This window comes from Bacillus sp. EB01, assembly GCF_000613125.1.
GTDB lineage: Bacteria > Bacillota > Bacilli > Bacillales > Cytobacillaceae > Bacillus_D.
The window spans coordinates 2385342-2426271 of the sequence record NZ_HG964497.1 but is presented as its reverse complement, the minus strand read 5'-3'; the positions used below and the strand labels follow the sequence as shown (position 1 = coordinate 2426271).

38 protein-coding genes are annotated in these 40930 nt (G+C 40.2%); 7 read left to right on the top strand and 31 right to left on the bottom strand.

What is annotated here, in order from left to right; translation table 11 throughout:
• The 13 genes from TY16_RS26560 to TY16_RS10955 all read right to left on the bottom strand — a co-directional run.
• The coding region (locus TY16_RS26560; RefSeq protein WP_052342681.1) for a hypothetical protein at nt 1–465 on the bottom strand (465 nt) is incomplete at its 3' end.
• A gap of 257 nt (nt 466–722) precedes the next feature.
• Nucleotides 723–1460 carry a polysaccharide deacetylase family protein gene (locus TY16_RS11005; RefSeq protein WP_052342680.1) on the bottom strand — a complete coding sequence of 246 codons (738 nt, stop codon included), beginning with the start codon at nt 1458–1460 and terminating at the stop codon, nt 723–725.
• A gap of 109 nt (nt 1461–1569) precedes the next feature.
• Nucleotides 1570–2514: an ABC transporter permease gene (locus tag TY16_RS11000; protein ID WP_081772955.1), complete on the bottom strand. Its 945-nt coding sequence runs from the start codon at nt 2512–2514 to the stop codon at nt 1570–1572.
• Nucleotides 2498–3451, bottom strand: coding sequence for an ABC transporter ATP-binding protein (locus TY16_RS10995; RefSeq protein ID WP_043931968.1), 954 nt, complete (start codon nt 3449–3451; stop codon nt 2498–2500). Before TY16_RS10995 ends, TY16_RS11000 begins: the two co-directional genes overlap by 17 nt.
• Nucleotides 3452–3639: 188 nt before the next feature.
• Nucleotides 3640–4368, bottom strand: coding sequence for a DUF3221 domain-containing protein (locus TY16_RS10990; protein ID WP_043931966.1), 729 nt, complete (start codon nt 4366–4368; stop codon nt 3640–3642).
• A gap of 81 nt (nt 4369–4449) precedes the next feature.
• The gene (locus tag TY16_RS27190) at nt 4450–4737 is read right to left on the bottom strand and encodes a GNAT family N-acetyltransferase (protein WP_331281079.1); all 288 of its coding nucleotides are present in this window, start codon (nt 4735–4737) and stop codon (nt 4450–4452) included.
• Nucleotides 4623–4970: a GNAT family N-acetyltransferase gene (locus TY16_RS27185; RefSeq protein WP_331281086.1), complete on the bottom strand. Its 348-nt coding sequence runs from the start codon at nt 4968–4970 to the stop codon at nt 4623–4625. The genes TY16_RS27190 and TY16_RS27185 overlap by 115 nt, the downstream gene beginning before the upstream one ends.
• Before the next feature lie 81 nt (nt 4971–5051).
• Nucleotides 5052–5828 carry an arylamine N-acetyltransferase family protein gene (locus TY16_RS10980; protein ID WP_043931964.1) on the bottom strand — a complete coding sequence of 259 codons (777 nt, stop codon included), beginning with the start codon at nt 5826–5828 and terminating at the stop codon, nt 5052–5054.
• Nucleotides 5829–6332: 504 nt separating this feature from the next.
• On the bottom strand, nt 6333–7508 hold the full coding sequence (locus TY16_RS10975) for a NupC/NupG family nucleoside CNT transporter (protein WP_043931963.1): 1176 nt from the start codon (nt 7506–7508) through the stop codon (nt 6333–6335).
• A gap of 689 nt (nt 7509–8197) precedes the next feature.
• Complete coding sequence (locus TY16_RS10970; protein WP_043931961.1) at nt 8198–8821, bottom strand: trimeric intracellular cation channel family protein; 624 nt, start codon at nt 8819–8821, stop codon at nt 8198–8200.
• Nucleotides 8822–8920: 99 nt separating this feature from the next.
• A complete protein-coding gene (locus TY16_RS10965) occupies nt 8921–10108 on the bottom strand; it encodes an amidohydrolase (RefSeq protein WP_043931959.1) in 1188 nt (395 codons plus the stop codon).
• A 67-nt stretch (nt 10109–10175) separates the two neighbouring features.
• Nucleotides 10176–11576, bottom strand: a complete 1401-nt coding sequence (locus tag TY16_RS10960) for an MFS transporter (protein WP_043934657.1) — start codon at nt 11574–11576, stop codon at nt 10176–10178.
• Nucleotides 11577–12161: 585 nt separating this feature from the next.
• A complete protein-coding gene (locus tag TY16_RS10955) occupies nt 12162–12800 on the bottom strand; it encodes an NAD(P)-dependent oxidoreductase (RefSeq protein WP_043931958.1) in 639 nt (212 codons plus the stop codon).
• A 182-nt stretch (nt 12801–12982) separates the two neighbouring features.
• Between TY16_RS10955 and TY16_RS10950 the strand changes: the two genes are divergently transcribed.
• Nucleotides 12983–13423 (top strand): Rrf2 family transcriptional regulator, encoded by a 441-nt coding sequence (locus TY16_RS10950; RefSeq protein ID WP_043931957.1) that lies wholly within the window; start codon nt 12983–12985, stop codon nt 13421–13423.
• Nucleotides 13424–13571: 148 nt separating this feature from the next.
• On the opposite strand, the gene TY16_RS10945 is transcribed toward TY16_RS10950, so the two are convergent.
• Nucleotides 13572–15911 (bottom strand): helix-turn-helix domain-containing protein, encoded by a 2340-nt coding sequence (locus TY16_RS10945; protein WP_043931955.1) that lies wholly within the window; start codon nt 15909–15911, stop codon nt 13572–13574.
• Nucleotides 15912–16138: 227 nt separating this feature from the next.
• Here TY16_RS10945 and TY16_RS26180 point away from each other — a divergent pair, with 227 nt between their 5' ends.
• Nucleotides 16139–16318, top strand: coding sequence for a hypothetical protein (locus TY16_RS26180; protein WP_155922217.1), 180 nt, complete (start codon nt 16139–16141; stop codon nt 16316–16318).
• Nucleotides 16319–16628: 310 nt separating this feature from the next.
• Here the strand turns inward: TY16_RS26180 and TY16_RS10935 are convergent, their stop codons facing one another.
• Together TY16_RS10935 and TY16_RS10930 are read right to left on the bottom strand one after the other, a co-directional pair.
• Nucleotides 16629–17357, bottom strand: coding sequence for a hypothetical protein (locus TY16_RS10935; protein WP_043931952.1), 729 nt, complete (start codon nt 17355–17357; stop codon nt 16629–16631).
• Complete coding sequence (locus tag TY16_RS10930) at nt 17354–17905, bottom strand: sigma-70 family RNA polymerase sigma factor (protein ID WP_197028384.1); 552 nt, start codon at nt 17903–17905, stop codon at nt 17354–17356. Before TY16_RS10930 ends, TY16_RS10935 begins: the two co-directional genes overlap by 4 nt.
• A 266-nt stretch (nt 17906–18171) precedes the next feature.
• On the opposite strand from TY16_RS10930, the gene TY16_RS26175 reads away from it, so the two are divergent.
• The gene (locus TY16_RS26175; protein WP_155922216.1) at nt 18172–18318 is read left to right on the top strand and encodes a hypothetical protein; all 147 of its coding nucleotides are present in this window, start codon (nt 18172–18174) and stop codon (nt 18316–18318) included.
• A 117-nt stretch (nt 18319–18435) separates the two neighbouring features.
• Here TY16_RS26175 and cdaS read toward each other — a convergent pair whose 3' ends face one another.
• The 3 genes from cdaS to guaC all read right to left on the bottom strand — a co-directional run bounded on the left by cdaS (nt 18436) and on the right by guaC (nt 20846).
• A complete protein-coding gene (gene cdaS, locus TY16_RS10925; RefSeq protein WP_043931950.1) occupies nt 18436–19068 on the bottom strand; it encodes a sporulation-specific diadenylate cyclase CdaS in 633 nt (210 codons plus the stop codon).
• A gap of 281 nt (nt 19069–19349) precedes the next feature.
• Nucleotides 19350–19604: a hypothetical protein gene (locus TY16_RS10920; RefSeq protein ID WP_155922215.1), complete on the bottom strand. Its 255-nt coding sequence runs from the start codon at nt 19602–19604 to the stop codon at nt 19350–19352.
• Between the two features lie 258 nt (nt 19605–19862).
• Nucleotides 19863–20846, bottom strand: a complete 984-nt coding sequence (gene guaC, locus TY16_RS10915) for a GMP reductase (RefSeq protein WP_043931948.1) — start codon at nt 20844–20846, stop codon at nt 19863–19865.
• Between the two features lie 367 nt (nt 20847–21213).
• Here guaC and TY16_RS27100 point away from each other — a divergent pair, with 367 nt between their 5' ends.
• Complete coding sequence (locus TY16_RS27100; RefSeq protein WP_269320292.1) at nt 21214–21348, top strand: hypothetical protein; 135 nt, start codon at nt 21214–21216, stop codon at nt 21346–21348.
• Nucleotides 21349–21511: 163 nt separating this feature from the next.
• On the opposite strand, the gene TY16_RS10905 is transcribed toward TY16_RS27100, so the two are convergent.
• The 10 genes from TY16_RS10905 to TY16_RS10860 form a co-directional block, all read right to left on the bottom strand.
• Complete coding sequence (locus TY16_RS10905; RefSeq protein ID WP_043931945.1) at nt 21512–22507, bottom strand: LLM class flavin-dependent oxidoreductase; 996 nt, start codon at nt 22505–22507, stop codon at nt 21512–21514.
• 15 nt (nt 22508–22522) lie between these two features.
• Nucleotides 22523–22807 carry a DUF3219 family protein gene (locus TY16_RS10900; protein WP_155922214.1) on the bottom strand — a complete coding sequence of 95 codons (285 nt, stop codon included), beginning with the start codon at nt 22805–22807 and terminating at the stop codon, nt 22523–22525.
• Between the two features lie 134 nt (nt 22808–22941).
• A complete protein-coding gene (locus TY16_RS10895) occupies nt 22942–23259 on the bottom strand; it encodes a hypothetical protein (RefSeq protein WP_043931943.1) in 318 nt (105 codons plus the stop codon).
• A 353-nt stretch (nt 23260–23612) separates the two neighbouring features.
• A complete protein-coding gene (locus tag TY16_RS10890) occupies nt 23613–24500 on the bottom strand; it encodes a peptidylprolyl isomerase (RefSeq protein WP_043931942.1) in 888 nt (295 codons plus the stop codon).
• A 212-nt stretch (nt 24501–24712) separates the two neighbouring features.
• Entirely contained in the window at nt 24713–26995 is a 2283-nt protein-coding gene (locus tag TY16_RS10885; RefSeq protein WP_197028383.1) for a M6 family metalloprotease domain-containing protein, read from the bottom strand.
• Between the two features lie 601 nt (nt 26996–27596).
• A complete protein-coding gene (locus TY16_RS10880; protein WP_043931939.1) occupies nt 27597–28982 on the bottom strand; it encodes a sensor histidine kinase in 1386 nt (461 codons plus the stop codon).
• Nucleotides 28979–29659 carry a response regulator transcription factor gene (locus TY16_RS10875; RefSeq protein ID WP_043931938.1) on the bottom strand — a complete coding sequence of 227 codons (681 nt, stop codon included), beginning with the start codon at nt 29657–29659 and terminating at the stop codon, nt 28979–28981. The genes TY16_RS10880 and TY16_RS10875 overlap by 4 nt, the downstream gene beginning before the upstream one ends.
• A gap of 27 nt (nt 29660–29686) precedes the next feature.
• Nucleotides 29687–30364, bottom strand: a complete 678-nt coding sequence (locus TY16_RS10870) for an ABC transporter ATP-binding protein (protein WP_043931937.1) — start codon at nt 30362–30364, stop codon at nt 29687–29689.
• A gap of 5 nt (nt 30365–30369) precedes the next feature.
• Complete coding sequence (locus TY16_RS10865; protein ID WP_043931936.1) at nt 30370–31404, bottom strand: ABC transporter permease; 1035 nt, start codon at nt 31402–31404, stop codon at nt 30370–30372.
• A 159-nt stretch (nt 31405–31563) separates the two neighbouring features.
• Nucleotides 31564–32271 carry a DNA alkylation repair protein gene (locus TY16_RS10860; protein ID WP_043931935.1) on the bottom strand — a complete coding sequence of 236 codons (708 nt, stop codon included), beginning with the start codon at nt 32269–32271 and terminating at the stop codon, nt 31564–31566.
• Nucleotides 32272–33098: 827 nt separating this feature from the next.
• Between TY16_RS10860 and TY16_RS10855 the strand changes: the two genes are divergently transcribed.
• Nucleotides 33099–33344 (top strand): hypothetical protein, encoded by a 246-nt coding sequence (locus tag TY16_RS10855; protein ID WP_043931933.1) that lies wholly within the window; start codon nt 33099–33101, stop codon nt 33342–33344.
• A 148-nt stretch (nt 33345–33492) separates the two neighbouring features.
• On the opposite strand, the gene TY16_RS10850 is transcribed toward TY16_RS10855, so the two are convergent.
• Together TY16_RS10850 and TY16_RS10845 are read right to left on the bottom strand one after the other, a co-directional pair.
• Entirely contained in the window at nt 33493–34713 is a 1221-nt protein-coding gene (locus TY16_RS10850) for an aminotransferase-like domain-containing protein (RefSeq protein ID WP_043931932.1), read from the bottom strand.
• 263 nt (nt 34714–34976) lie between these two features.
• Entirely contained in the window at nt 34977–39155 is a 4179-nt protein-coding gene (locus TY16_RS10845; RefSeq protein ID WP_052342679.1) for a S8 family serine peptidase, read from the bottom strand.
• Nucleotides 39156–39704: 549 nt separating this feature from the next.
• Here TY16_RS10845 and TY16_RS10840 point away from each other — a divergent pair.
• Together TY16_RS10840 and TY16_RS26170 are read left to right on the top strand one after the other, a co-directional pair.
• Nucleotides 39705–40229, top strand: a complete 525-nt coding sequence (locus TY16_RS10840; protein WP_043931931.1) for a CBO0543 family protein — start codon at nt 39705–39707, stop codon at nt 40227–40229.
• Between the two features lie 421 nt (nt 40230–40650).
• The gene (locus tag TY16_RS26170; protein ID WP_155922213.1) at nt 40651–40797 is read left to right on the top strand and encodes a hypothetical protein; all 147 of its coding nucleotides are present in this window, start codon (nt 40651–40653) and stop codon (nt 40795–40797) included.
• Nucleotides 40798–40930: the final 133 nt, after the last annotated feature.

The following is a 40930-nucleotide window of genomic DNA, read 5'->3' as shown; positions in this document are numbered from 1 at the left end:
CCTGCCATATTTTTTATGCCAATCTTCTACCCACTTTAGATGATTACCCGGCCTTATTTCTTCTGCGGTTTTCCCGTTTAATGTGTATGGTGCCCCATTCAAATCATTGGTTTTAGAAGTTGGAAAAGACCATCCACCAATAACATTTCCGTCCCTTAACCAGACAGTTGCGTACGTTTTCCCCATATCGTATTCATTATCTAAATGATGGTTTTTAATGAAAAAAGACACAGTATCAATTCGTTTGTTTATATAATCATCTGGGTCCTTATCCTGAACCGCCCAAACCTGTTGAACAAAAATGCTTTTCATGTCAGACGTTGAGAAAGTATGCTCTCCGTCTTTATCATGTTCAATGACTTCATATCCACTGTCAGTTAAATAGTTCTTTGCAATTTTCGCATTTTCACTTAACTCTTCCTTTTCGGTGCAACCCGCTAAGAAACTCAATGTAAATAAAAACAATACCAAATAACTCCTCAGATTAATCACCCCTTTTTATATAAGACATTGTTAATTGTAAAAAAGTTACATTTTTTTACTAACCTCCTGTTTGTACAATAAGAAATTCAACAAAAAAGGTGCCTAATCCTTCATGGATCATCGCACCGGCAACTTTAAGTTATTCTTTTTCTAAACCTGATAAATGCCTATTTTTAATACTTGAGTCCTTTACTCATTATAGAGAGTTTTATGGCCAAGGGGACTTCAATAACTGTTTTTCAGTCGGTTCCCACAATTTTTGCAAACTCTTCAAGAGTCGTGGAGTATTTAACATAGGTTCTCGGCAGCAAATACAACTCATCTTTCCCGCCCTTTTCCACAAATGGACCAGGAGTTGTTGTTAATCCATACTTGTAGTACTTCTTCGTCTCCTGTACGACTTTGTTATTGAAATTTCCATATGGATACGCCAAAGCAGTCACGGGTTTTTTGGTGATGTTCTGGAGTTTGTCCCGGGAAGACTTTAATTCATAATCGATATTATTCATTTTCGTCAAATCAGGATGTGTAACCGTATGGGACTGGATGGAGATCATACCTGACTCCGACAGCATCTTTAACTCTGCGGCTGATAACCGATTTGAACGTCCGATAAAGTCGGATGGGATAAAAAAAGTGGCGGCTGGCGTAAATTTATTGTCCCTCAGCTTCTGGAAAATCGAATAAACAGTCAGATTGTTTTTATAACCATCATCAAAGGTAAGGAAAATTGGTTTATTTACTTTACCAATATCTTGCCACGGCTCAAAAGTTAATAAGGTAAAGCCATTTTCCTTTAAATAAATCATTTGCTTCTCAAAATTTTTCGGCGTGACATATAACTCCTTTGAGCCATGCCCTTTATATTCATCGATTGAATGATAAATTAATATTGGAACCTTTTGCTGAGCTGAAGTCTGTGTTGGAACCAACAAGAAAAGAAAACTTATCAAAAAAAGAAAGATACCCTTTTTCATTAAAACTCTCCTAATTTCGTTTCTTCTATTGTTCCTCAAACTTCCAAATATAACGCTAAAGCTCTAATAGAAAAAATGCAGCAATCCCACTGGATCACTGCACTCATTTTTATATACTAATGTCCCTTTTTTGGAAAATGCTAAATGTCAGTACCATGAAAATAATGTAGTACACCGACAACGTTAGAATTGATACTGGAAGAGTGACCCCTGACAGAATTTCGTCCTGAAGGGCATATACGGTTAGATCAAGGTGTGGGAAAATCAAATATTTAGCCCATGTGTATTTTTCTGCCAGGAATACAATCAGTCCGCCAAGCGTTGAAGACACAAACAAAACGAATATCCCTATTCCAACTGCTAATGCCTGGCTTTTGAACAAAGTGGAAAGCATGAATGAGATGGTGATGACAATTAAAAGACTTGGTAAGTAATAGAGTACCTTCAAGAAAAATTGTGGTCCTAGCTCAGCAATCTTTTGTCCTTCAAGAGTCATTTCAACAAATTTAGCACCGAAATCCCCACTTCCAAAGATAATCGTGCCAACCAGAAAACCTGAAACAATAAGTGTTGCCAACAATAGAATTGAATAGATGATTAACGAAATATATTTGGATAATAGAATCGCCCAGCGTCCATGCGGCCGGATAAGCAGCTGTTTGATCGTACCATCCGCGAATTCCGCTGATACACTGGCACTGCTTACAATAACCGCGAACAATGTGACCAGCATGGATACGCCAATCACTGTCTGATTCATAAAATGCCAATTGCTCATCGCGGTCGGATTGATGTTCTCATCAAGATAAGTCTGCTGACGTTCAAGCTCGACAGCAATCCATTCCTTATCTTCCGCAGGCGCCGCTTCTAAATCCTTTTGAAGCTGGCTGACAGTGGCCTGTGTTTCCCCGCGCCAATTTTCATTGGGTTCCCCGGTAAAATTATTCTGAAGAATTCCAGCCGCTATCACCGCGACGAGGATAATCAACATATAAATCCAGCTAGACTTTTTGCCGAATAGTTTCATTAATTCATTTTTAATTAGCAACAACACGTGACTGTACCTCCTGTTTTTCTTTGCCTGTCAATTCAAGGAACCGATCTTCTAGCGAAGTGGCAACAGGGCTAATCGCATATACACTGATTTGATTTTTTACCAATAATTGATTTGCTGTAGCAATACCTTCCCTATCAAGGCTTATCGTGAATAGGTCTTTGTTGATTGTCTTCAATTCGCTGCCAATGCTTTGTTCTTTAAGCACCTTCATGGCCAATTCAAGGTCGCTCACTTCAAATGAAACCGTCATGCTTTGGTCATCTTTATCATTTAATTGATTGATTGCAGAAATATGTATTAATTTGCCGCGCTCGATAATCGCAAATCGATCACACATTAGTTCCATTTCAGATAATAAATGCGAAGAAACGAGCACCGAAATGCCATCTTTTGCAAGGGTGCGCAAATAATCCCTGAATTCGCGGATTCCCTGAGGGTCGAGCCCGTTTGTAGGTTCATCCAAAATCAATAGGCTTGGAGAATGCAGCAAAGCTTGGGCGACTCCTAAACGCTGCCGCATGCCAAGAGAATAGGTTTTAACCTTCTGATGGATAGCATCTTCAAGACCAGCAACGCGGACTACCTCTTTAATTTGGTCGTCGGTGATTTTTTCCTTCGCCATATTTGCATAATGTTTCAAGTTTTTATAGCCACTTAAATATTTATAGAATTCCGGGTTTTCAACAATCGCACCCATTTCGCTCATTGATTCCTTAAACTGGGTATCCAGGTTAAATCCGTTTATTAAAACATTTCCTTTTGTGCGCCCAATCAGGCTAACGATCATTCGAATAATCGTCGTCTTGCCCGCTCCATTTGGCCCAAGCAGCCCGAAGATTTCCCCTTTTTCAACTGAGAAGCTAACATCGTCCACTATCAGCTTATTTTTAATTTTTTTGGTTAACGATTGCACTTCTAGTGCTTTTCCCGCCATTCTCTCTCCCTCTTTCTAAAAATAGTACCCTATTACCATTGTAAACCATTGGTAATCTATTCTTTATGTATTCACTGTAAAAATAATGTAAAGAATAATTGGCCCTTACTGTGTAATTTTACACCACTCCCCTATCTTTGTCACCATGATTTTCCAAATTTTCATTCAAAACCCCCTGCCCAGGTAGTTTATTTTTCCACCGGTATCCGTGTTTCTACTCCAGTTTGGGTAATTGCTACACTCTGGAATTTCTCCGCTAGCTCTTTTTCAACCTTAAATACAAATGTCCTTGGCGTTGCATCAGCAGTACAATTACCACCTGGTTCTACAAGAGTAACCTCGAATGATTTCTTATCGGCCGAGATGCCACTTTCCACATTCGTATAAGGACAACTTCCAGACTCCTGGACCCCAGTGAAAAGTACAACTTCTTCATCAAAATTAATCTCAGGAATGCCTGTTTCTAGACCATAAAGATGCCATAGATCTTTAAATTCAGAAGAGTTATCAGCCTTCTTCACTAAATATTGATGAAAAGGTGCGGTTTTTCGCTTGAATGCAAGTTCTGAAAAGCTGTCAGGCAATGTTTTTTCAGTGGCGATCAGATGATTTAGCTCTGATTGTGGTTGCGAGACAATCTCAATATTCAAAGCTGTAGCTTGCGCTGGATAGGATTCCCGTATCGCACCCTCGGTCCAAACGGCGATTTCCTGCCCCACTTGGAATCTCTCCAAGTTATTTGGGTTTTTCACTGAAACCCATACGAGCCCATTGGTTTCATCATCCATTAAGACCGCATTCCCTGTCTGATCTAATTCAGTAATTACGCCTTTTAAATCAAATGCCCCCTTTTCTTCCGAACCAGAAACATTGCAGCCAACTAGCATGAAACATAAGGCTATAATCAACCCTTTCAATAAGCTCCCCCTCCTGTAATCCCGTTCATTTTTAGAAAAAAAGCATGAATCCTTCTTGGATCCATGCAGGCAGAAAACGGTTCATCCTTCATTGCGTTCCAAATAAAAGTATAACTCATTTCCTTTTTTATACTTCTCATCCACTGAAAAACCTAACTTTTTCAGGAGTTGAATCGATCTCTGGTTATTTTCATCCACTGTCGCATCAATAACATCGAGTTCCATTTGCTGAAAGCCGAATGAAATAGCCTTTTTCATAGCCTCAACCATAAATCCATTTCCCCAATATCGTTTCGATAAGTCATAGCCAACTTCCGCTTTTGTAACTCCGCCTTGACCGCGCAAATAATGAAACCCAACAGTTCCAATAAAGCATTTACTGGCCTTTTCAAAAATCCCCCACCTGCATCCCGCGTCAAATGAAACTGGATAATTTCCTCGGCTTCTTTTAAGTCCTTGCAAGGCTCGATGTCCATGAATCTGGTAACATCCCTATCCGAAAAATGCTCAAAAACCGCACTGCAATCATCAAGTGTCAAAATTCTTAGGGCAAGCCTTTCCGTTTCCAGAGAAGGATAACCCACATCATTTTTTATAGCCAATTCTAAATCCCCTTTAGTAAAAATCTGTTTGTATTTACAGATTCAACATAATGTGAGGGTTTTCCTTCCCGTTTTCATTTCTCATAAATTGAAATAGTCCTTCGCGAGTTCCTTAAATTGCTCTTCAGTTATTTCCTTTTTCTGAACCTTCCCATCGTTCCATTCGGTGAACGTCCCTTCTGTCAACGTCACATTTCCCCTATCAGTAAGCCTGGTAACAAGCGGCTTTTTATTAAAAGCTGACGCCGGGTGTTCGACAATAACCTTCTGCACTTCATTCAAATCCCCAACATCCATCAGCCTCTCTCTTGTATTAAAGGCATAGCCAACCTTCCATTCCTGATCCTTATGTTTCAGCTTCATATAGAGAAGAAAATCACCAAACTCCGTTTCAGCACGTTCAACCCGAAATTCCCCAGTAATCGACGACACCGTCTCCCCGCTCAACGGAACAGGCTTTAGTGCCAGGTTCCCGCCAAAGCCTCCATCAACAAGGTATTCCTTCCCCTCATGAGCAAGCAGAATCCCCACATGCGTCATACCGGTACCGCTCCACCGCTGCCCGGAATGATTATACACAATCCCGCGAACCATCCAAACCTTAAAGCCATTTTCTTTTAAAAAAAGGAACAAAAGCGGATTAAGCTCATAACAAAGCCCGCCTTCGCTCAGCCCCAAAATCTTAGTGGCCAAATGTTCCTCCGTTAAATCCTTTGTCCGTCCTTCAACAATGTTCAAATTTTCAAAAGGAATGGTCGTTGCCATCCCCTTTAGAACCTTATCTAAATGTTCAAAAGTGATTTTTTCATCAAGCGGGAAGTTGATTCTTTTTCGAAAGAGAATGTTTACTCTATCCATAGTGCACCTTCCTAGCTGTTGTTAGTTTTGACTCTGGAAAAGTCCCAGCCTTTTTAATTGATTGTAACATGTTAACCATTCTTTAATAATTCCCACCATCTCCCCCCAAGGACACACGATTAATCCACTATCAGGATTCGTGGATTAATCTCCTTCCGATGACACACGATTAATCCACTAAAAGAGGTTTCGTGGATAAATCTCTTTCCAAGGACACACGATTAATGCACTAAAAGGGGATTCGGATGTGGTTAGCTATTTTTCCATCCCGAGTACGGCTGGGCTTCTTTACTGACGTTCTTTGGTCCCTAGCAAACGAGCCCTTGAATATAATAATTTGCCCCCTGCGCATTCTGAACACACAGCAAGCAAATGAAAACAGGAAAATTGATTTGTATACAACTTCTTAAATTTGTTCTACCTTTTTAGACGTCGCACCTTGGTTATTTTCAAAAATAAAAACAGCCCAATTCATAAAATTGGACTGCCGTTGTATTTCTTTGTTTATAAAAATAATCCGACCATGATTCCTGTCAGTACAGATCCCATAGTTGCAACGAACAGAACCTTTAATCCGACCTTTGCCAGCTGGGTTGCCTGCTTTTGGTCAATGGCTTGTACGGTTCCGAGGACGATTCCAATAGAAGAAAAGTTCGCAAAGGAAATCAAGAATGCCGAGACAATCCCGACAGTCTTTGGTGTCATGTCCGGAATGATTTTCTCGAAATCCAGCATAGCGACAAATTCATTGGCTGCAACCTTCGTTCCCATGATGGAACCAGCCTGGACAATTTCGGAAGTCGGGATTCCCATAATAAATGCGACAGGCGCAAATACGTAGCCGAGAAGCTCCTGAAAGTTAATCCCGATTATTGCATCCAGAACGTAGTTAACCATTGCAAGCAATCCTATATAAGTGAGAACCATTGCCCCAACAATCAAGGCAGTTTTCCCGCCAATCAACGCACCGTTGCCAATTGCTTCGAATAATGACTTTTCAGGAATCATTTCTTGTATATTAATTTCCTCATCTTCTTCTTTTGTAACGGGTGCAACGATTGATGAGAGAATCAAACCTGAAAAGATGTTAATCGGCAATGCGACCAGGACAAACTCAGGAGGTATCATTTGCATATACGCCCCGAGTATCGAGCAGGAAACGGCAACGAGTGATGATGTGACAACAATGAACAACCGGTTTGGCGAAAGCTTGTGCAAATAAGATTTTACTGATAATATCGCCGTTGTATCTCCAAAAACCATTGAATTTACCGCAACGAATGATTCTACCATTGGTAACCCGGTAATCTTCGACACTGCCCCACCGATATATTTTATTGCGTACGGCAGAATTTTCGTATAGGTCAAAATCGAAAGCAAGGCAGATACAAAGATGATCATCATGAGTACGTTGATAAAAAAGTACCCCTTTGTTGACAGATCTCCAAAAACAAAAGCAATTCCTTCATTTCCGAATGATAATACCCTGTTAAAGCCGTCGATAATTTTTTGCAAAACCTTTTTACCTATAGCTGTGTTAAGCATAAACCAGGCGATAAATAATTGCACAGCCAGCATAATGATAATCGCCCGATAATTAATGTTTTTCTTGTCATTTGACATCGCCCAGGCAATACCAATTAAAATCAGAATCCCTAATATCCCAATTAGAATGGACATATTCTTTTTGCCTCCAACCTATGTAGTTCAAATTTAAAGATATTTTATTTCCATTAGCTTCGCTTGTTTAGCATAACCCTTTAGTTGCAAACCAATTCAGTGGACGGACACATACGGATGGCGAGTATTTGTTAAACATTCTCTTATGGATATTTGATTTTAAACAGCTTAAAATGGGTCGGTTTCGGAAGTTTTTCCGTGAACTTAGATAGAAATCTATTGAGTGCCCAGCTTAATGTTCTTGACGACCACACGGGTAAAAAAAGTAGTGCGCGGTCGTCAATAGAGGTTCTTGACGACCCTGTAGGTAAAAATAAGTAATGCGCGGTCGTCAATAGAGGTTCTTGACGACCCTGCGGATAAAAAAATGTTGTGCCCGGTCGTCAATAGAGCTACTTGACGACCTTGTGAGTAAAAAATACTTTACAGGGTCGTCAATGATTTGCCGACCCTCTAAGATTGAAATAATGAAGTGTGCCATCCGACTCTGAGATAAAAATGGCAAAACCATGTACACATGATTCTGCCAAGTTAAAGTTTCATATAAATAAATGGATAGCAGGACATTTCCCAGATTTTTCAGGTCGTTTAACCAAATTAAACCCAAAGTAAACAGACGCAATAAACTAAATTATGTAAAAAAAGCGCTGCTCCTTAGTATCAGAAGAGCGCTAAAAAGAAATCCAAATTCAGCCACCCAAACTACTTTTATCATAAGGAACTGAGTGTGGCAGATTCCACTTAAAGCGGACTGACACTATTCTTAAAAAAACGATTGCGATAAAAAGGAATGCCGTAACATAGGGACCCCGCACCAGGTCTAAACCAATGAATAAACCAGCAAGCACAGCCCATAGAGCATATATCTCGGAATGAAAAATCATCGGTTTCCGTCCTGCAAAGACATCACGGACCATTCCGCCACCTGCCCCAGTTATCGTAGCTGCTATGATGACCGCAATAAGTGGCGCCCCGATTGAAGCAGCATAATTAGCTCCTTGAATCGCAAATGCCGCCAAACCAATTGCATCAAAGATTACAATCATCTTTTTGATATGATCCAGCCAACCATTGGGCAAGAGAAACACTATCGTAATAGCTAAAAAGGCAACTTGAAATAAACTGCCTTGATTCCAGGTATCTTCTATTGGAACCCCGATTAAAAGATTTCGAATGAGTCCTCCGCCAAATGCGGTTGTATACCCTAACACATAAATACCAACTATATCATAATCCTCTTCCCTCGCGATAAGAGCACCGCTTATGGCAAAAGCAAGAGTACCAATAATGTTAAGAATATCCCATGATGTCATGGCGAACCCTCCTCTCACTAATGGTTGTAAGTCTATACTATAACATCAAAAAGATGTGGCTATCTAGAGCCACATCTTACTACATGTACTAATCCTTTCCTACTCTAACCCGTAGAAGCCGCAAACAACAACTCCGACTGCCTTCGCTGCGACAAGTAGGGCATCCTCATCAATATCAAATTTGGGATTATGATTAAAATAAGGTTTTTCGACTCCTTTAGGTGTACATGCAATGAAAAAGAAGCAGGAAGGGAATTTTTCAGCATAATACGCAAAGTCCTCGGATGGCGGCATTGCTGGAAATTCTTTCACTTCTTTAATATCCTTGTCATTTGCATTCTGGAGGAATCCGGCAACCTTCGCTGTTAATTCTGGATCATTGTATAAAGGTGGATAATCATTTTCATAAGTCAAATCACAGGTTACGCCGAATTCTTCTTCAAGTCCCCTGACAAGACGCTTTACTTCTTTTTCAATGGTTTCCTTTGTTTCAACTGTCATATAACGGATATCGCCTTCAAGCTCGACGCTATCTTTAATGACATTGAATGTTCCTTTTCCATCAAAAGAACCTATCGTAATAACACCAATATCAAAAGGGCTTAAACGGCGGCTAATAATTGTTTGAGCGGCAGTAACAAAGTGCGCGCCAGCAACAATTGCATCATTCGCCAGATGCGGAGAGGAGCCATGCCCGCCCCTTCCGTTAATTTTCAACTTCATATAAGCCCTGCCGTTAAATGAATACCCGGCATGATAGCCAACAACACCTGCTGGCCCCATTGGAAGCAAGTGAATGCCGAATACATGATCCAGGTCGTCCAGTACACCTGACTCAACAATACTCTTTGCCCCGCCAGGAGGAACTTCTTCCGCATGCTGATGAATAATTTTAATCGTACCTGGAATTTCATCCTTTAATTGAATGAGGCAGTCCGCCAATACCAGCAAGTAAGCGGTATGGCCATCGTGGCCGCATGCATGCATGACGCCTTCAGTTTTGGATTTATAAGGTACATCCGTTTCTTCAACGATAGGCAGCGCATCGAAGTCAGCGCGCAGGCCAATGTTTTTTCCAGGCTTACCGCCCTTAATGGTGACGACTATCCCGTATCCATTACCAATATTCGATTGGACTTCTACGTCCTTGCCCTTATAAAAATCAAGGATATATTGAGCTGTTTTTACTTCTTTAAAAGAAAGCTCGGGATTTTCATGTAAATGCCTGCGTATCTCAATGATTTCATCCTCACGGGATTCCAGCATTTCCATTAGACGACTTTTCATGATGTTCTCATCCTTTCTCTATCTTTATAAACGCCACAAAATGTGACGTTTTTAATTGGAACAGCTATTATTCGGTAACAGGTTTCCGATTTCTTCCGGTTTGCGCTTTATTTGTATTATCAGACGTTTTACCTGCATCTGCAGGGACCAGGAAGATAATTGATATCAGAGAAAGTATACCGAATAAGACGTTTACGATAATCCCTGTTGTTGCAGCAGTTTCCAGGCTTCCATTCGCCGCAATTGCAGCGTATACAGCCGCGGAAATCGCGACACCGAACGCACTTCCAAGAGAGCTTGCCATCTTATATACCCCGGCTGCTTCACCGACTTTATCAGCTGGTGCGTTGGATACAGATGTATCTGTTGACGGAGTCGCATAAATGCCAAGTCCAAGCCCGAACAGCGCGAAACCGACGAAGACGACGATCGTATATGGAAGGTCAGGCAAGAACGTCAAGCCCATCATCGCCACACCGACTGTTGTAATGATGGTTCCCCAAATCATAGGTGATTTGGCGCCAACTTTTTGTAAAATTTTCTCCCCGACACGAATCATTGAAAGTACGGCAACTAAATAACCAAGTGACAGCATTCCTGACTGGAATGAATTAAATCCTCGGCCCATTTGAACATACGTATTGGCTACCACCAGTGTGCCGGCAATCGCATTCAGCAGGAAATTTGAAATCGTTGCACCAGTATATGGCATGTTTTTAAACACAGCAAAGTCGATTAATACGACATCTTTACTCTTTTCCACTTTAATAAATACAATCAAACCTACAATCGTGATGGCTAATAGTGCGAGTGTAGGCGGGCTTGTCCAACCCAAATCAGATCCGTAGTTAATAAATACATTCAACGCTAGCATGGTAATAATGAAAATAACTAAACCAGTATAATCAAATCTGAATTTCCCTGCAGATTCCTGTTTGCTCTCTGGCGTATCTTTTAGCAGGAACATACCAAGAATGGCGAAGACGATGGAAAAAATAAAAATCCATCTCCAGCCCAAATAGGTCGCGATAGCACCTCCGGCAAAAGAAGCAACACCAGAGCCGCCCCATGAACCGATTGACCAATAACTTAGTGCTCTCTGGCGATCTTTCCCCTCGAAATACGCTTTCATTAAAGCGATGGTAGAAGGCATAATAAACGCAGCTGAAAGACCCTGAATGATCCGTCCAATAATCAGTAATGCCGCACCCTGGGCAAACACTAGGCATAGAGAACCGATAATACTAAAAATAAAGCCGATATTGGCTATTTTTTTCCGGCCAATTTTATCAGCAAGCCCACCAGCGGCAACAATAAACATACCCGAGAACAATGCCGTCACACTGATCGCAATGTTAACTGTCTCAAGTGGAATTCCCAAATCTGACTGTACTGCCGGAACCACATTGACGATCGCTTGTGCAAACAGCCAGAATGTAATAACCCCAAACACAATTCCTGTAATCATTTTATCTGTGCCTTTATAACTTGTTTCCACGAAAAAACCTCCTGATGAGTCAAATAAAACCTTTGCAATATTGTTTGATAGTATTTCCGTCTTCCTGTTTAATCATTTACAAACATAAAAAATGAACAAAACAATTACCCACGAAAGGCGGAATATGTGTGAGTGCCTCCAGCTGGATAAACAGTATAACTGTCTGTGTACTTTATAATTTTATAACTTCCACCTCAATATAGTGAGTTGTTATTTGCTCATCTTCCGGTTATATTAAGTGATAAATTTTACCTGAAGTAATTTTAATCAAATAAAGCAGGTCAATATTTCACCACTTTGCTAAAAAAGGTTTATCAATAGCTGTGGTAGGCTAAATGATTATGATTAAGGTGGATATTCAGTCCTTTTTAGTTGGCCAGAGGGTAAATTTGTTTAACTTGAGGAGCATTTCGTGAGGCAGTTATAGTGGCAGGAAATGAAGAACCCGGCCTTCTCTTAGAAGAAGGCCGGATTAAATTATGTTTATTACGTATCATGAATTGACGCTTTTAAGAACAGACTTCCTTACCAGGATTTTGCCAAGTCCCTTTCGACTTACTCTGCTTCACCAACAACAGTAAATCGCTCATTTATGTGCTGTGGATCTTCAATTTCATCTAAAACTGCAATTGCGTAATCGGAATAGCTAATGTAACTTTCACCTTTAGAATTTACGAGTAGATGGTTTTTTCCCGACTTATAAGAACCAGTTCTTTTTCCATCTGGATCAAATACAGCAGAAGGACTAATAAATGTCCAAGTGATATCGGTTGTCGACTGCAATTCTTGTAAATTTCGGCCTTGCCCTTTTGCTGTTGGTTTAACGAAATCCGGAAACTCAGGTGTATCAATTAGCTGAACAGTTTTATTTTCATCGACATAAAGGCTCCCAGCACCCCCGACAATGATTGCTCTTGTATTTGTTCCTTTTAAGGCCTCAATTAAAGCATGGCCAGCATCAACATGTGCTTGCTCTTCACCAAGTGGAGCGCCGAATGCATTAACAACTACCTCGAATTGCCTCACATCATCTTGTGTAAGGTCAAAAATATTCTTTTCAATCACCCCAACATTCTTTTCTTTTAGTTTTGACTTATCCCTTACAATAGCAGTAACTTGATGTCCCCTACTAACGGCTTCTTTCAAAATAAGACTGCCTACTTTCCCGCTTGCACCAATAATTCCAATTTTCATTAAGGAACCTCCTAGAAGACAAAATTAAGTTGTAATCATTTTAATTACATGTAATCATTGTAGTTACAGCACGGCTATATGTCAACGAAACAAAACTCTTTTAATACGATTGACTTTTTACGTTATAATACACGTGTAATCAAATGAATTACATTTTCCCGAAAAAAGGAAGGTGACTGGAGATGTCCATCAGCAGCAGATTTTCCGTTGGAATTCATATATTAACTCTGATTGAAATAAATAAAGGTGGAGTTAGTTCCTCAGAATTATTAGCAAGAAGTGTGAACACGAACCCGGCCGTCATTAGAAAAATAATGGGGATGCTTAAGAAAGCTGGATTAATTAAGGTACAACCTGGTATTGCTGGGGCAAAGCTCGCAAAGGATTTATCTGATATTACCTTGCTGGATGTTTATAAAGCAGTTAGTGTTGTTAAGGATAATGAACTTTTTAGCATGCATGAGAATCCAAATCCTGATTGTATCGTCGGACGAAATATTCAAACTTCAATCGAACCTCTCTTTTTCAGTGCTCAAACGGCTTTGGAGAATGTTCTTGAAAAAGTAACCATAAGCGATGTAGTTAAAGATGTTATTGAAAAAGAAAAAATGCTAAGTAATTAGTAAAACATAATCATATTGTCTTTTGTATGATTAAACCATACTATTCAGCGCAGTTTAAAAAAACTGGTATATTACTATTTCTCCTACCTTGATCATTTCTTTAACGGAAAAAAGCCATTGCAGCCTCTTAAAGCAGCAATGACTTTTTTCAATTAATTGCCTTTCTAATATCAAAAAAATGAATCGCATTAATGGTTAGGTAGGAATAAAAAGACCATTCACTAGCGATCGTCTCATCAAATATCTCTAAATCCGGATGGCTAGACCGATTGATATATTTGATAATTTCTTCGTCCATCCCGTACCTGCTGTTTAAATTCCACCACTTTGTGTATAAAGCACCGTGATCCTTATCAAAGATATGTTTCCGAATCTGGTAATCCCCTGCTTCCAGGCCATTAATTTTCACAAGGATTTCTTTGTTTAGCTTTTGCAGAAATGCTTCCTCAGTAGAAAAATAAGGATTTATCGCATTGGAATTCATCAGCACCAGTTGATATCCCCGATCATTTTGGGTCATCAAATAATCCGGGCCTTGAGCAATGATTGTCCCATTGAGTTTATTGGCAAACACCATCGCAAAATAGGCCGGACGTTTTCCACTGAAATAGTGAAAAAGTTCCATTCCTTCAATTCGAATCCTCTGAACTTTGCCTTTGCCTTCATGCAAAGCAGTGTTTAGCCAAAACCCGATAGATTCCACTTCATTCACAACATCCAAAACACCCCTTAGCACTAAGGCAGCACGAAAGAAAGTTCCATTCGTAAACCGTGTGTTACCGGATAATGTGTTCCAGGAGATGAGATGAAGCGGTTTATCGATATGATGCTTTTTTAAATAAGCCTTTATTTTCGCTGTTTTTTCTTTCAAATAATCTCTGGTCATGAAAAAGCGATCATCACTCAATTCCTTGAAATCAATGATGTCATTTTGGTTGGAATGATAGCCTAAAAAATCAATATGATTACTTTCCGTTAGAAGCCAATTATGAGAATCACTGGTCTTCTCCTCTCTGAAGGAGAACGGCAAATACACACCAACATGAATGTCTGGAAGAAGGTTTTTTAACAAATGATGCAGCCTTAAATACACTCGTTTAAGTTCACTTGCTTCGGATAAGGTAGGATATGGTTCATGAAAGAGCAAACGCCATTTCTTTAAAAACGACGGCCCGTATATTTGTAAACAATGCTTCATAAAACCATGCAGTTTTTGAAAATAATGTTCTTCATTTGCGGTGATTTCCTGATAGTCAATTTTGATAAAAAGAGAAAGTCCATTCTTCATCAAAAAATTCATCGCAATATCGGAATTAAAGTAAGGTGAACTTGTTGCAATCTCTTCATCTGTTTCGACATCTTCTGTAATCGTATTTCCCCTTAATAAATGCTGGATCCCTATATACTGAATACGCATTTCATCTTTTGCCATCAGGATTTGCGACTGAACATCTTGTTTTAGCAGTTCTTTCAGTTCTCCAATAATCAAAACTTGATAAGGGTGAGATAGTGGTGCATTGATTGGAAGAGAAACATCCAGAGATAGTTCCTCAAATTGTGACTCGGTGTTGCTATACGATCGATCATGTTTCGTGAGTACGGTTCCTAATTTAGCGATAATTTCAGGGGAATTGATTAATGTTTCAGTATCCTCAATATGATAGCTTCGGACTAAATCATTTTGCTCTTTTGAATGACTTTCACGGTACACACGAGGTGTAACTCCGTACATTTCCTTAAATAGACTCGTAAACGATTTGGTGTTAGCAAACCCATTTTTCATTGAAATTTGTGAAATCGTATCCTTTGTATAAAGTAAATCCTTCACACTGTGCCTTAGCCTGATATTCATTAAAAACCGGCTAAATCCCATTCCTGTCTTTTGCTTAAAATACCTGGATAAATAACCAGTTGATAAGTAAGATTTCCTTGCCATATCTTCTAAAGTAATAACTTGATGATAATTCTTTTCCAAATACTCAATCATTTTTTTGAGTCTCATGTCATTGGAATCCATTTTTTCAATGACAGTACCCTTTTGCTTAAACCGGCGGACCAAGATTAGCAATAGTTCGCATATGGATCTATGCATTTCGATTTGGTAGCTCTCATCTTTTCTGCTATATGTAATCATTAATTCAACAAGCAATTTTCTCATCTTATCGAGCATCACTTCCCTGCCCATCCCGATCTCTTGGGAAAAACAATCAAACCTGCTGTTTCGATAGTCCGAATAATACTGTTCCATAAATGAATCCGAAATCGTTAACGATAACACACGATTTGTTTGATTGCCTTTTGCCTGAAAAAGCTGGTTCCGATTAATCAGCAGCAAATCCAGTTCCTTTAAAACATAAAAACGGCTATCGATTTCTATCGTTAATTCTCCGCTTAAACAAAAAACAAATTGCAATCCTTGATTCACTCGCGGAGATAAAAATTGAATATTCTTCATTGAAATTTGAAAATCGGTTAATTGGTCCTTCATATACTTACCTCACATTCCATTAAAAAGCCGATAGGTTCTTCATAGTAGAATACTATCAGCGGGACAATACATTTTCAATGAGACTGCATCCCCTGGTCAAAAGAAGCACTGGTCATAGGTTGTTTTACCTTCGGAAAAATCGGAAAAGCTCTCCTGTTTGTATTGGGGTACTTTACAGGCGGATTAAAAAGTTTGGTTCTTCTTTTTCCACACTGAACATACAGTGGATGCGGAAAAACAGAACAGGAAATGACAACGGTGCGAGCAAACAGAACAGCGAAGTTGAGGAAAAAGTTAATGAAAAGTTCAACCGAATTAGAGAGGAAGTTGCAAAGGAGCTTGGAGTAATCCCGGAAAAACGGTTTACATCAAGATACAATTTTACCAAGGAAAAAAATCTGTCCTGAACTAACCAATCCCCCGGATAACGTACACGAGAAAAAAGTGCCCCTTCTCCGTTACGGGTTCTGTAACTGTTAAAATACTAATTTGTAAGGTGAATAGACCATCAAAATGTATTTTAATTTGATGGTCTATTTTTATTGATATATAGGCATTAATTTTACTATTATGTCCTACACTTTATTCCAAAATATCCCTTGGCCGCTATTGAGCGTTATCTTCTCCTTCTATCTATCTCTGACCCTATATTACAAAGAAAATCTTGGTATCCATACTCTAGGTTAATTTAACACTGTGTATAATTCTGAAACAAAGTTATAATTCTGGTTCAGAAATATTAATGGTAACTCCATCGTTCATATGGATATGAATGGTTTTCTTCTTTTTATTATTGCTTCTACTTAGTTGATAAGTTAAATGAACTTCAAAACTCGGCTCTGCCTTGCTAGGAATGGTCTTATCAATGGTTATGGTTTCATAATTGATTTTATTATAATGTTCAATCAGAGCTTCAATTTCAGACTCCCTAGTTGCAAATGAATGCTTTTTGACTTCTCCAATATCTCCTTGCTTAAGAGCGTGCAGATACAAGATATAAACTCCAGCACCCTCTTCTGAATTTATTGCCTTAGCCAATGTTTGATATAGTTTATGGTAATAAGGGTTTTTTGTTAATAATTCATTAATATCATAGGTATATCCCTCTGAAGGTGCCGGTGTTTCTGTAACAGGGTCATCATTTTTAGTAAGAACATCCCCGTTCTTGTTGATTTGTTCTTCAAACCCGCTGCTTTTGGGCGCCGCCGTATTACTCTCTTTTTGCTGAAAGAAATACGAGGTAGAAATAATTCCAACTAAAAGGATCGTTGCCATTACGACTATTGAATGGGTAAACCAATTGATCGATAAATTCGGTTTTAATGTTTTCTCTTTTCTTCTTGGGTTTCTGTTAAGGTCATTCAAAATTTTGGCCTTTTGCCTTGGAGTGAATGGAACTCTGCTATTCAATTCCTTCCTCGCTAAGTCAATATCCAGGGGTTTCACAATGTTTCCTCCCTTTGCATCAATTTTCTCAACCTTTCTTTGCCCCTTCTAAGCCTTGTTCTTATCGTTGACTCTTTTAAATTAAGAACCTCATTTATTTCATTAATTGTAAGTTCTTCAATATAATACAGCAGTATAACTTCCCTATACTCAACCTGCAGCTTAAGGATTGTATCGATTAAATAAGCATTTTCAACCTTTTTCAAATAAGTATTTTCGGCTGATGTGAAATTATCTTTTACTATTGTTTTCAGTAAATTGGTTGTTTTACGCACCCAGGCTGTTCTTAAATAATCCTTGGATTTATTTACCGCTATTCGATAAATCCATGTATATATAGATGACTCCTCTCTAAAGAGGTGAAGATTTTGAAATACTTTAATAAAAACTTCCTGGGTTAAATCCTCTGCAATATATTTATCTTTTACATAGGTATAAATTAATCTTTGAATTCTTTGACCATAAAGATCAAGCAACTCATTAAGATGCTGTTCTAGGTCAAAGTCCCGATTAATTTTTTGGCTTTTTTGGTACAATTTATTTGGCACCCCCCTTATTTATTTTTTGACGAAGACAGATTGGGTAATTATTCACTTATTTTGAAGTTTTTTGAATACTTTCTTCATTATTTGTTGTGCAACCTTGAATTTTCAAGAAAATTTTTTATTTTGTAATCTGACCAGTTTTCTACTAAATGGTTTTTCTTCTTGGGGCTCCTTACTGACGGATAGAGGGTTTGGTGTAAAGGAATCAAAACTGGATACTAGTATAAACTATAAGTGGAAAATCACATCTACCCCAGGGAGTGACAAAGATGCCAGAAAACAAGAACCGCGAGATCGAGGAAAAAGTTAATGAAAAGTTCAACCGGATTAGAGAGGAAGTCGCAAAGGAACTTGGAGTGTTTCCGGAAAAACGGTTTACATCAGGATACAATTTTATTAAGGAAGAAAAAGAATAGAGCTGTCCTACCCGGACAGCTTTTAATTTGTATATGTAGTAAAAACAGGTAGTTTTAGACCATTGTTCTCTTGGGATGAATTCTAACTTCTCTTTCACGGGTTTGTTTTTATTATTCTTAATTGTCAAAATTGATTGGAACAGTTGTACTAATTGGATATAGTTGCCCATTTAAGGCAAAAGAAATTTTCCCTGTTTCTTCAGATACCACAAGTGCTAAGGCATCACTTTTTTCTGAAATTCCCAAAGCAGCCCGATGACGTGTTCCGCGTTTTTTTCCTACTATATTTGTAGTTGTTAAAGGCAATACATTCGATGCTGATACAACCGTGTCTCCTCTAATCAAAACTGCTCCGTCATGCAATGGGTTACCTGGATAGAAAATCGATTCCAATAATTTTGGGGTGACTAATGCACCTATATCTATTCCTTTTTGAATCAATGAATCAATAGGCATCTCCCGTTCAACAACGATTAATGCCCCATGCCTCTGCTGTGACAGGTATTGGACAGTATCCGATAAATGCTCATAGACACTGGTGTAATCAGACAAGTAACAGTTTAAATAGAAGGTTGCCGCTTTTGATTCAATTGCAATGAGACTTTCCCTAACGTCCTCCAAACTGCCAAGAACACAATAGTTTTCATTATCAAGGATATTTAAATTTGATTGAAGTAAATGAATCAAATTTTCAATGCCATTTTTCAACTGATTCTTTAAAGGAGAGAAATCACAAGACTTGCTATCCATACCTGTCCTCCAAATACTTATTTATCATAACGATAGTATGTGTCGTTCCAACTATTTAAAACACAGATTCCGTCTTGGACTACGTTTAATTGCAAAATGTTTGATTACACCTCAAAAAGACTAATTTGCCTCTCCTCTTCATTGTGTAAAGAACTTCATAGGTATATTTTAACTAAAAACAACGATTAGAAGAGATGTGTTTAGAGATGTATTAACTGTACTATAAACGTCCTTTTTCAAAAAAAACCGTTGCCAGACTAACTCTTCTCTAAACAATTGCACTATTCTTTTTTCACCCGATATTGATAATCCATTTCTTCATAAACATCTGAATCGGGAACCCGCACTGCAAATACTTCAGCAATATACTCGGACTCTTCTTCTTCTGGAATCTGGATTACACTCTCAACTCTGTGAGTTTCTGAACCATGAAAAACAAACTCCCCTACTGCAGGCAGTTGATAGAACGTAAGCATGGCATTAGTCCAATTCGAGTTCGCTTTATCTCTGGTATGAAAGAGTACCTTAGTTTTCATCTTTTCACCCCCTGTATTGCTTTTATCCCATCCCCCCCTGTTTGAAAACCTTTTCACTTTTTTTGTCCTCCCTATTATTAAAATTTTCACTACCAGGATTCTTAAAAATAAAGGTTTTTTAGAGAAGTTCACTAAAACCATTTCAGGAGGAATGGAAACAAGGACTTTACAGGATTGATTGTGAACAGTGCAAACAAGTGAAGGAATAAATAAAAGAAAAAAGCAGTGGATTCGTTTCATCCACTGCTTGCCTAATACTTAATATATTCTATCACCATTAAAAATCGAATTCTTAACAATCGCATAATCGACGTTCCGTATCGCGGATAGCTTGTTGCCTCCAGCATACGAAATGGATGACTGAAGGTCCTGCTCCATTTCTACGAGAGTGTCCTTGATCGAGCCCCTATACTCAACATGCATCTTCTTGCCTTCAACGTTTCTCTTTTCCCCTTTTTGAAATTCGGAAGCAGAACCAAAATATTCTTTATATAGCTTCCCGTGAACTTCAATTGTCTCGCCAGGTGATTCTTCATGGCCGGCAAAAAGTGAACCAATCATCACCATCGACGCTCCGAAACGGACAGATTTTGCAATATCGCCATTTGTCCGGATGCCGCCGTCAGCAATAATCGGTTTGCTCGCCGCTTTGGCGCACCATCTTACCGCAGCAAGCTGCCAGCCGCCGGTTCCAAAACCTGTTTTAATTTTCGTGATGCAGACTTTACCTGGTCCAATGCCAACCTTTGTCGCATCCGCACCCGCATTTTCCAGTTCGCGGACTGCTTCAGGAGTTCCAACATTCCCTGCAATCACGAAGCTTTCAGGAAGAAGCTTTTTGATATGCTTGATCATATTTACGACCGAATCGGAATGGCCGTGGGCAATATCGATTGTAATGTACTCAGGAGTTAATTGTTCCTCTGCCAATTGCTCAATGAATCGATATTCTTCTTCTTTTACCCCGACGCTAATAGAAGCATATAATCCGCGGGCTCTCATATCTTTTACAAAATCAATTCGCTTCTCAGGCTGAAAACGATGCATGATATAGAAGTAGTTGTTCTCTGCCAATTTAATTGCCAAGCTCTCATCAATAATGGTTTGCATATTTGCCGGAACGACAGGCAATCTAAACCTTCTGCCGCCAAACTCTACAGATGTATCACATTCAGAACGGCTTTTTACAATAGACTTTGCCGGAATAAGTTGAATATCTTCATAATCGAAAACTGTATCCATTTAGTAAGCTCCCCTTTTGAATCGTATAGTAACAAAACAGGTTAATTTCCATTTCATTTTAGATGTCAAAAACACAATTATTAGTTTAATAGACGAACGTTTTATTGTCAACTAAATATAATGTTCGTAAATTTATCGGTTCAACTATATTTTAAAAATTCCGTTATTAAACTAAAATTTATGCGCTCAATTCGGTTCTCCTAACGTTTTTTATTACCTTATCGAAAAAATACTTCCCTTGCTATGAACGTTTGTCCTGTACATAGCTTGGCAAACTTTCATAGTATGAATGCAGGTCACTATTTTTTGGTATGTGGTCTCGACGTAACTACTATATAAAGGAGGTTGAGAAATATGGGTTACCGATATGGTTATGGACCACGTTTCGGCCCGCGGTATGGCCGGCGCTTTGGCCCAGGGTATGGTCGTTCTCCTTATGGATATGGTCGGTTTGGTAACAGACCGGGAGGCTTTGTTGGTGGATTTGCAGGAGGCTTTCTAGGAGGATTTGCAGGAGCTGCATTAGGAAACCGTTTTTTCTGGTAACTGGCACTCTACTAGATAAACAGAAAATGTCCCCAAGATACTCTATGGGGACATCTACATACGAAAAATTCATAGCCAAATCCGAACGGTCTTTTCGGCTTTGTATTCAAAGGGGATTTTCATAAAATAAGTTCTTCAGCTATCAATTTATAAGAGTTAATCCGGTCCTGCGGGGAGTGTGTAATGCTAACTATCATAATTTCATCAATGTTATAGGTCGATTGCAATTGTTTAAGCTGGCGGGCTGCTTCCCCCGGATTTCCGATTATCATCGTTTCTCTTGCTTTCTTCAGATGAGCCCGTTCTTTCTCATCAAGCGGGTATTGCTTTGCTTCCTCAATCGAGGGGACAAATCGCCCTTCGCCTTTCGCTTTCTGCAGCCCCCAAATAAGCGAACTTAACGCAATCTCTTCCGCCTTTTCATTCGTTTCTGCGCAAATGGCGGAGACGGTTAGCAATGAGTTTGGAACTTGTCCGATTTTCTTTGGTTGAAAAGCCTTAACATATTCCTGGATGATTGCCGGACCTTCAATGTCGCTCATGAACTGGCCGAATGCAAAAGGCAAGCCATTATGCGCGGCCATCAGCGCGCTTTTTTTGCCAGTTCCAAGCAACCATGGCACAGGTGGTACTTCCGGAATCGGTGCCGCTGATACCTTGGAAAACTCATGATTATCAGGAAAATCGTTCTCGAGAAAATGGAGAAGTTCTGCTACCAGCTCTGGCATTTTATAGACTCGCTGCAGGAAATTATCCGACAAGGCATTGGTTGCCTCTGCTGATCCGCCGGGAGCCCGTCCAATCCCGATATCTATCCGGCCAGGAAACAATGTAGCCATCATATTGTATAGTTCTGCAACTTTAAACGGTTTATAATGCGGCAGCAATATTGCACCGGAGCCAAGACGGATCTTTTTCGTTTGTGCGCCGATGTAAGGAATCATCACTTCTGGTGCGGGGCAGGCAAGCCCGGGCAAATCATGGTGTTCGGCAATCCAATACCTGGTGTATCCCAGCTCCTCCCCTGCTTGCGCCAGCTTCAATGATTCATTCAAAGCATCTTGCGGCGTTTGTTGTGAGGAGATTGGCGATTGATCCAATATGCTTAATTTCATAGCAAATCTCCCTTCCTACATCCTCACTTCGATAAGGGATAAATGATAGTCGCCAACATTCCCCTTTTCATACAAATTCGTAATCGAAGTGGAATATTCTTTAATTTTCCCTCTAAACGCCAGGCCTCTTTCCGGAACTTTTACATCAAAAATCCCTTCATATAAAAGTGTTGCAATGTCATGATAATCCTCACTGGTCACTTTGAAGTCAATAATTATATTATGTAAACCATTCCCTGTTTCTTCCTTATAATTCTCCACATGGATTAACTTATCATTTAACAAAATTTCTTTTGTCAAACTAACACCTGCCTTCATAGTTCTTTTATAAAAGCATATCACGTGGTAAAGCAGGCAGCCAAACAAACTGTTCAAAAGAAATAAGTTGAAAGGAACTTCAGCTTAAACCTACTTTTAGCAGCTGCACTACCCTATTAACTGTTTTTCTTTATTTGCTCACGGATTTTTTGGAGATCATCTAAAGACAGGTCACTTAAAGAGTTCCTTATTTCATCCTCAAGGGATTTTCGATTATTTTCTTGATAATGCTCCCACCAGTCTTTCAAACCCTCCGTTTCATCCAAAAGATATTCAATATCAATCACTTCAAGTGTATCGTCTGAAATATACTCCAATACCGCCGCCAGCATCCGGGTCAGTTCCACTACTTCATCGTTGTTTTGCTTGCTGCCAGGCAATGGAACAACAGTGTTTTCAGGAGAATCCATGTTTTTATCGCTTTTTTTAGGCATATCTTTGTTCCTTCCTTTACATACTTAACTTAGTTATAGTATTACCAATAAAAAGTATTGCAATTAAAGGTGGGTTATCCTGATGATATCCATGAATTCAAAGGCATCCTAGGTCATAAATGTTTATTTGTATTTAAATCAAAAGCCTCGGCTATTATGCCGAAGCTTAGATTTGATTTTATAGAAGGAGTTTTGTACTACCAAATTCTTCACAATTGCACACCGGGTCAATTGCCAAAATGTTGGTTAGTATAAATTGGGATAAGTTATTAAACTAGATAACTATGTAATTAGTGTGAAGTGTCAACGGTTATCACTAACCATTTTAGGGCTGAACATTTAACCAGAGGGGGCTAATTCGCCTGCTTCGGTTCTACATCCTTAAATGCATCTTTAATTGCATCTTCTTTTATCTCAATTTCTTTATTTAGTTTGTTTAATATCTCCTGTATCGGTTTTGCGTCTTTACTCATAAGCGATTGTTTGATTTGAACTTTCACCTTGCTCAATGGTGTTTCCTTTCTATCTGTTACCTTAATGATATGATAACCAAATACTGTCTTAACCGGCTCGCTCACTTCACCTTCTTTCAACTTCAAGGCCGAAGCAAGAAATGTTGGATCCAATTCCTGGTTGAGTCCAGAAAGGAAACCCAAATCTCCGCCTTCTGCTGCGGACACTTTATCAGTCGATTGTTTTTTTGCTAATTCGGCAAAGTCATTTCCTTTCTTTAGATCCTTTTCAATCTCTTTAGCAGTTGACTCCTCATCCACGAGTATATGGCTTGTTCTGACCTCAGTGTATTGGCCTATATTTTGTTCATAATAATCTTGTATTTGTTTATCTGAGACTTTTACACCATCTGTTGTAGCTTTAAAAAAATAAAGGGATTGTTCTATTTGTTCCTTTAATTGCTTTTCGTTTTCCAAACCCTGTTGTTGCAGGAGCACTTGAAATCCCTCTTTATCACCTGCTTGCCCCTTTATCTCTTCCAGCCTTTGGTTCACCTCTTTATCAGAAACCTCATATTTTGCTTTCAAAATTTGCATATAAACCAACTTCTGAATCAATTCTTTGCCGCGCTCAGAACTTACCACTTCTTTATATAAATCATCTTTTGAAATAGTTCCATATTCCGTTTTAACAAGCATCTCACTCTCTTCGCCAGATGTTACAGCCGAACAGGCACCAAGCAAAAGTAACAATGATAAAATGGCTAAAACTGTGATTTTATTGTTCAATTATCTTTCACTCCTTCTCTTACAAATTCTCAAAATCATTGCTGCTGATGTATCTGACTATGGTTTGCATTCAGATAGTCAGCTAAATAAGAAAGTTTGATAGGGGATATTTATTGATTCCCGCCTTCACAAGTTACAAGATTTTGAGTTTGTTCCCCCCTGTACCAGGTCATCCCCGGCACAGGAGGTATTTTCTGAACAGTGAATCTAACCTATTGCCAAATCTCAATCATTGCATCGGCATATGTTTCCAAACTGTCATACGCTTTCACCGAGATCTGATTCGCATCCTTTTTAAGATCCAAAAATTCTTTAAAATCATTAACATGTTTGACAACCTTATCCGCAGATTTTTTCTTTTCAAACTGACCCACGGAATTCAAATGTGCCTTCAATGCTTGCGCTGTACCTGCTTTGAATGCTCCCTCTTTGGCGAAGCTATCAATAACAGAAATTAGACCAGATGCGCTAAGAATGCCTGGCATGATATTGGTGTCCGTAGCGCTTTGATTCGAGTCTGTTTCTGAAGTCGCCATAAAGGTAAGGGTGGCCGGAGCTGTTTTGCCCTTCGGAATTTTAACGAATACCGGTACAGAGACGGTTGCTCCAGGTTCCACAGCAACTACGTTGTGATCAAGTTGTACTTTCCAATCCTCGCCTGCAGAAGCATTGACACGAATAAGATCCTTCGCTTCTCCGGTATTCGTGACATTAAAATGATAGACAGCCACTTTGTCTTGTACGGCAGGTTGTACAGTGCTAGAGCTTACATTCACACCTCGTTTATAGCCGCCTGCGCCCTCCGTGTTACGGACGGCAACCTGATAGCGAAGCACGCCGTCATTGTCCTTGTGTTTACCTAAAATGTAGAAATGGAGCTTATTGTATGGATCGATGTACTCACTGACAATAGTGTCCTTATCAATAGAACCATCGAATTGTCCGGAAACCAAGCTTGTCCCATTCCCAGCTTTGAATAAAGCATCAAGAGTTTGACGAGGGTCACCTTTACCAACCATAGCTATTGTGCCGTCAGGTCTTGTAAAGTCCTTCAGATTAATGTCCTCGGGATGTGAATCAACAACCCAAATGTTCGGGCCAGTCTCGGCATTTTTCGTTTTGGCTATCAATACCCCCGAGTCGGATGCAAACGAATCTGCACCAAAGCGGTCTACCACTTCAAGGGTGTAGTTATTGTACAATCTATTATTTAGAATATCGTTACGCCAGTCACCGGCAAGATAATCTGTTGGAGTTAAATCGTCCATGCTGATGTTGATGCCGTGGAGTCCGGTTCGGCCGAATTTACTGCCAATTGGAGCTTGTCGCGCGACAATATCCGCAAACGCGGGCCCAGATTCTTTTAATTCATCCCGATTTAGCTGCAGGACTTCATCATCGGATACAAATCCCTGTTTCATCTTATTACGAAGCATATGTGGTGCCGATAAAGAAGCACCAAGTGTAGATGGAATCATCCAGCGGGTGTGAGTTCCACCGGGGCCATTGAAGGATCCGCGGCTCATCGTTTCCCAATAACCCGAATAGGTTCTAGGGTCAAGAGCGGCATTATTGTAGTTATCGCCAAGACCGCGGAGATGGCCAAATTCATGAGCGAATGTGCCCATGCCATCACTCTCACCTTGAATAGAAACACGAATCCTTTTACCATTTATCGTTGCACTAGAAGCGGCAGACCAAATAGCTTTGGCTGCATAATAGGAAGTCCACGGCACATAACGGGTTTTTGCCCAGTTTGGCATGTTTTCAAATCCGGGTAAATCCGGCGGACCAAATTCATCAGGCACCGATTCTGGATTCAGAAACATCATTTCGCCGAGTTCCTGCCATACAGTTGATTCATCATAGCCGGCATGAACAATGAACGCAAAGTCGTATTCCTTTCCAGATGCAGTTATGTCAGCTGCTGCCGCATTTACTCCATCCGTAAAAAGGTTTCCATTAGGATAATTACCTGGCCGGGCGCCCGGATTCATACTATTTTCAAGCCCATACTGAAATTCATTTTTATCCAAACGGTATGGCCCATAAGAATCGAGAGACACGCCCCATTTTCCTTGTGAGTTCTCTTTCCAAAAGTTATCGATTGTCTGATAGTTGTTGAGTTTGCTAGGAACATTCAAGAAATTCTTCCACCATTCCCCAAGTTTTTCACGAGGAACGGCATCGACTTGTGGATTACCGATAAGCTCTGAACCTTTAGGTTTGGTCAAAATAAAATCCTGATCCGGAAAGTCAACCAAAATCAAGGCCCCTTTAAGTTCTGTTTCCGGTTTAATATCTGGATTATTCCAATCAATACCAGGGACCTGTTTATAATCATTCCATGTCATATTTTCTGGATTCACCCATGACTGAGTATCTATCGGGTCAGGCAGTTTATCAAGACCTGGTTCCTGAGCAAACGCGGCTGTTGAAGACATCACAAGCAATATACTTGTCGTTATTGCTGCAATCCTATTTCGAAGTTTCAAAGCGATTCTCCTCTCTTTTGGAAAATAACCCACTCGTATATGTAGGTTTTAGCTTTCGTATTCCCCCTGATGATTACGTTATGTTGTCATTTCTATTTTCGTATTAGCTCCTTTATCGCCTCCATTCATAGCGAAATGCCTTACCTTGGTTAATCACCCCCCTTAATGCCATAAACCATAGCCATTAGTCGGACAACAACCTATAAAAAATTGACACACTATCATTTTCTAATTTGCAATTAAACAATCTTGCATCGGAAGTTTGCTATGTTAAATATGATGCCTCAATAAAATATTAATAGATTCTACTTACCTTAGTGTTTATTCTAAAATGGTTTATAGAATATTACAAATATTAAAAATATTTCCCAACTGGCTCTCCTCTACTTGTTAGGAATCGACGTTATTTTCGATTCCCTTTACGATTAAGCCCATTGGTTTATCCAAAAACCTCTCTTAAAAATACTTCCGCCAATTCATTTTTCAAATCTATCACTTCTTCTTTCATTTCAATGCAATGGACTTATTTTAAAAAATGCAAAAAACAGTATGATTTCAAATGTGAAATCACACTGTTTTTTTATGGGCCAATATTCTATTTCTATAAGGGCAGCTCGACAGTGAATGTCGTCCCCTCTGCTTCTCTACTTTTCACACTAATACGGCCATCGTGTAACTTTACGATCGTTGCTGCGATGGACAGTCCCAATCCGGTACCTTCCACTGACCTGTTCCTCGACAGGTCTGCCCGGTAAAATCGGTCGAAAATCCTTTCTTGTTCAGTGTCCTTCAATCCGATACCGCTATCCTCGAAAGTAATGAAAAGTGAGTTATCGATTTTCGTAAGTTTTATTTCAATCTTTCCGCCAGGATTTGTATATTTAATCGCGTTAGAAAGGAGATTATCCCACACCGTATTAAGCAATGATGCGTCTCCAAAAATAGTTGTATCCGGCAGCGAATACTCAAGCATCAATTCCTTCTCGCCGATTACCCACTGATAGCTTTTAATCAAAACCTGGATTTGCTGCCCAACATTGAATAGTCCCTTTTTCATAATGTCATCGTTACGGTCCAGCGACGCTAAAAGTAGTAATTGTTTTGTTAGCGACGATAGCCGATTAATTTCTTCATGGATAACCGAAACATATTGGCTTCTTTCCTCGGCACTCACTTTTTCATTTTCCAAAAGGTTCGTATATCCCTTTATATTAGAGAGTGATGACTGAATATCATGCGAAATATTCGAAATGAATTCCTTCCGCGTGTTCTCGGATTTCTCCAGTTTTCGGACCATTTTCAAAAAGCTGCGGGAAAGCTCACCCAATTCATCTTTCGGCGCTGTTTCAATCTGGACATCGTACTCCCCTTTTGCCAAGAGCCGGGTGGCCTTCGTCAGACTGGTAATCGGTTTAACCAGATATTTCGTACTGACAATCACCATCAACATACTCAATCCAATCGATAAAGCGAGAATCCAGCCGAATAAGATGTGCATCTCGTTGAAAAGAAGCTTAATGTCCGGCCTAATGAACAGTGCGTAATTCTCACCATTATGCGTTAAAGGTACTCCAATCGTATTCCTCAATTCATTTGCAAAAAAGCCGGTCACGAATGTTTGATGCGGAAAGTCTCGAATTCCATGATAAACAGTGCCATTCTGAACTTCCTTGATTATAGAATAAGGAAGGCTTTTATCCCTGAAAGGCTCACCATAAAACTGATCACTCCCATCAATCCCATCACTGTTAATCAGATAAATCTGGTAGCCGACAGCAGCAATGTTCTCAAAATACTCATCGAGATTCATGCTGGGATGCTTTTCAGTAAAGGCAGCTATGTTTTTGGCAATCGCCGTATTTTTCGCGTCATTGGATGGTTTTAACTCTTGCTGATAATAGGCGTTTGAAATCAAGAAACTAAGGAGAAAGCTAATCACCATGATAGACGCTGTCATAACGATGAATTTTACATAAAGCGTCCTCATTTCCGCTTGACCTCCAACAAATAGCCAATCCCGCGAATCGTCTTAAATTCAAAATCTTCGCTCATGCCGGCGAACCGCTCCCGGAGACGCTTTATATGCACATCCACGGTCCGCTCATCACCTTCGTAGTCGATACCCCAGATTGTTTCAATAAGCTGCTCCCGTGAAAATACCTGCTTTGGATTTGAAAGAAGGAAATATAATAACTCAAATTCCTTCAGCGGCAATAGCAGCGTCCTCTCTCCTATTCGGACTTCATAGCTGTTTCTATCAATCGTCATATGCTCAAGATGAATGGTGCCCTCTTCTGACGACTTGGCATAACGCCTTAATAAAGCCTTGATTCGGAAGCTCAATTCCTTCGGCTCAAACGGCTTTACAAGATAGTCATCCGTTCCGGCCAGAAAGCCCTGTTCCTTATCCTCTAACTGGTTCTTCGCGGTTAAAAGGATAACCGGAATCTCGAAGCGCTTCCGAACTTCCTTTGTGAGTGCAAAGCCATCCATGAACGGCATCATTACATCTACCACTGCCAGATCGCAAGGCTTTTTCTGAAGAACTTCCAGTGCCTCGAAGCCATCCTTTGCCCGAATGACCGTGTAGCCCTCAGCCGATAAATGAATTTGCAGCAGATTCAATATATTCTCATCATCATCAACGATCAATAGTGTGGGCATAAGTTTGACTCCCTGCCAGATTGGTTTCTATTCGATAAGCTTGCCATCCGCCATCTTAATAATGCGGTCGGCAAATACAAGCATCTCTTCATCATGTGTAACAAAAAAGGTTGTAATATTCAAGGTCTTCGTCAAATCCCGGATCAGGGCCATCACATCCTTTGACCGTTTTGAGTCGAGGCTTGCCGTCGGTTCATCGGCAAACAGCACCTTTGGTTTATGAATCAGCGCCCTGGCGATGGCCACTCGCTGCTTCTCGCCTCCCGATAAAGAAGATGGATATGAATTTTTTCGGTGCTCCATCCCTGTCAATTTTAGCATGACTGCCACCTCACGTTTCCGTACCAGCTTCGGCAGCCTGGATTCAGCAACTTCGAGCATCAGCAGCAGCTGTTCTTCGACGGTAAGGAATGGAACAAGATGGGCAGCTTGAAATACAAAGCCAAACTGTGTTGCCCTAATTGACCGGATTTGCTCGGGAGTCATTTTATTCATATCTTTCCCTTCAAAAATAACCTTGCCATCTGAAGCATATTGAAGTCCCGCCGCAATCGTGAGAAGAGTACTTTTGCCCGAGCCGGACGAGCCAACCAGGGCGGTTACTTCCCCTTCCTTCAGCGAAAGATTGATCCCTTTAAGAATTTCTTCATTCACTTGGCCATTCGTAAAGGTTTTCTTAATTTCATCAAATTTTATTAGTTCCATAATGTTTACACCTCTCCTTGCTGGATGGCTTGCAATGGTCCAACTTTCTTGATTTGCAGCCCTGAAAGTGTAGAACCGATAAAGCTGATGACGACAAAAACAATTGCCAGCTGGAAGATTGAATTTGCCGGCAAATGGAACGGCAAGCCTTCTGGAGCTGCTTTACTAAAGAGAACGCTGATTGTTATTGAAATGCCAAGTGAAACAGCGGTAATTACAATCATCTGCGTCCACATCATCCGGAACAAGGTGCTCGTCTTGACCCCAATTGCCTTCAGGATGCCATACAACCCCAGCTTTTGGACATTCATCATATAGAAGAAAATTGCGAACAACATCCCGCTAATCACGATTAAAAAGACAACAATCATATTAAGCGACAACTGTTCGGCTTTATAACTGGGAATCGTATTCAGGAATTCATCCTTCGTAAACGACTCTAATGTATCTGCATTCATAGTCTCTCCTTCACCTGGAATGAATAGCATTTGCATCGTTTCGGTCCGGTACATTTCCTGAAAAGCTTCAACAGGGATAAACGCGACAGGTGCATGGCTGAATTTCTTACCCTCAGCAAAGCCCTTTACAATTAATTCGCCATCATACAGGTCGCTTGTCAATCTATCGCCTTTCTTTATCCCTTTTTCTATAAGTGAACTGTCGAGTATAACTTCACCAGTCCCAACATTCTCGAACATTTCTGAATTAGTTGAAGCGACGAACGCGACGCTGTACTGATTGTCTGCATGATCATTCAGAAAACCCATTTGTATCGAAAGTGCCGCAGCATCTTTCTCCATTTCCATGACTTCCTTTTGAACTTGGGAATCAATCTTAGATAGATTATAAGATTCCTCTGCATCCTCATCCAAATAGAAATGCCCGTCAGGCAGATTCTTGACCATGGCGGCATTATCATAGGAGAGTCCATTGGCCAACCCCGATATAATGAATGTCAGCAAACTGACAAGTAACACAATCGATCCCAAAATCAAATACCGCGCCTTATTCTTCCTCATTTCCTTCAAACCAAGATTCATCACAAACCCTCCAATCTTCTTTCTACACACATAGTGTACAAAGCCAATATGAACGGAGGATGAACAGCCAACAAATTTTTACTTAAATCAAAAAACCTCGGCTTTTCGCCGAGGTCAATAATTACACACTCACTTTGAAGTTTCGCAAACCTATATGTTTTAACATCTTACATACTTTCGTTTAAAACCAATCTTTCCTTTCTCGATTTGTTTTTGAATATTTTCGTAGGCGTTTAAGTGACTGCTTTTTTTATTGTCACGCTTTATTTCTACTATACCTACTGCCAATGAGGTCTCGACTGCTTTTTCATGGAGCGGTAAATATGAAGTTCCCACCGTGTATATGAAATTATTCATGGCGGATTTTGTTCTTTCCGGCGAATCGTGAATCGTATTTCTCACAGTATCCAGCATAGAGGAAATCTTCGTTTCGGAGAACTCAACGTCTTTTCGATTCCCTAAAAGCCAGCAGTAGCAGCTCCAGCCCGCTGACATCCTTAACTCTTCTCCGCTTGCGATCCATTTATCAGCTACCTCTTGGGCAATTTCTGACTCTGACAAAGTTACGGCCACTACATAATCGGAAAGCATGTAAAAATACGCCGCATCCATCCATCGATCATAATCAGACTCAGTCATTGCGTTTGGATCGGCAATGATACCCGCAAAATACATAGCATCGTAGTTCCCCGTTGCATATAGCTCTTCAGCCAAAGGTTGATTTATTTTTATTTTTTTGGCGATTGGCTTCATAGCGCCTGTAGCCACGCCAAAAAGCGGCTCATGTGCCCCATTGGATATGTACATCTTTTTCATTCGTTCTTTACCAAGTGCTTCAAGTTCCTGCATAACAGTTTCTAAATTCATTGTATAGCACAACCCTTTAATTAGAATTTTTCTCTTTATAATTTGGAGTATGTCTTAATAATCACTTTTTGTAAAACGAATCCAAACAAATCCGAAAAAATCTCTGAATTCAAGGAATGGTTTGAACATGGACTTGGATAATTAAGTGTGATTCCTGTTTTTACTTTCTATCCCTTTCTTCTCGGCAGTCAAATCAATCTTTTTTAACGTTACAAATGAAACAAACCAAGCAAACAAACCGAAACAAATTGCAAATAGAAGACTCAAAAGTATTCCAAAAGATTATTGCCTGTGTTGCTTAAAACATCAGGATCCTTGTTAACAATGAATCCCCCTAGTACGCAAAAAAGGAATGAAACCAACAGCAACATAAGCGTGTTGGAAACGGTAAATTCATGGTATTTGATTGAGTAATAGATGGAATACAGGGGAATGATCCAACCTACAATTGACGCTAAGATAAGTATGCCTTTTAACTTGAACAATATAATCTGTATCAAATTAATTTTATTTCTTTCAACTAAGACTAAGAGAATTCTCTCTTACTTCATTCCTGGAATGTGTTTGGGACAGTCTCATCACAACATTTCCACCGCCGTAAATGGAGCTGTTCAGGGGTTTATATGTATTCGAGACACGAAAACACCTCCTCAAAAAAGGGTTTCCACTGTCGATATTTAACTATCCTATTCTATCATAAACATCTGTAAAGTATGGAATATAATGTAATAATGTACTACGCCCATCTCTGACAATTAGTTCTGTGTTGCCATTAGCCGAAATTTGTCGGATAATGCAACTAATACGGATGAAGGGAGTTTGTGATCTTGAGAGAGTACGAGTTGGATATCATGGTAGAAATGCTGATGGATACATTTATTTTCAACACATGGGAGACCGATTTTTTCCGGATGAATACAATGCAGAACCTCGTTGAATTTGGCCTGATCGATAACTTGCCTGAATTGGCAAGAGAACTCAAGCATCAGAAAGCAGAAATCCTGGTGGAACCTTTGAAAGCCGTCCATCCCGAAGCCGGCAAGCAAGTGGAACATTGGCTCCAGTTAATTTAATTCCATACATAAGGAAAACCTGAAGTCCTGTTAGGGTCTTCAGGTTTTTTGAATTTGCATCTTTTCTCATGGTTTATAAGGAGTTGAATGTTGTTATTAATTGCAAACACTATGCTAGTTATTGAATTTTTTTGGTGTTTTATCAGCTTCAAGCAAGATTGGCAGCCGGAATAAGAGTGTTCTCTTCCTCTAATTCACGATGCAGCACTTCTCCTATACGCTTTATTCCTTCATTGATTTTGTCTATTGGCATATTCGAGTAATTTAAACGTAATGCATTTTTCTTTGTTCCATTCGCATAGAATGCCCCACCGGGAACAAACGCTACATTATTTTCCAAGCATTCAGCGAATAATTCCCTGGCATCTACAGACTCTGGAAGCTCAACCCAAATAAACAAGCCGCCTTCTGGTTTGCTGTAATTCAAATTCTTCGGGAAAAACTCTTCAATAGAAGCTAACATTGCAGTGCATCTTTCTTTATAAACAGCTTTGATCTTATTTATGTGTTCTTCAATATCATAAAGCTCCAAATATTTAGCTGTGATTCTTTGAGCAAAACTATCAGTATGCAAGTCTGCTGTTTGCTTAAAGGCAATGTACTGTTCAATGAAAGTTGCATCCGCACAAATCCATCCAAGTCGAAGACCCGGAGCAAAAATTTTCGAGAAGGTACTCAAATAAATGACTCTGCCCTCTGTGTCAAAGTGTTTCACAGGCGGGAGTGCCTCTCCTGCAAATCGAATAGCGCCATATGGATTATCCTCTACAATGAGTACATCATATTGATTGGCCAGCTCAACCATTTTCTTTCGTCTTTCGAGCTTTAATGTGCGGCCTGTAGGATTATGAAAATCCGGAATCGTGTAGATAAATTTTGCGTTAGGATGTTGTTGGAGCTTTTTCTCCAGCTCCTCCATGACCATACCCTCATCATCCATATCTACTTCAACAAATTGGGGATTGTATGACTTGAATGCATTAATTGCCGCGAGATAAGTTGGGCTTTCACAAATAATAATATCTCCCTCATTGATGAACAATCTTCCAGTAAGGTCAATGGCTTGCTGGGACCCTGATGTGATTATTATATCTTCAACAGGAGCGTTGATCCCAATACGTTTCATTCTTTGACCAATAGCATCCCTTAATGGGGTGTAACCTTCAGTGGTACTATATTGTAGTGAAGCTGCACCTTCCTCAATCAAAACTGCATTACATACATCCTTTATAGCATCTACAGGAAACAACTCGGGAGCTGGCAGGCCACCTGCAAAAGAGATAACCTCTGGTCTTGCTGTTACTTTTAATATTTCTCGCGTCTCAGTAGGTTGTACTAGATGAGTTCTATCAGCAAATTTACTTTTCATTTATAAACATCTCTTTTCATGTTTGTGATCTCTGTTGTTCAAATATTCCGTTTATTTATAATAGTTATATTACCATACTATTATAACATATTGATATAATTTGATGTTTTTTATTGAACCTTTCTATGTTTCTGTTATTTTCTTCATAGCTTATTTCTACGAACTAAAACGAAAAATTAAACATAATAACAGCCTTTAAAGCAAGCAAAACAATAGGACTGCCCCATTTTTCCGGGCAATCCTATTGTTAATGGCATCTATTATTATTTGCCGCCTTTGCTTGCATAAATGACTTTTACTTGTTTCCATGTTTCGTTTCCAAACGTATCTTTAGACCAAATCTGGATGATGTTTTCACCGGATTCTAAAGTAACATTTGTACTAAATACACCATTCTTCACACCGATTTCTTTGCCGTTTACCCTGACAAAGGCAAGGTTTGCATCGGCCACTTGCCCTAGGACAGTTACTGATTTCTTGTGTGTCGTTTCTCCCTCAATTGGCGATTGAATGATAATATCCGGAGCAATTGAATCTACTTTTACATTAACGTTCGCAGTTGTTTCATTGCCTGCCAAATCTTTCGCTAAAACCGAAATAATAGTGTCGCCCTGCTCCAGCGTAAGTTTAGCTTCAAAGACTCCATCGATAACGGTCGCTTTAACCCCATTAACTGTAACAGAATCAAGGTATTGATCCTGCACCGTTCCTTTTACAGAAACGGTTGTTGTATTGAATTGGGCTCCGTCCGCTGGTGACTCGACAGAAACAACCGGTTTAGTCTTGTCAACGATGACCGTTACCGGATTCGACGCTCTGGTCATTCCTGAACCTTGGACTGCTTTCGCTGTTAGACTATTTTTTCCGTCGGTTAAAGGAACATCTGCAGCAAACCGCCCCTCCTCCGTAGAAGTGACAACCGCTGCTTCCACACCATTATTGTATAGATGAACTGCTGTATTAGGCTGTGCCTCACCTTCTACCTTTACGGCTCCATTCGCTGTAAACGAGTTAGTGGATGGAGAGGTAATTTCGGGTACGGCCTCATCGTACGATATAACCGCGCGAATCATATAGTTCCCGTCAGATTTAACGGTTTGTTTCCAGACTCCATCAATATAGGAGTAGCTTCTGCCCGACCATGCGCCATTCGTATCTTTATTAATAGCAGGAATGTACGGGAATGGATTCTTTTGAACATACGCCAGGTAAAAGTCTCCTAGAACGACAACTTCTTCGCCGCTTAAATCCACATGCGACCACTCAGTATGAGAACGGATAGCCTTCGCCTCAAAAGGTCCGGCGAGTTTTTTGCCTGGAGACCCATTTGGACCAGTCGCATCATATACTTCGACAAGGAATTCCGTACCTCCTGGGTCAGGACGAGTGCCACCGTCAAATTTGTATAAACCGCCTGTCAAGACGCCTCTCGTTTCACCTTCAGCAAGCGTCATTTTGACAGCCCAGCCATTGCCTTCAGTATGCATATAATTCAATGATTCCGCTGTTCCATCATCATAGGCGATCGTTTCGGAATAGCCCAAAATCGGATCCATTGAAAGATTTTGCGCAGTCTCGCCATTTGGAGCCAATGAAATAGCTGCGTCGTTAGGGTAATGCATCGGATGAGAAACCTTCAGCGTGTAGCTGCCTTCGAAAGCTGTGAATTCGAACGATCCATCTGCGCCCGATACAGCTGGCTCGATATTCGCATCCTCCACCAGGTAAACTTTTGCTCCTTCGATTGGTTCACCTGTCATCTTATTTGTAACGACACCGGATATGGTGCCATTCTGCTTCTCTTCTAGCGTAAAATCAGTGACTGTGTCCTGATCATCCGAAACTTGAACTGTCTTTGATTGCGGATGATAGCCATAGGATTCCGCCACAACTGTGTATTCCCCTGCAGGATGGCTAAGGCCATAGCTGCCATTTTGCGGATTTGTCGCGGCAGCCCTCCCAGTTTCTGCAACACTGACATAAGCCTGAAGCGGTAATAACGTTGGAGGATCTACTTCTTCTTCCTCAGTGTTAGCAACCCCACCCGTTTTCAGTTCAAAAGCAATCGAGGAAGCGCTGCTGGTGCCTGCCATAATCGAATCGGCGGATAAAGCAACATCGTCAATATACCAACCCGGCCTCGTCGTACTGGAGTCGGAGAATGCATAAAAGGCAATATAGAGTCCCTGTCCTGCAAAAGCCGATAAATCGACCTCGGCATTCACCCAGCTATTCGAATTTCCCTTCACCATTAATAGCGCCTTCCAATCCCGGCCATTTTGAGATGCCATGACATATCCATAATCATAAGCCGTGCCAGTAGAAGCAGAAACTTCAAAGCTGTGCCATTGCTTAAACTGCAAATATGATTTACCTTCCGGAACAACAATCGAAGGCATAACAATCATTTCACGCATTCCATTCGTATAGTTTCCGGCCAATTTAGTGGCATAAACTTTCTGACCGGACGCGGCACTGTTCGGTCCGGATGTAGGGATTCCCCACTCCCAGTTCGTTGTTGAGCTTTGAGCGACAAGTTCCCAGCCGACAGGCTCTTTTTCGAAATCTTCAAAGTAGCCGACAGTCAGACCTTCCGACACGGTTACGTTATACTCCTCTGTTGTAACAGAATTTCCGACGAAGTCAGTTATGACCCATTGATACGTCAATGTCCCCGCTTCTGTTACTCCTGCGGGTATACTTGCAAAATAATCTCCAGATAAATAGTTTCCTGAAATCCGTTCAGCTTGAATCGTCTTCCATTCGCCATCGTTCATCTTATACTTTAAGGCTACGGACTCAACACTGACATTGTCTCTGGCGAGGATGGACAAATCGATTTGCATTCCTTCAGCAGCCTCAGTGACTGGTGTATGTTCGAATACCGGATTCTCCGCGTCTTCTCCTTCAATCGTCACATTCCCTTTGATTGTTCCCATACCGACAGTAACGGACAGAACCGCATCAAACACATTCAGAAGTCCGTGGCCATATCCGTTATTTGGAGATTTAGGATAGGTAGCATCAGTTAATGGAGTTGCTGTCTCGATTAAAATTTGCTCGATTTCATCCACTGTCAAGCTTGCATTAGCCTGCCTGAGCAAGGCTGCTGCTGCAGATACATGCGGTGACGCCATCGAGGTTCCATCCCATCCGTCTTCATAGCCGCTGCCAGGAACTGCGGAGCGGATGTTCACTCCCGGTGCGGTAACGTCCGGCTTAATTTCACCATATGGAGATGGGCCCTGGAATGAAAATTCACCCATTTCGTTATCATCATCGGTTGCCCCGACGGCAAAAGACTCTGGATAATTAGCAGGGCTTGCAATCGTTCCTGGTCCGTTCGGTCTCAGGAGTGAAGCATTTCCCGCAGCAAAAACCGGGAAAATATCATAGGCTCTCCATGTACGAACAATTTCGATAAACCATTCATCAATACCCGAACCGCCGCTCCATGAATTGTTGACAACATCAGGAGCCATGTCAACCCGGCCGCCAGGAGCCAAAATCCACTGGGCAGCCTCCAATAGATCGGAATCTGCTCCTTGGCCTTGTCCGTTAAACGCTTTGGCCGCAATCCATTTTGCTCCCGGTGCTACGCCAATTTGGTTCTTTCCATTCGGCTCGCTTCCGACCATGGTTCCGGTTACGTGGGTGCCGTGGCCATTGTCATCATAGCCAGCTGCTTGTCCACTTACGGCATCAAAGAAACTATATTGATGGTCAACAGTTCCCTCGGTTGCATTATAGCCTCGATATTTTTCCTTCAAAGCCGGGTGATCCCATTGAACGCCGGAATCAATGCTCGCGACCACAGTCCCGGTTCCGTCAATTCCCGCCTTCCAGGCATCCGGAGCACCGACCTGGTTCACGTTCCACTCAATATTCGCATCAGCCTCATTTTGAGCAGCCTCTACTTCAGGATTCAATTGCCTGACTTCATCTACATATATTTTTTCTACTTCTTTCATAGAAGCGATTTTCTCAACAGCTTCCTTCGTACCAGTAAAGGTAACCGCGTTAATAATATAGTAGGATTTGAATTTTTTAACCTTGCCCTTTTGTTTTTCCTGTCCCAGCACATCGAGAACCTTGCCTTGCTTTTGATGGGCATTCGCTTTGAGTTCTGTTAGCACCTCGGAACGGACAATATGCTTTTTTTGCTGAGCAGTAGCACTTTTTCCATTTGCCGTTCTCTTCGCTTCCTTCGTTACGGCTGCGGTATCAACCTGGTCACGAAGCGTGACGATAAAGGATCCCTCATCCGTTTTTCCGAGCTGTTCATAAACCTTGCTGTCGATTTTGTTTACAGAAGCAGTTGGGACATTTTGGTCCGAACTTCCTCCCCCATTTGTTGCAGAAGCAGCTGGCGGTAAAAATGTACTGATCACCATGATAATTGCAGACAACAAGAATGCTAGACGTTTAACCCCTCTTTTCAAAACACGGCCCCCTAATTTTCTAGAAATTTTGTAATATATTCCTAGATTGTATCAGAAATAATTATAATATTCTGAGTATTTAGGACCATTTTTTCATAAATCGTATTGGGAAATTTTTCGGATGAAAAAAGAGTGGTTATTAACCACCCTCAAATTTACTGCTATGCAATTTTTCTTTGTACACACACCTCGAGTCTGGGTCAGACCCCTACTACTCCTTCATTTGAAAAATAGTAATAAATAGCTAGCAGAATCATAGTTATATGACCATGAAAACGCTGAAAAGTTACTAGTCCAGTACATGAACATGACTAATTTGGCAAGTCACTAAGCGTAACCGCTATTCTTTCCTTTAGGCACCTCTTTAGGCTTTTATTTCGTTTCGGACAATTCAACGTCCTTTCGATTTCCTAAAAGCCACCAATAGCAGCCAGCCATAGGAGTTCTCCAAAATGAACAGAACTAAAATTTATTAGAGCCTATATCATTTGTATGTGTAAAGAATTTTTGGGAAAACCTACCGTTATAATTGATAAGGGGTTTTATTTAATGCATTTCCTTTTAAATTTTTTGTTCGTTTTAGCAGCTTTTAAATGGGGGGATTGGAAAAATTGGCAAAAGTATTACCCTACATGGCTATTCTTTGTTGGCGGTGAACTTTTTAAAAATGCCCTATTGCATGATTACTCTTTCTGGACTTATAAAGAAACCATTTTTGGCAGCAGAATATTATTCGGACACTTGATTATTGACTTACTAATTATCACTTTCGCCTATTCATCAACCTTGCTTATCTACCTCGGTAAATTCCCCGATTCTCTTTTTAAAAAAATAGGCTGGTTTTTACTTTGGGTTGCAATTTATACCAGTATAGAATTTATTAACTTAGAATTTCTAAATTTAATTGAACACCATAGGGGCTGGAATATAGGATGGTCAATTCTTTTCAACCTGGTTATGTTTTCAGTTTTAAAACTTCATATGGGTAACCCCTTATTATCATGGATAATTTCCTTGGTATTTCTACTTTTTCTGTTACTACAGTTCGACGTTCCCTCCTGGGTATTTAATTAAGTGAAACTTACAGGATGGAAATAGTATCAGGTCTTTAGGAAACATTCTTACATAAATGGTTTAAGCAAGTGTAGAGATATATTTAAGAAATCATTAGCTCGAACTAAGCCATCAAGCATACTGTTGTTAAGTACGATTAATTGGAGGAGCCATGATAAAATTTTTAAAGTCAGACTTATTAATCCTGTTTTACCAGAGAAACCTGAATCATTAAGACGCTTATTTCATTTCCCGGTTGGAAATTTCTTCTTCCAAAAAGGAAACTGTCAATGCAGCCTAATCCCTCCTAAAGATTTTACTAAAAAATAAACCTTAACATATCTAAATAAAGGAAGGTATTTTCGGCTTTACAGAATCTAAAAGGGGGAAAAGGAAAAATGAAGATGGAAAAATTCAATCATTAGAAATGGAGTGATAACCAATGGCAGACAACAAAAAGCAAGATCCAATGGAGAAGGCCAACGAAGACATGGACCGCATTAAAAAGGAAGTCGCAGAGGAAATTGATTTGTATAAAAAAAGAGCAGGGATAGCAAATAAGGATGAATCCGAAAACAACAAAGAATAATTCTTCTCGATAAAACATCCTAAACATAGGAAAGAAAAAGGTTGATCCAAGTGGGTCAGCCTTTTCGCGTAAGGAATTGGGGTTTTCCACTCTCTGGTTTAAGGAGATAGAAATTAAATTAGCGCCATTTTCT

Coding starts and splice junctions, on each gene's coding strand:
- guaC (WP_043931948.1), bottom strand. CDS start 20,846: ATGGATACAGTTTTCGATTATGAAGATATTCAACTTATTCCGGCAAAG.
- TY16_RS26175 (WP_155922216.1), top strand. CDS start 18,172: ATGCCAGAAAACAAGAACCGCGAGATCGAGGAAAAAGTTAATGAAAAG.
- TY16_RS10920 (WP_155922215.1), bottom strand. CDS start 19,604: ATGAAAACTAAGGTACTCTTTCATACCAGAGATAAAGCGAACTCGAAT.
- TY16_RS10860 (WP_043931935.1), bottom strand. CDS start 32,271: ATGAATTTAGAAACTGTTATGCAGGAACTTGAAGCACTTGGTAAAGAA.
- TY16_RS10895 (WP_043931943.1), bottom strand. CDS start 23,259: ATGCCTAAAAAAAGCGATAAAAACATGGATTCTCCTGAAAACACTGTT.
- TY16_RS10870 (WP_043931937.1), bottom strand. CDS start 30,364: ATGGAACTAATAAAATTTGATGAAATTAAGAAAACCTTTACGAATGGC.
- TY16_RS10975 (WP_043931963.1), bottom strand. CDS start 7,508: ATGTCCATTCTAATTGGGATATTAGGGATTCTGATTTTAATTGGTATT.
- TY16_RS10865 (WP_043931936.1), bottom strand. CDS start 31,404: ATGAATCTTGGTTTGAAGGAAATGAGGAAGAATAAGGCGCGGTATTTG.
- TY16_RS26180 (WP_155922217.1), top strand. CDS start 16,139: ATGCGGAAAAACAGAACAGGAAATGACAACGGTGCGAGCAAACAGAAC.
- TY16_RS10965 (WP_043931959.1), bottom strand. CDS start 10,108: ATGAAAAGTCGTCTAATGGAAATGCTGGAATCCCGTGAGGATGAAATC.
- TY16_RS10875 (WP_043931938.1), bottom strand. CDS start 29,659: ATGCCCACACTATTGATCGTTGATGATGATGAGAATATATTGAATCTG.
- TY16_RS11005 (WP_052342680.1), bottom strand. CDS start 1,460: ATGAAAAAGGGTATCTTTCTTTTTTTGATAAGTTTTCTTTTCTTGTTG.
- TY16_RS27100 (WP_269320292.1), top strand. CDS start 21,214: ATGGTTATGGACCACGTTTCGGCCCGCGGTATGGCCGGCGCTTTGGCC.
- TY16_RS10850 (WP_043931932.1), bottom strand. CDS start 34,713: ATGAAAAGTAAATTTGCTGATAGAACTCATCTAGTACAACCTACTGAG.
- TY16_RS26170 (WP_155922213.1), top strand. CDS start 40,651: ATGGCAGACAACAAAAAGCAAGATCCAATGGAGAAGGCCAACGAAGAC.
- TY16_RS10960 (WP_043934657.1), bottom strand. CDS start 11,576: ATGATTACAGGAATTGTGTTTGGGGTTATTACATTCTGGCTGTTTGCA.
- cdaS (WP_043931950.1), bottom strand. CDS start 19,068: ATGGATAGCAAGTCTTGTGATTTCTCTCCTTTAAAGAATCAGTTGAAA.
- TY16_RS10880 (WP_043931939.1), bottom strand. CDS start 28,982: ATGAGGACGCTTTATGTAAAATTCATCGTTATGACAGCGTCTATCATG.
- TY16_RS10840 (WP_043931931.1), top strand. CDS start 39,705: ATGCATTTCCTTTTAAATTTTTTGTTCGTTTTAGCAGCTTTTAAATGG.
- TY16_RS10995 (WP_043931968.1), bottom strand. CDS start 3,451: ATGGCGGGAAAAGCACTAGAAGTGCAATCGTTAACCAAAAAAATTAAA.
- TY16_RS10970 (WP_043931961.1), bottom strand. CDS start 8,821: ATGACATCATGGGATATTCTTAACATTATTGGTACTCTTGCTTTTGCC.
- TY16_RS10905 (WP_043931945.1), bottom strand. CDS start 22,507: ATGAAATTAAGCATATTGGATCAATCGCCAATCTCCTCACAACAAACG.
- TY16_RS10945 (WP_043931955.1), bottom strand. CDS start 15,911: ATGAAGGACCAATTAACCGATTTTCAAATTTCAATGAAGAATATTCAA.
- TY16_RS10980 (WP_043931964.1), bottom strand. CDS start 5,828: ATGGATAGAGTAAACATTCTCTTTCGAAAAAGAATCAACTTCCCGCTT.
- TY16_RS10955 (WP_043931958.1), bottom strand. CDS start 12,800: ATGAAAATTGGAATTATTGGTGCAAGCGGGAAAGTAGGCAGTCTTATT.
- TY16_RS10950 (WP_043931957.1), top strand. CDS start 12,983: ATGTCCATCAGCAGCAGATTTTCCGTTGGAATTCATATATTAACTCTG.